The organism is Massilia luteola (assembly GCF_034420155.1).
Taxonomy (GTDB): Bacteria; Pseudomonadota; Gammaproteobacteria; order Burkholderiales; family Burkholderiaceae_D; genus Telluria; species Telluria luteola.
In genome coordinates this window covers 1-57,671 of record NZ_JAXOFN010000020.1, presented here as the reverse complement: position 1 = coordinate 57,671, position 57,671 = coordinate 1, and the positions used below count along the sequence as shown (strand labels likewise).

Sequence of the window (57,671 nt, the reverse complement as noted above, 5' to 3'; positions counted from 1 at the left end):
ATTCTTGCAGGATGGCCGTGCCCAGCAGCTTGCCGTCGTGATACACGCGCACCCTGCCCTGCGTTTCCGGCAGCGTGACCGGCTCCCGGTTCAGCGCCAGTCTCTGGCCGTTCAGGAAGCGCGCGGCGAGCTCGGGCGTCAGCTCGACGGACGGGAAGCTCGACAGCAGCGCGTCGACCGGCGCCAGCAGCGACAGCGGATTGTCGTGCGCCTGCAACTGTTCCAGCGTGACCATGCCGGCGACCGTCAGCGCACCCACCTGGATGCGGCGCAGCGCGTTCAGGTGCGCGCCACAGCCGAGCACGGCGCCGATGTCCTCGCCCAGCACGCGCACATACGTGCCCTTGCTGCAGGTGACGCGGATGGTCAGCATCGGCGCGTCGTACGCCAGCATCGTGAGCTCGTGGATCGTCACAGGACGCGCGTCGCGCTCCAGCACGATGCCTTCGCGCGCGTATTCGTACAGGGCCTTGCCGTCGCGCTTGAGCGCCGAATACATGGGCGGCACCTGCATGATCGGGCCGCGGAAGCGCGCCAGCGCCGCCTCGATCCCTTCGACCGTCACATCGACGGGGCGCGTCTCGACGGCGTCGCCTTCGGTGTCGCCGGTCGTCGTCGTGATGCCCAGGTGGACGACGGCGTCATACGTCTTGTCCGCTTCCAGCAGGTCTTGCGAAAACTTGGTCGCCTCGCCGAAGCACAGCGGCAGCAGGCCGGTGGCGAACGGGTCCAGCGTGCCGGTGTGGCCGGCCTTCTTCGCGTTGACGACGCGCTTTGCCTTGATCAGCGCATCGTTCGACGACAGGCCGACGGGCTTGTCGAGGAGCAGCACCCCGTCGACGAGGTCGCGGGGCTTCTTCGGGGGCCGTGCGTTCACTCGGAATCCGAATCTTCTTCGGTGTTCGTGCCTTCGACCCCACGACCGGTTTCGATGTCGCCGGCGTCGGTCACATCGTCTTTCGCCCGGGTGGCGTTGGCCTGATCGATCAGGGCCGACATCGCGAGGCCGCGGCTGGTCGAGATGTCGTGCAAGAAATGCAGCTGCGGCAGCGTGTGGATGTGCAGGCGCTTGCCGAGCAGGTTGCGCAGGTAGCCGGACGCCTTCGTCAGGCCTTCCAGCGTCTGCTTGATCTCGTCCGGGCTGTCCTTGAGCAGCGTGAAGTACACCTTCGCGTGCGCGTAGTCCGGGGTCAGCTTGACTTCGCTGATGGTGACCATGCCGACGCGCGGGTCCTTGAGTTCGAAGGCGATCAGTTCCGACAAGTCTTTCTGGATCTGGTCGGCAACGCGCAAGCCGCGCTGGGGGATGCTTTTGCTGTGTTTTGCCATGTTCTTTTACTGCTGTGTGTTTTTGTTCTGATGCGATGCGGCGCGACGTACAGGATGCGGCGCTACCTACAACACCGACGCTGTTTGCACGATGCGGCTACTTGCACGATGCGGCTACTTGCACGATACGGCGCAACTCGCATCGTCGTTCCCGCGCAGGCGGGAACCTAATTTGTTCGCGCCGTCGCCGGCTTGAAACCTGCCGACATGCACGCAAACTTGGGTCCCCGCCTTCGCGGGGACGACGTTTCAGTTGGTCGTCAGGTTCGTCAAGTTCGTCAAGTTCGTCGAGTTCATCAGAAGTTCGTCAAAAGTTCGCCAAAAAACTTGGGGCCAGTCGTCCCGCGCCGCAAGGCACGAGCTCCTGGCCCCAAATGGTACTCCAATCGTTCGATCGGCCGTGATTACAGCGTACGCGCCACTTCCTGAACTTCGAACACTTCCAGGACGTCGCCGACCTGGATGTCGTTGTAGTTCTTCAGCGACAGACCGCACTCCAGACCGGCACGCACTTCCTTGACGTCGTCCTTGAAGCGCTTGAGCGAGTCGATCTCGCCCGTCCACACGACGATGTTGTTGCGCAGCAGGCGGACCGACGAGGTACGCTTGACGACGCCGTCCGTGACGAGGCAGCCCGCGATCGCGCCGACTTTCGACACGAGGATGACCTGGCGGATTTCCACCTGACCGGTGACGTGCTCGCGCTTTTCCGGTGCCAGCATGCCCGACAGTGCCGTCTTGATCTCGTCGATCGCATCGTAAATGATGCTGTAGTAACGGATGTCGACGCCGTTGGTCTCGGCCAGCTTGCGCGCCTGGGCGTCGGCACGGGCGTTGAAGCCGATGATGACTGCCTTGGACGCGGTCGCCAGATTGACGTCCGACTCGGTGATGCCGCCGACGGCCGCGTGCACGATCTGCACACGCACTTCCGACGTCGACAGCTTCTGCAGCGAGCCGACCAGCGCTTCCTGCGAACCCTGCACGTCCGTCTTGACGATGAGCGGCAGGTTCTTGACTTCGCCTTCGCCCATCTGGTCGAGAATGTTTTCCAGCTTCGCTGCCTGCTGCTTGGCCAGTTTCACGTCGCGGAATTTACCTTGACGGAACAGGGCGATTTCGCGCGCCTTGCGCTCATCGGCCATGACCATGACTTCTTCGCCGGCGCTCGGCACTTCCGTCAGGCCCTGGATCTCGACCGGGAAGGACGGACCGGCTTCGGTCACCGACTTGCCGTTCTCGTCCAGCATCGCACGGACGCGGCCGAAGGACGATCCCGCCAGCACGACGTCGCCGCGCTTCAGCGTACCCGACTGCACCAGGATAGTGGCGACCGGGCCGCGGCCCTTGTCCAGGCGGGCTTCGACCACCAGGCCACGGGCCAGCGATTCCACCGGCGCCTTCAGTTCCAGCACTTCGGCCTGCAGCAGCACGTTTTCCAGCAGGTCGTCGATGCCCTGGCCGGTTTTCGCCGACACCTGGACGAACGGCGACTCGCCACCGTATTCTTCCGGCACGACGCCTTCAGCCACCAGTTCCTGGGTCACACGGTCTGCATTCGCGCCCTGCTTGTCGATCTTGTTGATCGCCACAACCAAGGGAACGCCGGCCGCTTTCGCGTGAGCGATTGCTTCCTTGGTCTGCGGCATCACGCCGTCGTCGGCCGCCACCACGAGGATGACGATGTCGGTCGCCTTGGCACCGCGGGCACGCATGGCGGTGAACGCCTCGTGGCCCGGAGTATCCAGGAAGGTGACCATGCCGCGCGGGGTGTCCACGTGGTACGCACCGATGTGCTGGGTGATGCCGCCGGCTTCGCCCGCCGCCACTTTCGCGCGGCGGATGTAGTCCAGCAGCGACGTTTTACCGTGGTCGACGTGGCCCATGACGGTCACGACCGGTGCACGCGGCTTGGCCTCGAACTCGTGGTGCTCGCCGTGGTCGGCCAGCAGCGCTTCCGGATCGTCCTCGGCGGCGGCAAAGGCCTTGTGGCCCATTTCTTCCACCACGATCATCGCGGTTTCCTGGTCCAGCACCTGGTTGATGGTGCACATCTGGCCCAGCTTCATCAGTTGCTTGATGACTTCCGATGCCTTGACGGCCATCTTGTGCGCCAGTTCGGCCACGGTGATGGTTTCCGGCACGTGCACGTCACGCACGATGGCTTCGGTCGGGGCCTGGAAATTCGATTCACGATCGTCGTGACCGCCGCGACGGCCGCCACGGCCGCCGCCCGCACGCCAGCCGTCACGGCCGGCCGGCGCCGCGTTGCCGCGACCCTTCGTGCCGCTGCTCGGACCGCCGCGTTTCTTGTCATCCGACCAGGTCGAGGCCACATTGGCCGACTTGATCGATTTCTTGTCGCCCGGCTTGGCGCGTGCACCGGCGTCGGCCGGCTTGGCATCCGCCGGTTTCGCCGTCGTCGCCGGCTTGTGCAGGGTGCTCGCCTCGGCTGCCTTCGGCTTGGCCGGGGCCGGTTCCGGCGCCTTGATCACGCGGCGCGGCTGGGCCATCATGGCCTTGATCTGTGCCACTTCGTCGGCGACGGCCTTGCGCGCACGCTCGGTGGCGGCGGCGCGTTCGGCGGCTTCCTTGGCGGCTTCTTCGGCCTTGCGCTTGGATTCCTCGGCAGCTGCCTTCTTGGCTTCGTCGGCCGCGGCACGCTTCGCGTCCTCGGCGGCGCCGGCGGCGCCGGCCGATGCCTGGACGGCCGCAGCCGCCTTGTCGGCTGCCGCTTCGGCGGCTTCGGCCGCTTCGCGCTTGGTGCGCTCTGCGGCATCGCGCCTGGCCTGTTCCTCGGCCGCCTTGGCCTGCTCGGCCTTTTCGGATTCGAGCTTGGCCAGGCGTTCCTGCTTCTCGCGCAGCTCCGCTTCCTGACGCGCGATCAGTTCGGCCTGACGGCGCGCGTCCTCTTCGCGACGCGCCTGCTCGGCGGGGTCAACGACCGGTGCCTGCTCGGCAGCCGCTTTCGGCGTGACGAGGTCGTCACGCTGCACGAAGGTGCGCTTCTTGCGCACTTCGACCTGGATCGTGCGCGATTTACCACTCGCGTCAGCCTGCTTGATCTCGGAGGTTTCCTTGCGGGTCACCGTGATCTTCTTCTTTTCGCCCGATTCGGCGGCACCGTGGGTACGGCGCAGATGGTTCAGCAGCTTATCCTTATCATCCTTGGACAAGGGATCTGACGTCGAACTTTTCTCGACGCCGGCAGAACGCAGCTGCGTCAGCAGCAAATCTGCAGGCATCTTCAGTTCGGTGGCAAATTGGGCTACGTTGTTACTCGCCATTCAGTCCTCTTTTCTATGTGTCGCGAGATGATAAAGAAATTTTCTTGCTTAATAAAGCACGAAGACCGGCGCATGCGCTCCGGTCTCTGCACTTCATTTATGCCTTGGCCGTTTCAACCTGGCTCCAGGCTTTCGCCTGCAGGGCCTTGGCCCGGTCGTCGTACTTGGCGTCGACCAGTTTCATCTCATCGTCGGTCACATCATTAAATTCATTCTTGATCAGTTCACGGGCACGCTCGGTCGGCAGCGCCAGGATGGCGCTGAACTCGTCGTAGGCCAGCCCCGCGAATTGCTCCAGGGTCTTGATGCCGGCCAGACCCAGCTTGCCGGCGGTGGTGCGGTCCATCCCTTCCAGGTTGACCAGCACCTCGTCCATGCCCTCGAGACCTTCTTCGGAAGCGATCGCCTCGGTGACCAGGGCGTCGCGTGCGCGGGTGCGCAGTTCGTTGACGGTGTCTTCGTCGAACGATTCGATCTCCAGCATTTCGGAGATGGGAACGTATGCGACTTCTTCAAGGCTCGAAAAACCTTCTTCGACCAGGATGCCCGCCACTTCTTCGTCCACATCCAGCTTTTCCATGAACAGCGTGCGCACGGCAGCGGTTTCCTGGGCAGCCTTGTTGGCCGATTCCTCGGCCGTCATGATGTTGATCTTCCAGCCGGTCAGCTCGGACGCCAGGCGTACGTTCTGGCCCGAACGGCCGATCGCGATCGCCAGGTTTTCCTCGTCGACGACGACGTCCATCGCGTGCTTCTCTTCATCCACCATGATCGACGACACGTTTGCCGGAGCCAGCGCGCCGATCACGAACTGGGCCGGATCTTCCGACCACAGCACGATGTCCACGCGCTCGCCGCCCAGCTCGCCGGTCACGGCCTGCACGCGCGAACCGCGCATGCCGACGCAGGTGCCGATCGGGTCGATGCGCTTGTCCGTCGTAAAGACAGCGATCTTCGCGCGCACGCCCGGATCGCGGGCGGCCGACTTGATCTGCAGGAGACCCTGCTCGATCTCGGGCACTTCGAGTTCGAACAGCTTCATGATGAATTCCGGCGCCGTGCGCGACAGGATCACCTGCGGGCCGCGCATATTGCGGTCCACGCGCAGGATGTAGGCACGCACGCGGTCGCCGATGCGCAGGTTTTCCTTCGGGATCATCTGGTCGCGCGGCAGGCGTGCTTCGATCTTGCCCGACTCGACGATCGCATCGCCGCGCTCCATGCGCTTGATGGTGCCGGTGACGAGCGCGTCGCCGCGCTCCAGAAAGTCTTGCAGGATCTGCTCGCGCTCGGCGTCGCGGACGCGCTGCAGCACGACCTGCTTGGTATCCTGGGCGAAGCGGCGACCGAATTCGACCGACTCGATCGGCTCTTCGATGTATTCGTCGACCTCGATGTCCGGAATCTGTTCCTTCGCTTCGAAGTGCAGGATTTCCTGGTCGGGCAGTTGCAGGCCCGCTTCGTCGGGCACGACGTGCCAGCGGCGGAAGGTTTCGAATTCGCCAGTGTCACGGTCGATGGACACGCGAATGTCGACCTCGCCTTCGTAGCGCTTTTTCGTAGCTTGCGCCAGGGCGAACTCAAGCGCCCCGAAGACCACTTCCTTATCGACGTTCTTTTCGCGCGCGAGCGCATCAACCAGTAACAAAATTTCGCGACTCATGCTTTGCGACTCCTAAAATCCACCTTTGGCACAAGGCGTGCCTTGTCCAGTTCGGCCAGCGTAAATTCCAGCATCGCCGGACCGTCCTTGCTTTCAAATTCCAACCCGATCGTCTCGCCTTGCGGGGCATGCAGGATGCCCGTGTAGGTCTTGCGGTTCGCGCTGCCCGGCATCGCGACGCGCAGCTTGACCGTGCATTCGCTGCCGGCAAAGCGTTCGAAGTCGGCCAGCGTGCGCACCGGACGATCCAGTCCGGGCGACGACACTTCCAGGCGCTCGTAGTCGACGTTCTCGACCGTCAACACGTGCGACAACTGGTGGCTCACCGTGGCGCAATCCTCGACCGAGATCGGTCCCTTTTCGTCCGCCACTGCCGCCGGGAAGTCGATAAACACGCGCAGGATGCCTCGCTCGGCCCGCTCGATGTCGACGAGTTCGTAGCCCAGTCCACTGACTGTCGTGGCGATCAAATCAAACAACTGCACAAGTTTCTCCACGGTCCGGTGCCGGACCCTTAAAACGTTTCAACAAAAAAAAAATGGGCAACTGCCCATCTTTTGTATTCCCAACTGGAGCTCGTTCGCCAAAACAATATTGGGAAGCACTCGGGTTAGGATTCGAATTATAACCCGATACAGGTCCGGCCGCAATCGCCGCACTGCAAAATGAACAGCTATGCAACAGTCTACTCTTTTGATCAGGGCAGCGCCGCGGACGCTCCATTTTCGCGCGGCATGACCGTGCCGGGACGGGCTGATCGCGCCGTCCCGAGGCGATCGATCAGCCGCGGCGGCCGCGCCGCGGCATGCCGTGATCGCTCACGCGCGGGCCCTGGCCGCGGCGGGCCTGGCCGTTGCCGGCGAAGCCGAACGTGGTCTGCAGCGGGTCCGGCTGGCGCGGGCCTTTGGCGCTGGCGCGGCCTTGTCCGCCCTGCCCGCCCTGCCCGCCTTGTCCGCCGGCGGCGTTGCCGCGGCCACCCTGGCCGCCGCGCTTGCCGCCGCCTTGCGCGCCGCCCTGGCCGCCTCGATTGCCGCCACCACCCTGCGGCGCGCGGCCGTTCCCGAGGATGCCGGTTTCGCGACCGGTGCCGACACGGACCACGGGCGGACCGAACGGATCGACGTTGCGATTGGCATCGGCGCGATCGATGCGGTTGCCGTTCGAACGGATATCGTCGGCGTCGTCGGCGCCGCGCGCCTTGCCGCCCTGTCCCTGACCCTTGGACTGCCCCTTACCGGCGCCGGCGCCGGCACCGGCACCGTTGCCGCCCTTCTTCTCGATGCCGAAGGCGTCGAGGAAGTGGCGCACGTCGTTTTCTTCCAGCTCTTCCCAGCGGCCGCGCTTGAGGCCCGACGGCAGGGTCATGGCGCCGTAGCGGGTACGGATCAGGCGCGACACGGTCAGGCCGACCGCCTCGAACATGCGGCGCACCTCGCGGTTGCGGCCTTCGCCGATCACCACGCGGTACCAGCGATTGACGCCTTCGCCGCCGCCGTCCACGATCTTGGTGAACGATGCCGTGCCGTCGTCCAGCTCGACGCCGGCCAGCAGCTTCTGGCGCATGCCTTCTTCCAGCTCGCCCAGCGTGCGCACGGCGTATTCGCGGTCGATGTTGTAACGCGGGTGCATCAGGCGGTTCGCCAGGTCGCCGGAATTCGTGAACAGCAGCAGGCCCTCGGTGTTGAAGTCGAGGCGGCCCACGGCCAGCCATTTCCCGGTCTTCATGGTCGGCAGGCGGTCGAATACGGACGGACGGCCTTCCGGATCGTCCGCGCTGACGATTTCGCCGGCCGGCTTGTGGTACACGAGCACGCGCGGCGGCTTGTTGTTGTTCACGCGGCGCTGCAGCAATTTGCCGTTGATGCGCACGGCGTCCGTCGGCAGGATCCGCTGGCCGATGTGGGCCGGCTCGCCGTTCACCGACACGCGGCCGGCGATGATCAGCTCTTCCATGTCGCGGCGCGAACCGAGGCCGGCTTCGGCCAGCACTTTATGCAGCTTCGGCGCGTCGTCCTCGGCCGTCAGGTCGCGCCGGGCCTTGGTCGCCTGGTGCTGGCCGCGGCCGCCGTCGTTGGCGTCGAACGCGTCCGACGTGACGAACGAGAACACGGCATCCGCGTCGTTGCCCTTGCCGCCCTTGCCGCCCTTGCCCGGCGCGGCATTGTTCCTGGCGTTCTTGTTCTTGCCCTGCTGCTTCTGGCCCGGATTCTGGCCCGGGTTCTGGCCGGCCTGCTGCTGGCCGTTCTGGCCGCCCTGCGCCTGCTGGCCGCGCTGCTGGCCTTTCTTCTGCTGCTTGCCGCCGCGCTGGTCGCGGCGCTGCTCGTTGCGGCCGGTTTCCGCCGGCGCGGCATCGACGCCGGCCGGGGCCGCGTCGGCGGCCGGGGCGGCGCTTTGCTCCTCGGCGCGTGCCGGCTGGCGCGCGTCGCGCTGCTGGCGCTGCTCGCGCATCTGGCGCGGACCGCGCGGCTTGCGCTGGCTCCCGGCACCGTCGCCTGCCTGGGCGGGCGCGGGTTCGGCGGGCGCGGCAGCGGCCGGGGCCGGGGCGACGGCGACGGCGACGGGTGCCGATGCAGGCTCGACGGCAACCGGCGCCGCGTCGGCAACGGCGGCCTTGCGGGCGCGCGGCTTGCGCGCCGGTGCGGCCGCAGGTTCGGTGGAAGGCGCGGCGGCGGCAGGCGCGGCGGCGGCCGGGCTGTCGGCGGCGGGCGCGGCTTCGGCCGCCTTCTGGGCCGCCGTCTTGCGCGTGCGCTTCGGCTTGGCCTCGGCCCCGGGCTGCGCAGCCTCAGGCGCCGCGGTCTCAGGCGCCACCGCCTCCGCCTTCGGCTTCGCGGTGCGGCGCTTCGGCTTGGCGGCCGTCTCCAGTCCTGCCTCGGCAGGGATCGTCTCGTTCATGTCAGTTGGATTCATCATTCGTTTCTTGGTTTTGCTGACCTGGCGCGACGATCAGTCGTTGGACGCGAGCGCTTGGTCGTGTATCGGGACTTCAACGGGTGAAGTGTCGTCAAATTGTTGCAGGGCCGCTTCCAGCGCCTCCAGGCTGCGCCCGGCACCGATATCGGCCACCTGCTGCAGCGGCGGCAGCTGGGACAGCGCGGCGAGCCCCAGGTCGTCGAGAAACTGCTTCGTCGTTCCCAGCAGCGCCGGACGCCCGGGCACTTCGCGGTGGCCCACCACATCGATCCAGCCGCGGTCTTCCAGCATCTTGATCGTCTGCGAATTCACCGCCACGCCGCGGATTTCCTCGATGTCGCCACGCGTCACCGGCTGGCGGTAGGCGATGATCGCCAGCGTTTCCAGCGTCGCGCGCGAATATTTCGGCGGTTTTTCCGGCGCGATCCGGTCCAGGTAAGGCTTCATTTCCGGGCGGCTCTGAAAGCGCCAGCCCGACGCCAGGCTCACGATCTCGATGCCGCGATCCTGCCAATCCTGGCGCAATTCCTCGAGCAGGATCTTGATCGTATCCGACCCGACGCCGGCGCCGATGGGGCGGCCGGCGCTGTCCGCGTCGACGAACAGTTTCTTCATGGCGTGGATCGTCATCGGCTCGCGCGCGCACAGCAAGGCGGTCTCGAGGACCTTCTTGGCCTCATCAGTGTTCATAACGATGTCGTCAGCGGAGTGTGCAACTCTGGATGCCAGAACCATCAAACATAACCCGTCCAACGCGGCCGGCCAGGAGCGCCGGCCAACATTGCCAGCCGCGCGGCCGCCAGGCTGAGACTTCACGCTTTGAAACGGGGTTCCATAACCCGGCTTGGAATACCGGGCGGGATACCGTGGGGGGTTGCGCCCTGCCACGGGGCGGCCCACCGGTAAGTGGTCCGCAAACGGTTGATTTCAAGAGAAACGGGGCTGCCGGCACCATCGGGAGACTGGGCTCTGGAGGCGAGGCTCCTGGCGCGCTGGGCTAAGCGAACGACATCGTTTCTTCCAACTGCCGTTCATTGTACCCGATAAAAGCGGGAAAAGGCATCCCGCGCTGCGCAACGCGGCCGCGGCGGCCGGAATTACACGCCCGGGCGGTCCGTCAGGATGGCCGAAACACCTACTAAAGCTGGGTATTCGGCCGTGATCACATAGGTCGGCACCTGCGCCAGATAGCCGACGAAGCGGCCTTTCTGTTCGAACCGGGCCCGGAAACACGAGGCCGCGAAGCGCTCGCCCAGGCGCGGCACGATGCCGCCGCCGATGTAGACGCCGCCCTGGGCGCCCAAGGTGACGGCCAGGTTGCCCGCGATGGTGCCCAGCATGCCGCAGAAGACCTCGATGACCTCGTCGCACAGCGCGCATGCGCCGGCCAGGCCGCGACGCGTCATCTCGGGCGCATCCAGCGCCTCGGCCGCGACGCCCCGGTGGTGGGCCAGCGCGCGGTAGATCAATTCCAGGCCGGCACCGGACAGGAAACGCTCGGCCGACACGTGCCCGAATTCGCGCCAGGCAAATTGCAGGATCGCGACTTCGGTCTCGTTGGCGGGCGCAAACGTCACATGGCCGCCTTCGCTGCGCAGCGCGGTCCAGCTCGGCTTTGCGCCGGCCGGCAGGTTCTCCGCGGGAACGAGGCCGGACACACCCAGGCCCGTGCCAGCGCCGAGCAGGCCGATCGGCGTGCCGGCCACCGGCGCGCCGCTGCCCACTTGCCGTTTTTCGGCGTTCGCCAGGTGCGGCAGCGCCATGGCCAGCGCGTAGAAATCGTTGACGACGGCGAGCTCGTCGAAGCCGCATTCCAGGCGCAGCGCCTCGATCGAAAACGCCCAGTGGTGATTGGTCATGCGCACGAAGTCGCCGACGATGGGATTCGCGATGGCGATCGCGGCATGGCGCACGACACCGGCGGCGGCGGCCACGGCCGGCAATGCCAGATAGGCACGCAGCGCGTCGGCGAGCGTCGCGTAGGCGGCGCAGGGCAGGACTTCGATCGACTCGATCCTGCCGGGCCCGGTCTCCAGCGCAAAACGCGCATTGGTGCCGCCGATATCGGCCAACAGGCGCGGGCTCGCGTGGCGCGCGCTGTCCAGGCGCGGTTCGGTGGACGGATCGACGATGGCAACGGGCGAAACGATCATGGCAGGCCTAAGAAACAGATTCCTCAAGCTTAAGGATTTCTTGGCTGCAGCGCAAGCATTTATTGTAGTTTAGGTACATCGGACCGCAAATCCGGGGGAATTTGCGTAAAACTTCCCACGCTTACTGAGTAGTCGAGCTACCAACCGTGGAAGTTTGCGAAACGTGCGGACTGATCGATGCCACGCGGCCGGCGCGGGGCCGGGGCCGCTCAGCCGGCCTTGGGCTTGAGTGCCACGTCGGCCTGGCCGGCGGCGCAGTGATCGTTCCAGGCGTCCAGGCCGCCGCGCAGGGGGCGCGCACGGTGGAAGCCGTTCTTGATGAATTCCTTGGCGACCTGGGCCGAGGTGACGTCGTTCGGGCAGGAGCAATAAATGACGATGTGGCGCTCCTTGTCGAGCGACGCCATCAGGCGTTCGGGTACGGCATCGCCATAGACCAGCGCGCCCGGAATGCCCTCTTCCAGCTGGCGCGCGGTGACGCCGCGCGCATCGACGATCAGCGGATCGTGGCCGCCTTCGAGCAGGTCCTTGAGTTCGTCCATGGTGATGCGCGGCAGGTCGGCCGCGCCCAGGTTGCGCTTGCGCTCGATGTACTTGAACAACACGAACAGCGCGAGCAGGACGCCGATGACCATCAGCGCCGTGCTGCCCATGGTCTCGAACCAGGCGATGACGTCGTCCACGCTGCCATGGAACCAGGCGCCCAGGCCCATGCCGACGCCGCTCCACAGCAGGCCGCCGGCGATCGACAGCCAGATGAAGCGGTTCGTCGTCGTGCCCATGGCGCCGGCCAGCGGCGGCGCGATCGTGTTAAAGCCGGGAACGAACTTGGCCACGACGAGCGACTTCGCGCCCCAGCGACTGAAATTGTCCTCGGTCTGGCTGACGCAGGAGTCGGGCGACAGCGAAATCTTGCACAGCAGGCGCAGGATGCGCTTGCCGTAATGGCGGCCGGCGCGGAACCAGAAGTAATCGCTGATCAGGCAGGCCAGCACCGACACCACCAGATACAACGGCCAGTTCGCCTTGCCGTCGACGGCGAGCGCGCCGGCGATGATCAGCACCGGAAACGCGGGAATCGGCAGCCCGATCTGTTCGAGCAGGACGGTGCCGAACACGATCAGGACGCCATAGACGTGTAGCAGGTGCGAGAGCTGGGTCATCCCCGTATGGTAGCGGAAAACGCCGGGGTCAGAGCCCGGTTTTGGGCAATTTCCAACATCAGGGCTCTGACCCCGGTATCGCGGCCAGCAGTTGTTGCGTGTAGGGATGCTGCGGATTGCGATAGAGCTCGTCCGCATCGGCCATTTCGACCACGCTGCCGTGGTGCATCACCATCACGCGGTCGGAGATGTACTTCACCACCGACAAATCGTGCGAGATGAAGATGTAGCTCATCTTGTACTCGTCCTGCAGGTCCTGCAGCAGGTTCAGGACCTGGGCCTGCACCGACACGTCGAGCGCCGACACCGATTCGTCGCACACGAGGATCTCCGGCTTCATCGTCAGGCAGCGCGCGATGGCGATGCGCTGGCGCTGGCCGCCGGAGAATTCGTGCGGGTAGCGCTCGAACGCATGCGCCGGGAGCCCGACGCGCTCGAGCAGCTGGCGCGCGTGGGCCGTACGCTCCGCATCGTTCTTGCCGATGCGGTGGATGCGCATCGGCTCGAGCAGGATCTGGCCGACGGTGAAGCGCGGATTCAGCGACGCGTACGGATTCTGGAACACGATCTGGATGCGCCGTTTATATGCCTGGAACTCGGCGTCGCTCATCGCCACGAGGTCGCGGCCGTCGAACATGGCGCTGCCGCCGGTGGCGCGGTGCAGGCGCAGCAGCGTGAGGCCAACCGTCGTCTTGCCGGATCCCGATTCACCGACGACGCCCAGCGTCTTGCCGCGCGGGAGCGTGAACGACACGTCCTTCACGGCCTTGAATTCGCGTTTGCCGAACAGGCCCTCGCGCAGATAAAAGCTCTTGGCGAGGCCGTTCACCACGAGGATGTTCTCGTCGTCCGCCGCATAGCCGCGCGTGCGCTGCGGCAGCGTGGCGCCCGGCTGCGCGCGTCCGCTCAGGTAATCGTCGATGACGGGCAGCCGCACGGGCCGCGCATCCAGCGGCGGCCGGCAATGCAGCAGCGCCCGCGTGTAGGCGTCGCGCGGGTCGCCCAGCACCTGCGCGGCCGCGCCCTCTTCGCGCACCTCGCCGTGGCGCATGACGATCACGCGGTCCGCGATCTCGCCGACGAGGCCCAGGTCGTGCGTGATGAACAGCACGGCCATGCGGCGCCGCTTCTGCAGGGCCGCGATCAGGTCCATGATCTGCTTTTGGATTGTCACGTCCAGCGCCGTCGTCGGCTCGTCCGCGATCAGCAGGCGGGGTTCGCAGGCGATGGCCATCGCGATCATCACGCGCTGCTGCTGGCCGCCCGACATCTGGCTCGGGTAGGCGTCGATCTTGTGCGCCGGATCGGGAATGCCCACTTCATCCAGCAGCTCGAGCGTGCGCGCGCGCGCCTGGCGCTTGTCCATGCCGAGGTGCAGGCGCAGCACTTCGCCGATCTGGAAGCCGACCGTGAACACGGGGTTCAGCGACGACATCGGTTCCTGGAAGATCATCGCGATGTCCTTGCCGCACAGGCGCCGCCGCTCCCCGACGGACAGGTCGAGCAGCTCGCGGCCGTCGAAACGGACCGAGGAACCGGGGTGGATGATCGTGGTATCCGCCGGCAGCAGGCCCATCACCGCGAGCGAGCTGACCGACTTGCCGCTGCCCGATTCGCCGACGAGGGCGACCGTGGCGTCGAGCGGCAGGCTGAACGAGATGCCCTTCACGGCCTCGAACGTGTTCTTCTTGTCGGTCCTGAAGGAGATGCGCAGGTCGCGCACCTCGAGCAGATGCCGGGGAGTCGGGTCGCTCATTTCAGTTTCGGATCCAGCGCATCGCGCAGCGCGTCGGCGAACAGCGAGAACGCCGTCACCAGGATGGCCATGGCGCTGGCGGCCGCCGCCAGCTGCCACCATTTGCCGAGGATGAGTTCATTCTGCGCCTCGTTCAGCATGCTGCCCCACGAGACGACGCCCACCGGCACGCCGAAGCCGAGGAACGACAGGATCACTTCCGCCTTGATGAAGCCGACGACGAGGATCGACATCTGCACCAGCGCCACGTGCGACACGTTCGGGAAGATGTGGACGAACATCTTGCGCCAGCCGGACGCGCCGATCGCATCGGCCGCCATCACGTATTCGCGCGCCTTGTGCTTGATGTACTCGGCGCGGATCAGGCGGTACGGCCCGGTCCAGCCGGTGAGCCCGAGGATCAGCACGATCGTCAGCACGCCCCTCGTCTGCAGCACGGCGGCCACGGTGAGGATCATGAGGATCGACGGAATCGACGTGAACACGCTGTAGAACCAGTTGAACAGATCGTCGACCGCCCCGCCGTAGAAGCCGGACAAGGCGCCGAACACGGTACCGAGCAGCACGGCGACGAACGCGGCGACGAGGCCGACGACGATCGACGTCTGCCCTCCCTTGATCGTCTTCTTGACGATGTCGTGGCCCCATTTGTCGGCGCCGAACGGCAACGTGGTCCGCTTGGCGGCATGCGCGGCATGGCCGTGGCGCGCCAGCTGCGCCCGCAGGTCGGCGATGTCGGCCGCGAGCGGATCGAACGCGTTCGGCGGCACCGGGCGCTGCGGCTGCGCCAGCGCGGCCAGCGCCGGGTCGGGGCCGATGAACGTTGGCGGCGCGTAGTTGACGGCGACTTCGTCTTCCCAGTCGGCGGCCACGAGCCCCGTCGCCGCCAGCACGACGGACGCCAGGTACAGGCACACGACGGCCAGCGCCGCCATCGCGACGCGGTCGGCGCGCAGGCGGCGCCAGGCCAGCGTCCACAGGCCTGGAGAGACGGCCGGATGGTGCAGCGCGTGCGCCGTCATTTGAGCTGCACGCGCGGATCGACGGCCTGGTACATCAGGTCGGCCAGCAGGTTGAACACCATCGTGGCCGCGGCGACGTAGACCGTGATCGCCTTGATGACGGGGAAGTCGCTGCGCTCGACGGCGAGGATCACTTCGCGCCCGATGCCGGGGATGCCGAAGAAGCGCTCGAGCAGGAAGGCGCCGATCAGCAGCGCGGGCAGGTTGGCCATGACGTACGTGATGATGGGAATCGCGGCATTGCGCAGCACGTGCACCCACACGATGCGGCGCTCCGGCAGGCCTTTCGCGCGCGCGGTGCGCACGTAGTCCTGCCCCACCTCGTCCAGCACGAAGCTGCGGAACAGGCGCAGGGTCGGCGCCACCGACACGGCGAGACCGATCAGGATCGGCAGCGTGGCGTAGCGCAGCAGGTTTTCCGTGAAGTGCTCGCCCCAGCCCTGCACGGGAAACAGCCCCAGTTTATAGGCGAGGCCGTACTGGAACACGATGATGTAGACGAGGATCGAGATCGACATGCCCACCGTGCACGCGACCATCACCAGCCGGTCCGTCAGCGAACCGCGCACGAACGCGATGGCCAGCGCCAGCGCGATGCCGATCGACGTCTCCAGCACCGTCAGCGGCACCAGCACCGTCAACGACGGCCCGAGGCGGGTGGCGATGATGTGCGACACCGGCTCGCCCGTCGCCCAGGCGTTGCCGAAGTCGAAGGTCAGGATCTGCTTCACGAAGATGCCGAGCTGGACGTACCACGGCGCGTCGAGTCCCAGCTGGGCGCGGATGTTCGCGATGGCGTGGGCATCGGCCATCTTGCCCGCCAACAGGTACGACGGGTCGCCGCCGACCCAGTTGAACAGCACGAACACCAGCACGACGACGCCGGCCATCGTGGGCAGCATCTGCCACAGGCGCCGCAGGATATAAGCAAACATCGGGATTCCCGGGTGATTCATCGAACGCGTTCGGAACTATAGACCAGATTGCGCCGCCTTGGCCGGGAAAAGATGTCATGGGGCCATAACCAAACGGATGAGTTGATAAATGAGCGGATGTGGTATTTACGCAATATGCATTGCGCTCGTATTGACACATTGCACGCACCGGTGGTCTGATGCGTTGCCAAAATAAAACAGTAGTTTTTTGGCTACCCAGAGAGAGACTACATCATGAGACAGCCCAGTCCGGCATACACATACCAAAATTGCACGGAATCGGGAATGCGCCGATGTTTAGCCTTGCCATCGAAGCACCATTTGGAGTTGTAATGCATCAAAAGAAAGCTATCGCACAAGCAGTGACGCTCGCCCTCGCCTACACGGCGCTGGGTGTTGCACCGGCCATGGCGCAAGACGCCCAAGGGCCGATCCAGCGTGTCGAAATCACCGGTTCCAGCATCAAGCGCGCGACCGCCGAAACGGCGTCGCCCGTGCAGGTGGTCAGCCGTGAAGACCTCGCCAAGTCCGGCAAGGGCACCGTCGCGGAATATCTGCAGACGCTGACCTCGGACGGCGCCGGTTCGCTGCCGACCGGTTTCGGCAACGGCTTCGCCGCCGGCTCCACCGCCATCTCGCTGCGCGGCCTGGGCGCCACGTCCACGCTGGTGCTGCTGAACGGCCGCCGCATGGCGCCGTTCGCCCGCGCCGACGACGGCCAGAAGAGCTTCACCGACCTGTCGACCGTGCCGATGGAAGCCGTCGAGCGCATCGAGATCCTGAAGGACGGCGCCTCGTCGACCTATGGCGCCGACGCGATCGCCGGCGTGGTCAACATCATCCTGCGCAAGGACTTCGTCGGCACGGTCTTCAAGGCCGAGGCGGGCGAATCGCGCTACCACGACGCCGGCACCGGCAAGGCCGCCCTCACCTGGGGCCGCGGCCACCTCGACGAAGACGGCTACAACGTCATGGTCAATGCCGAGTTCTACGGCAACTCGGCGCTGCTGAACAAGGACCGCGCCGGCCGCGCCTGGATCGGCCACGGCGACATCCGTCCGTGGGGCTATGCGGCCAACACCCAGTTCGCGGGCGGCTACATCACGCCGGGCGCGTCCAGCCCGACGCCGACCGGCGCGCTGCGCGATCCGAAGACCGGCAACTACGTCTCGCTGCCGGGCTGCGCGCAGTTCTCGGTCACCGCCGCGCAAGACCCGGCCGGCGGCTGCCTATGGTACCAGGACCAGTTCCGTTCGATGCAGCCGAAGATCGGCGGCATGAACTTCTACGGCCGTTTCACCAGGAACCTCGACGGCGGCCTGCAGTTCTACGCCGAAGCCGGCTACTCGAAGCGCGACACCGAATTCACGCTGACCCCGCCGGCGACGAGCTCCACCGTCGCCTTCCCGCCGAACGCCGCCAGCCCGACCGGCGTCATCAACTACGGCAACGCGATCCTGGTCTCGGCCCGGCACCCGCAGAACCCGTACGGCGCCGCCGTGCGCCTGCGCTACTCGATGTTCGACGTCGGCCCCAGCACCCGCTCGGCCGACAACGAATTCTCGCGCTTCGTGTTCGGCCTGAAAGGCACGGTCGCCGGCTGGGACTTCGATACCGGCCTCACGCACTCGGCATCGACGCTGGACCTGAACTACAGCAACATGATCAACATGAAGGTGCTGCAGGCCGCGCTGGGCGATCCGGCCAGCAAGTACTTCCCTTACTACATCGGCACGCAGGCCGGCAAGAACCCGTCCTCGCTGTACGCGGCCATGGTGACGAACGCCGTGTCGCACTCGACCACCGAACTCGACGTGCTCGACTTCAAGGCGTCGCGCGAACTGATGCAACTGCCGGGCGGCGCGCTGGGCCTGGCGGTCGGCGCGGAATACCGCCACCAGTCGCTGGACAACCCGTCGCTGTCGGGCACGCAGGACGGTTCGATCAACGCGTCGTACGTCGCCGCCAACGGCGACCAGAACGTCTCGGCCGTGTTCTTCGAAGTGGCCGCGCCGGTCGTCAAGACGGTCGAACTGAACGCGGCGGTGCGCTACGACAAATACAAGGACTTCTCGTCGACCACGCCGAAATTCGGCATCAAGTGGACGCCGCTGAAGACCTTCGCGCTGCGCAGCACCTACACCGAAGGCTTCCGCGCCCCGGGTCCGGCCGAATTCAGCGCGGCCAGCCAGAGCACCGGCAGCTCGTCCGTGCGCGATCCGATCCGCTGCCCGAACGGCACCCCGGCCGCCGGCGGCGCCACCCAGGCCGACTGCGCGATCTCGATCGGCGCGGTCAAGGTCGGCAACCCGAACCTGCAGCCGGAGAAATCGAAGGGCTACACGCTGGGCATGGTGTGGGATCCGCTGGACGGCACCGCGCTGTCGCTGGACGCCTTCAAGATCAAGCGCAGCAACGAGATCAACCCGCTGTCGTACGTCGAGGCGGCCGCCCTGCCGACCGCGATCCGCAACGACAACAACCTCGTCGTGAACGGCGTCGCGATCCCGAACACGGGCACGCTGCTGCTGTCGAAGGCGCCGTACCAGAACTCGAGCTTCACCGAGGTCAAGGGCATCGACCTGGACGTCAAGCAGCGCTTCCGCCTGGGCGACTACGGCCGCGCCACGCTGGGCCTGACCTGGACCCACGTCGCGTCGTGGGTGCGCGCCGAGAAGAACGGCACGCGCTACCAGTACGCCGGCACGCACGGCAACTGCGATACGTCGGATTGCGCCGGCACGCCGAAGGACAAGATCAGCACGAGCCTGTCCTGGGACCGCCAGAACCTGAACGTGACCGCGACGGTCAACTACCGCGCCGACATGCAGAACGTGTACTTCGCCGGCGACAAGTGCGCCTCGCAGTTCGCGAACGGTGCGCCGGCGCCGGGCGACTGCCGCCTGGCGTCGTTCACGACGCTCGACTTGTCGGCCCGCTACCAGGTGACGCCGCAGCTGCAGGTCTACGGTTCGATCTCGAACCTGTTCGACAAGATCGCACCGCTGGACCCGCTGACCTACGGCGGCATGAGCTACAACCCGATGGACGCCAGCGGCGCCATCGGCCGGTTCTTCAAGGCTGGCGTGCGTTACCAGTTCTGATCGGCTGAACGCAAGCAATGAAAAAACCGCCGCAGGCTCGCAGCCGGCGGCGGTTTTTTTACGTAACGCCAACACGTTGCGAACGTCACGTCACGCGTGGGCGGAGGGCCGCCCACGTGTGACGCAACCGCACCACGAACGGACTCAGGCGTCGTCGCGCAGGCGCCGACGGCGCACGCTGTCCGCGAGGTTTTCCAGCACCGCGATGCTCGTGTCCCAGTCGATGCAGCCGTCCGTCACGGACTGGCCGTACGTCAGTTCCTTGCCCGGCACGAGGTCCTGGCGGCCGCCGACGAGGTGCGACTCGACCATCACGCCGACGATGCGCGTATCGCCCCCCGCGATCTGGGCGCCGATGTCGGCGCACACGGGCACCTGGTTCTGCGGATTCTTGCTGCTGTTGGCGTGCGAGGCGTCGATCATCAGGCGGCTCGCGAGACCGTTGGCGGCGAGCTGCTTGCAGGCGTCCTCGACGCTGGCCGCGTCATAGTTCGGCGCCTTGCCGCCGCGCAGGATGATGTGGCAATCCTCGTTGCCCGCGGTCGACACGATCGCCGAGTGGCCACCCTTCGTCACGGACAGGAAGTGGTGCGGCTGCGACGCCGCCTTGATCGCATCGGCCGCGATCTTGAGGTTGCCGTCCGTGCCGTTCTTGAAGCCGACCGGGCACGACAGGCCCGACGCCAGTTCGCGGTGCACCTGCGACTCGGTCGTGCGGGCGCCGATCGCGCCCCAGCTGATGAGGTCGGCGATGTATTGCGGGCTGATCACGTCGAGGAATTCGGTGCCGGCCGGCAGGCCCAGCTCGTTGATGTCGCGCAGCAGCTCGCGCGCCATGCGCAGGCCGTCGTTGATGCGGAAGCTGTTGTCCATGTACGGGTCGTTGATCATGCCTTTCCAGCCGACCGTCGTACGCGGCTTCTCGAAGTAGACGCGCATGACGATTTCCAGCTCGCCGGCAAAGCGGTGGCGCTGCTCGACGAGGCGGCGGGCGTATTCCATGGCGGCGTTCGGATCGTGGATCGAGCACGGGCCGATCACGACCATCACGCGGTCGTCCTGGCCGTGCAGGATGCGATGCAGCGCCAGGCGCGCCTGCGACGCGGTCTGCTCGGCCTCCGGGGTCACCGGGAATTCGCGGATCAGGTGCGAGGGCGGCGTCAGTTCCTTCATTTCGCGGATGCGTAAGTCGTCGGTGCGGGGCATTGCTGTTCTCCGTTCTGATCTGATGATTAAAAATTCTGGGCCGTAAAAAAAAAGACCGCCAGCTCGGCGGTCTTTTGGATTTTTGTGTCGGACTCTGTTCTGTTACTGCGTGAACCTGCCGCTACTCCACCGCCGTTGGGCTGGAATGGCTAAACCAAAAATAAAAGGTAAAGAAAACGGCGTGGCGCATGTGGGTTCCTGAATGGTCGATTGACTATAACAACATTGCATCAACGTTGGCAAGACTTTATTTGTGCTGTGATGTGTCGGTTACGGTTGCCTATACAGGCGATCGGTTGCGTCAACCAGACACCCTTTTCCGCAGTGCCGGACACGCTTGAGAGATGTCAGTTGCCTCTCCGCGCGAGATGCAAAAGTCGCAACGAGCCCCGGTCGCGTGCACACCGGGTCGACCATCCCTCATCGTACATGGAGTCTGGACATGACCGAAACACCGATATCCCAAACGATCCGGCGCCTGTCCGCGGGCGGGGGCGCCATCGCCCTGGCCATCCTGGCGCTGCCGGCGCCGGCCCAGGAAGCCGCGCCCAAACCCGTCCCGCGCGTCGAGATCACCGGCTCGAACATCCGCCGCTCCGAGGCCGAGACGGCTTCCTCCGTCATCACCGTCAACCGCGCCGACATCGAGCGCTCCGGCAAGGCCACCGTGGCCGAACTGCTGCAGACCCTGGCCGTCGACAACCAGGGCTCCGTGCCGACCACGTTCGGCAACGGCTTCGCGGCGGGCGCTTCTGGCATCTCGCTGCGCGGCCTCGGCGCGGCGTCCACGCTGGTGCTGTTGAACGGGCGCCGCATGGCCCCGTACGGCCTCGCGGACGACGGCCAGAAACAGTTCGCGGACCTGAACGTGATCCCGACCGACGCCGTCGAGCGCGTCGAGGTGCTGAAGGACGGTGCCTCGGCCATCTACGGTTCCGACGCCATCGCCGGCGTCGTCAACATCATCCTGCGCCGCGACTTCCAGGGCAACACGGTGCGGTTCTCGCGCGGCGCCAGCAACGACTGGGACGGCAAGCGCACCAACGTTGCCTTCACCAAGGGCGTCGGCAGCCTGGACGCCGACCGCTACAACGTCCTGTTCAGCCTCGAGTACAAGAAGTTCGACGAGATCTGGTACCGCGACCGCCCGGACCGCGACTGGATCGGCCGCAACGACCTGCGCCCCTGGGGTTATTCGGCCGACCAGGCGCTCGGCGGCACCGGCGCCATCCTGCCCGGCACCGGCACGGCCGGCAGCGCCATCAACGGCAACGTGCGCAATCCGGCCGACCCCACCAACTACTACAACCGGGGCAACCTGGCCGGCCCCGGCTTCACGCGCACGTTCCCCGGCGCGGCCTGCTCCAACTTCACCAGCCACCCGCAGGGCGATCCCGGCGGCGGCTGCCTGATCGACGCGTCCCAGGTCTACAACCAGATCGAGCCCAAGCAGGAAAACCTGAGCTTCTTCCTGCGCGGCTCGTATCAGCTCGACCCGGCCGTCCTGCTGTACAGCGAGTTCAACTGGTACACGAGCCAGACGGATTCGTCGACGACGCCGTCCACGGTCAGCGCCTCCGTCGGCTTCCCGGGCGGTCCCGTCAACAATGCCATCGCCCAGCTCGGGGCCGCCCACCCCGACAATCCGTATTTCGGCACGGCCGCGCGCTTGCGCTACCTGGCGGCCGACGTCGGCCCGCGCGTGTCGAACATCGACTCCAACTTCCTCCGCTGGCTCGGCGGCGCCAAGGGCTCGAATTTCGGCTGGGACTGGGACTCGTCCCTGCTGTTCTCGCGCAACCACGTCACCAACACGCAGAACGGCTACCTGCAGCGCGACGTCGCCTTCGCCCTGCTCGACCCGTCGACCGCCAACGTGGCCGCGGCGCTGCGCAATCCGGCCTATGCGGCGCTGCCGCCAGGCACCGTGTGGCGCATCGGCGAAAACGCGAACCTGAATTCGCCCGCGCTGTACGCGGCCCTGTCGCCGACCATCGCCAACGCGGCGCGCACCGAGGTCGGCCAGGTCGACTTCAAGGCCACGCGCGAGTTCAGCGGCATTCCCTGGCTGGCCGGCAACCTGGGACTGGCGGCCGGCACCGAGTTCCGCCACGAGATGACGGAACTGATGCCCACCTCGGGCACCGAACGCGGCAACATCATCGGCCTCGGCTATTCCGCCTACTCCGGGGCCCGCAACGTGTTCGCCTTGTACGGCGAAGGACTGGCGCCGCTGCCGTTCAACGTCGAAGCCTCGGCGGCCCTGCGCTACGACCACTTCACCGACGTCGGCAGTTCCTGGACGCCGAAGCTCGGGCTCAAGTGGACACCGGTGCGCGCATTCGCCCTGCGCGGCACGTTCGCGCGCGGCTTCCGTGCGCCGAGCCCGGCCGAGAACGGCGTCGGCGGACTGGCCGCCTTCTCGACCGCCGCCGACCCCGTGCGCTGCGCGCTGGGCGTCACGAGCAGCTGCAATCCGGCGTCGATCGCGCTGATCACGTCGCCCAACCAGAGCCTGTCGCCGGAACGCTCGAAGAGCTACACGCTGGGCGTCATCTGGGACCCGCTGCCGCGCACGAGCATCTCGGTCGACTACTGGAAGATCAAGCGCAAGAACGAGATCAACCAGGAACAGGTCGATGCCGCGATCGCCGCCGGCCACGTCGTGCGCGACGCCACCAGCGTGAGCGCCATTCCCGGCGATCCGGGCGCCATCACGGCCGTGCTGACGCGCTACGTCAACTCGGCCCAGAGCAAGGTGCGCGGACTCGACGTGGACGCCCGCTACAACCACCACCTGCCGGACGCCTGGGGCAATGCCACCTTCGACGTCAAGTACACGCACATCTTCGAGTGGCTGCGCACGGAGCAGGACGGCACGTCGCGCGAATTCGCGGGCACGCACGGCAACTGCGACGTCACCAACTGCGCGGGCACGCCGGCCGACCGGGTCAATGTGCGCTTCGGCTGGGACCGCGACAACCTGCGCGTGTCGGCCAACGTGAACTACCGCGGCACACTCGAGAACCGCTTCTTCCGCGGCGATCCGAGCGGCTGCGCCGTGACCTTCGCCAACGGGGCCGACGCCCCGAACGGTTGCGAACTGGCGTCGTTCACGACCGTCGACCTGGTGGTGCGCTGGAAGCCGCGGCAGCGCTGGGAGCTGTTCGGGTCGGTCCAGAACCTGTTCGACAAGATCGCACCGCTCGATCCGCTGACCTATGGCGCGCAGGCGTACAACCCGCTCGATTACGAGGGCGCGCGCGGACGCTACTACACGTTGGGGGCGCGTTATTCGTTCTGAGAGATGCGGCACGGTAGGGCGGGCACACCGTGCCCACGCGTGACGTATGCGGTGTGTTGGCGTTGCGCGTGGGCACAGGGTGCCCACCCTACCAATTTTGGTCGCCGCGCTGGCGACATTCAGTCGCCGCCCTGGCGACATTTAGTCGCCGCCCTGGCGACATTTAGTCGCCGCCCTGGCGACATTTAGTCGCCGCCCTGGCGACATTTAGTCGCCGCCCTGGCGACATTTAGTCGCCGCCCTGGCGACATTTAGTCGCCGCCCTGGCGACATTTAGTCGCCAGGGCCCTCCCCCGGCATCGTGTCGGCCATCAGGCGCAGTTCCTCCGGCGTCAACTCGTCGGGTTTCTTGCCTTCGAGTCCGTCGAAGTCGTCCGGCGACTTTGCGCCCTGTTGCGCCTGCGCGTTGTCGGGTGGCGGGGGAACCGCCGGGGCCGGCTGCTGTCCGGTGGTCTGCGGTGTTTGATGGTTCGCCATGTCCTGCTCCTTGCGATGGATGATCCAGTCACGACAAGTGTGGCACAGCATTCAGGGCTTGGGCGCACCGTCCGCGAGACGGTCGAGCTTGAGCCAGCCGCTCGCCGCGCGCCCCGTGCGCGGATTGCGGTAGACGACGTCCGCGTAGTCGCCATAGGTGTGGAGGACGGTCAGCACATCGCCGGGAATCACGAACAACGCCGGGAGCTTGCACTCGTCCAGAGGCGCCGTATGGAACCAGGCGCGGCCGGTGCCGGTGACGACGCGTCCCGCTTGCGCGGACTCGACCGGTATCCAGCGCGACGCGGCCGTCAGCTGGGCCGCTTCGCAGCGGGTGAGTACGTTGGTCAGTTCCTTCATGCTGCCCTGCGTCCACACGAACTCGTGCACCTGTGCCGCGCCCTCCCGGGCCAGCTGGACGACCACCCTGTCGCCCGCGCGGCGCGCACCGAAGCCCGTCAGGCAATCGCCGAACGGTGGCGACATCGTCGCCGCATCGCCCGGCCCGATCCGCAGCAAGGTGAAGCGATGCCGGCATTGCGGATCCGGCAACTGGGCATCGACGAGCACGTAATCGGCGTCGTCCTGCACGGACAGCTTGACGAGGCCGGCGTCGCCGTCGACCTGCCCGAGCGCCGCGCCGCGCAAGCGGATGTCGGAACGCTCAGGGCCGGCACCGGCGGCGGGAACGGCCTGCGTCTCGACCGGGCCGAAGCGGGTGGCGACATTCGTGTGCCCGTCGGCCCAGACGCACTGCGGCGGCATCGATACGGCGAGCGCGGCAATGGCGGCGTTGAAGAACAAACGCCCGCGCAGGGCGGGCGTCGTGCTGGCGAAGGCGGATGCCATCGCGGCGGCTGGCCGTCAGGCCGTGCCGCCGACGGTCACGCCGTCGATGCGCAAGGTCGGCTGGCCGACGCCCACCGGCACGCTCTGGCCCTCCTTGCCGCACACGCCGACGCCCGAGTCCAGGCGCATGTCGTTGCCGATCATCGAGATGCGGTTCATCGTGTCCGGACCGTTGCCGATCAGGGTCGCGCCCTTCACCGGGTACGTGACCTTACCGTCCTCGATCATGTAGGCCTCGCTGGCCGAGAACACGAACTTGCCGTTGGTGATGTCGACCTGGCCGCCGCCGAAGTTCACCGCGTACAGGCCGTTCTTGACCGAGGCCAGGATCTCGGCCGGGTCCTTGTCGCCGGCCAGCATATAGGTGTTCGTCATGCGCGGCATCGGCAGGTGGGCGAACGATTCGCGGCGCGCGTTGCCCGTCACCGGCATCTTCATCAGGCGCGCGTTCATCGTGTCCTGGATATAGCCCTTGAGGATGCCGTCTTCGATCAGCGTCGTGCACTGGGTCGGATTGCCCTCGTCGTCCATATTCAGCGACCCGCGGCGGTCCTGCAGCGTGCCGTCGTCGACGACCGTCACGCCCTTGGCCGCGACGCGCTGGCCGATCATGCCGGCATACGCGGACGAGCCCTTGCGGTTGAAGTCGCCTTCGAGGCCGTGGCCGACGGCTTCGTGCAGCAGCACGCCGGGCCAGCCCGGGGCGAGCACGATGGTCATCGGACCGGCCGGGGCCGGACGCGCTTCGAGGTTCACGAGGGCCGATTGCACGGCTTCGCTGGCATATTTTTCCAGCAGTTCGTCGCTGAAATAACCGTAGTCGTAACGGCCGCCGCCGCCCGACGAGCCCATCTCGCGCCGGCCGTTCTGCTCGGCGATGACGGTGACGGACACGCGCACGAGCGGACGGATGTCGGCCGCGAGCACGCCGTCGCTGCGCACGACGAGCACGACGTCGTATTCGCCCGCCAGGCCGGCCATCACCTGCACGACGCGCGGGTCCTTGGCGCGCGCGATCTTTTCCACGCGCTCCAGCAGGGCGACTTTCGCCGTGGCGTCGAGCGAGGCCAGCGGATCATTCGGCAGGTATAGCGCGCGGCCGCCGGTCGGCTGGACGCCGGCCGCGACCTTCACGCGCCCGGCGCCCGCGCGCGCGATCGTGCGCGTGGCCGCGGCGGCGTCGAGCAGGGCTGCCTGCGAGATGTCATCTGAATACGCGAACGCGGTCTTGTCGCCCGACACGGCGCGCACGCCGACGCCCTGGTCGATCGAAAAACTGCCGCTCTTGACGATGCCCTCTTCCAGGCTCCAGCCTTCGCTCTTGGTGAACTGGAAATACAGGTCGGCATAGTCGACCTTGTGCGTGAACATGGTCCCCAGCGTCGTGATCAGCTTGCCTTCGTCGAGCCCGAATGGCGTCAACAGTACGTCGCGCGCGACGGCGAGGGAGGAGAGATTCGGTTCGAATGGAGTCATTGCGTCGGGTCTTTCTGATAAGGATAGGGCATTGTGCCATATCCGTTCAATTGGCATCGGGTGCACATCATCATGCATTGGCGGCCTCGGGGAGCCCACCCTACGGCAATGCCGCTGGCGTAGGCACCCCGTGCCCAGCATCAACGTGTGCCGCGCGCCGTTTACATTTTGCGGTGTTTCAGCGCCGGCAAATTCTCGCGCACCTTGGCGATGTACTCGGGATCGATCTCGCCGCTGACGACGCCCTCGCCTTCCGGCAAGATGTCCTTCACATCGCCCCACGGGTCGATGAGCATGCTGTGGCCGAACGTGCGGCGGCCGTTCTTGTGCGTGCCGCCCTGGGCCGAGGCCAGCACGTAGCACTGGTTCTCGATGGCGCGGGCGCGCAGCAGCACTTCCCAGTGCGCGAGGCCCGTCGTGTGCGTGAACGCGGCCGGCACGACGATCAGCGCGCATTCGCCCATCGCGCGGAACAGTTCCGGGAAGCGCAGGTCGTAGCAGATCGACATGCCCACGCGGCCGAACGGCGCCTCGAAGCTGCCGACCGTCGCGCCCGGCACGATGGTGCGCGCCTCGTCGTACGATTCGCTGCCCTTATTGAAGCCAAATAAATGGATCTTGTCGTAGCGGCCGACGTGGTGCCCAGCCGGGTCGTACACGAGCGTCGTGTTCAGCACGCGGCCGGCGTCTCCCGACACGAGGGGCAAGGTGCCGCCGATCAGCCAGATGCCGTGCTCGCGCGCCTGCGCGGCCAGGAAATCCTGGATGGGGCCGTGGCCCGGCTGTTCCGCGTGGGCGACCTTGTCCGTGTCCGTCATGCCCATGATGGGCCAGTATTCCGGCAACGTGACCAGCTGCGCGCCTCGCGCCGCGGCGTCCGCGATCAGGCGGCGCGCGGTGGCGATGTTCTCGTCCACGTCGGGCGTGGATACCATTTGTACTGCTGCGACGGTCGACTTCGCGACGGATTTCATTGGGTTCCCTTCTTTTGTTTGCTGCGGTCCTGTTGGGCCGCCGCCTCGGCAGCGGCCGCGACGGCGGGCGAATTGTCCAGCTTCACGATGTGCGGCGATTTCCACGGCCCCGTGACCTGCATGTGGTAAGTGAGCGCCTTCATCACGGGCGCGCGCAGGAACAGTTGGGCCAGGAAACTGCCCAGGCCAATCACGGGATTCACGGCCAGGCCGTACACGAGCGAGCTGGTGCCGAGGTTGAATTCCGGGATCACGACGACGTGCAGGTTCGTCGATTCGTGCGCGATGTCGGCCGTGCCATCCATCAGCACCGTCGCCGCGACGCCGTGCATCTTGAGATTGTCCGTGCGCACGACGCCGCGCGTGATCATCGCATTGGCCGTGATGCCGTCGAAGGCGAGGCCTTCCGAGAACACGTCGTGGAAATCGAGTTTCAGCATGCGCGGCAGCATCTGCAGGCTCAGCACGCCCAGCAGCTTCGCGGCGCCCGGGTCCTGCTTGAGGAACTGGCCGTCCTCGACGTTCATCTGGATCTGGCCCGACAGGCTCGGAATGTCGAGCGAGTACGGCAGCCCGGCCCACGAGATGTCGCCGGACAGCGAGCCCTTGCCGTGGCGCAGCGTCTCCGGAAAGCCGAGGCGGTCGAGCAGCCGACCGGCGTCGCTGATGTCGAGCGTGAAATTCAATGCCGTATTGCTCTTGCCGTCGCGCGTGAGCCAGCGGCCGTTCGCCTTCAGCTGGCCGTCCGGATTCGTCAATGCCAGCCGCTCGATGCGCCATTCGCGTCCGGCCAGCGCCTGCGTATTGCTGGCCGCCAGCTCGAGGCGCCCGAACTGCTTGCCCGACAGCTCGAAGCGGTCGGCCACGATATCGAGGCCGGGAATGCTGGCGGTGGCGCCCTTGTTCGATTCGAGCAGGTCCTTGACTTCGTTCGCGGACGATTCCGGGATCACGAGCGACGCGAGACGGGCCGTCACCTTGCCCAGGCCCTGGCCCGTGGGCGACTCGTTCCACGTCACGTAGCCGACCACCTGGCGCGAATCGATGCTGGCCTGCCACGTATTGTTCTGGTGCGTGGCGCCGACGACGACGTCGTGCAGCGACCGTTCGCCGATGGTAAGTTCGCTGGCGCGCGCGGCGATGGTGTCCGGCAGCACGTACTGGGCCATGCCCGCGCCGGTGGCGTTGTCGACGGCCGTGTTGCCCGTCGGCGCGGCCTCGCCCGGCCCGGCGATCTCGGCGGCCGCCGCGAGCCAGCGGTCGACGTTCAACGCCTTCATGTTCACGTTGATCATCATGCCGCCGTCGGGCTCGGGCGCCGGGACGTTGACGCCGATGCCGCCGCGCTTGACGATCCACGTGCCGTGCGGCTCGCGTTCGCGCACGTATTTTGCGGCGGCGATGTTGCCGAGGGCGACGCGGACCTCGTCGTGGCCGACGCCGTCGGGCCCCGTCGGCTGGCCGGCGAGCACGAAGTGCAGCGGCAGCGCCTCCGCGGCGGGCTTGTTCAGCGGCGCCGGCAGTTCGACGCCGAGGCCGGCCAAATTGGAATCGACGACGATCTGCGACTGGCGGTCCTTCACCGTGACGGTGCCGCCGAAGCGCGCGCCGCCGGACAGCTTCGTGCCCAGGCGCTGCAGCGCCGGCAACGAGCCCGCGCGGCGCATGCCGTCGGCGGTGACGCTGCCGGCCATGCGGATCTGGATGGCGCCGTCGCGCTGGGTGCCGCCGGACAGTTGCAACGGCCCGCCGAGGAAGCTGGCGCCCACGCCGTTCAGGTTGACGCCGCGCTCGGAAAATTCGATGCGGCCCAGCGCGGCCTCGATAGGCGGCAGTTCGGGGAACAGCACGACGTCGTTGTTCTGCAACTGCAACGCGCCCTGGACCTTCGCATCGTGCAGGCTGGCGAGCGGCAGGTGCAGTTTTAAACCCAGCCTGGCGGCCCCGGTCGCCCGCGTGTCCTCGGTGAAGTTGCCGATCCATTCGAGCACGGGGCTGGCCGCCACGTAGCGCAGGAAGTCCGGCAGCGGGCCGGCCGCCGCGCCGTCGATGTCGAGCACCATGTCGTGCACGCCCAGCTCGGGGATCACCGCGCGCACGTTGGACAGCGGAATGCCTTGCGTGCGCGCCGTGTCGGCGTGGATTTCCATGCGCGCGCGGTCGAACACGATGGTGCCGTCGATGTTCTCGGCCAGCGGCCACAGCGGCGCCTTGCCGTCGGCCGCCTTGTGGCCCGGTGCGTACTCGAGCTTGCCGTCCTCGATGCGGCCGCTGACGCGGAACTCGCCCTTGGCGCGCTGGGCCGCGTTGTCGGCGCGGAACGGGAAGTGGGCCAGGTCGCCGCGCAGGCGCAGGCGCGCGTCGTGCAGGGTGCCGCCCAGGAGCGCGCCCGTCAGCCACTCACGCAGGCCCTCGGGGGTCGCGAGCGGCAGCCAGCGGCCAATGCTCGCGATGTCGAAATTGTCGACGGTGCCCGTGAAGTCGGTGTCGCCCGGCCCCTGCCCGGGCGCCAGCGGCAGCAGGTGGCGGCCGGACAGGCTCGCCTTCAGCGCGCCCTGGGACAGGTTCAGGCTGTCGACTTCGACGAGCAGGCGGTCGTCCTGCGGGAAGCTCCAGCGCGCATGCAGCGCGAGCTGGTCGAACGGCATCTCGGGTTCGGCGAACCAGGCCGGCAGCGCCAGCACGAGCTTGTCGGAATCGACGTCGACGCTGCCGCCGTGGTCGCTCGCGTCGACGCGGCCCGACAGGTTCTTGAAGCCGGGCAGCGCCGGCCGTGCCGCCTGGGCCGGCTGGCCGTCCGCCGCGGCCTGTTCGGCGCGTGCCGCCAGCGGATTCATCGCCAGGTTCTCGACGTCGCCGCGCACGCGGTAGCCCGTGACGTGCGGAAAGCGGCCCTGCCATTCGACGTTGGCGTCGTTGATGCGGCCGTGCGGCGCCAGTTCCGTCAGCAGCTGGCGCTGGGCCGGGGCGATCGGGAGTTGCACGGCCAGCGCGGCCAGTGCGCCCACGTCCAGCTGCGCGGCGCGCACCTCGAAGCGTTCGGGCCGGGTGCGCGTGGCCGGGTGCCAGGATTCGGTCAACGTGGCCGGCGGCAGGACGACGCCGTCTTCCGTGACGACGGCAAAGTTTTCCAGGCCGATGGCATGGCCGAGCGCGCCGAAGGTCGGCTTGCCGTCGTCCACGTTCGGCGCGATGGTTTCGCTGGCCGACAGCCGGCCCGACACGCGCGCCAGCGCCAGCGGCGGCGTGTCCGGCCCGAGGCGCGCGCTGACGCCGGCCAGCGCGAGGTCGGCGGTAAAACCGGCCAGGCGCGCGTGGTCGAAGTCGAGCCAGGCGCGCACGGAACCGCGGCCCTGCTGCAGGGTGAACGGGTAATCGAAGTACTGCTTCCAGGCGGCGAGATCGGTGTTGCGCAGGTCGGCATACACCTGGCCTTTCCAGCGCCGCGCGTCGGACGGCTTGGCGCCGAACGCCGGGTGGGAAAAGCGCGCGCGCAGGTCGAGCGGGTCGCCTGCGCCCGGCGGCGGCGCGGCTTTCAGGGCGAAGCGGTGCGTCGTCCAGCGGTTCTGCAGCACGAGGGTCACGTCCGACAAGGCCAGCGTCGGCGCACCGCGCAGCTCGTCCGTCCAGGACAGCCGGCCTTCGCGGATCACGATTTCGTGCTGGCGCAGCAGCCAGTCGGCGCCGCCGCCCTCTTCCTTCCGGTTCGGGTCGATGCGCACCCCGGCCACGGCGATGACGCCATCGCGGCCGCGGCGCACGTCCAGCTCCGGCCGGTTGATTTCCAGCGCTTCGAAACGGGGTTCGGCCGCCACCACCGACCACCACGACAAGGTGGCCGACACCGACGGCAGCGCCAGCAGCTGGCGCCCGGTGCGGTCGCGCAGGCGCACGTCGCCGAGGTAGAGGTTCGGATGCAGGCCGCGCCACGACGCATAGACGCGGGCGATGGTCACCTGGTTGCCGAGCGCGCGGCTGGCGGCCCGTTCGATGTCCGGCTTGTAGAGGTCGATGTTCGGCAGGACCGCGTAGCGCAGGACCAGGAACAGCACCATGAACGCGAAATAGACGAGCAGGACGGCCTTGATCGTAAAGCCGAGCACGTGATGCGATGCCAGGTTGGCATAGCGGTAGCAGGCGCGCGCGCGGGCCCAGCGCTCCGCCAGAGGGACGTGCTCATGCACGTGCGTCTGGGGGGGCGCCTGCTCGTGCGCGTCGGGCTCGCGCTGCGCCTGCGGTTCCGGGTTGTGCATCAAAAGGCTCAAAAGGCTCGCCGAGTTGTTAATCTATAAATAAAAGAGAGCGCTTGCAACATCCGCGGCGTCTACCTTACCATCGTGCTGACCCAGGGCAGCATGGCGGGCAATTTTACCCGATAGCAAGCGTCCCGGAACGCACAAACTCGTCTGGAATTCGCCCCATGCTCCAAGTCTCTCCTTTGCAAGCTTCCCCGCAGTCTCTGGCGCAAACGTCGCGCTATTACCAACGCTGGCTCGGCGCCGACCCGGCCCGTGCCGGGCGCGTCGATACCCTTGCCGCATTATCGCTGGCCTCTCTCGATTTCGGCGCAGCGCTGAAGTCGGAAGCCGCGCTCGGTCCGAACGGTTCGGTGCTCCCGACGGTACGGGCGATGCGCCGCCTGCGCAACCTGCTCATCTGCACCATCATCCGGCGCGACCTCGACGGCCAGGCCGACCTCGACGAGGTCGTCACCGCGATGAGCCGCTTCGCCGACTTCGCCGTCCAGACCCACCTGGCCGAGCTGATGGCCGAAATGACGGCCCTGCACGGCGAACCGGTCGGCGCCGATTCTGGCCGCCCCCAGCAGATGATGGTGCTGGCGATGGGCAAGCACGGCGGCGGCGAACTGAACGTCTCGTCCGACATCGACCTCATCTTCGTCTACCCCGAGGACGGCGACACGAATGCCGGCCCCGGCCGGAAATCGCTGTCGAACCACGAATTCTTCGTGCGCCTGGGCCGCAAGCTGATCGCCGCGCTGTCGGAAGTCACCGAGGACGGTTTCACGTTCCGCGTCGACATGGCCTTGCGTCCAAACGGCAAGTCGGGTCCGCTCGTGGCGAGCCTGAACATGGTCGAGGACTACCTGATCGTACAGGGACGCGAATGGGAACGCTATGCCTGGGTCAAGGCGCGCGCGGTCACGGGCGACCCGGCCGACATCGCGGCCCTCGACGCCATCGTGCGGCCGTTCGTGTTCCGGCGCTACCTCGACTTCGGCGTGATCGATGCCATCCGCACCATGCACGCCCAGATCCGCGCCGAGGTCAACCGCCAGGAGCGCCTGCATCCGGAGCGCAACCAGAACGTCAAGCTGGGCCGCGGCGGCATCCGCGAGATCGAGTTCCTGGCCCAGGTGTTCCAGCTGATCCGCGGCGGCCGCGACCCCGCGCTGCGCGAACGCTCCACGCGCAAGACGCTGCGCCTGCTGGCCGAGCGCGAGCTGCTGGCTGGCGACACCGTCGAGCAATTGCTTGAGGCGTATTCTTTCCTGCGCAACCTGGAGCACCGCCTGCAATACCTGGAGGACGCCCAGACGCATACGATGCCCGTCGCGCCCGAGGACAAACACACCGTCGCGCGCATGATGGGCATGGCCGACGAGGCCGAACTGCTGGCCCGCCTGGACGCCTGGCGCGTGTTCGTCGCCGCCCAGTTCGACGCGATCTTCGCCGACAAGGCGGCCGGCGCCGAGCCCGTCGACCCGGACGCCCTGCTCACCGATCCGGACAACCGCGACACCATCGCCGACCGTCTCGCCAGCCTCGGCTTCGACGACCCGCAAGCGGCCGCGAACCGCCTCGTCGCCACCTGGCAGGCGCCGCGGCTGCAGACCTTGCCGGAAGCGAGCCGCCAGCGCCTCGTCGCCCTCGTGAATACGGCGCTGACGCAGATCCCCGTCGTCGTCGCCGACGCCGGCCTCGGCAGCCACGCGGCCCTGCTCGGCCGCCTGCTCGATTTCTTCGAAGCCATTGCCCGGCGCTCGGCCTATCTGTCGCTGCTGACGGAATATCCGCACACCCTGGAGCGGGTGCTGCGCATGATCAACGCGTCCGGCTGGGCCGCGACCTTCCTGACCCAGCATCCGATCCTGCTGGACGAGTTGCTGGACGACCGCGGCAACGCGGCCGAGGACCTGCCCGCGCTGGCGGCGAGCCTCGCGGCCCAGCTCGACGCGGCCGCCGGCGACACCGAACGCCAGCTCGACATCCTGCGCGAAGCCCACCACGCCCAGATGTTCCGCCTGCTCGCGCTGGACCTGGCCGGCGAGCTGTCGGTCGAACGCCTGGCCGACCACCTGTCCGCGCTGGCCGACCTGATCGTGTGCGAGGTCGTGCGGCGCGCCTGGCGCACCATCGCCTCGCGCCACCGCGAGGTCCCGCGGTTCGCCGTGGCCGCCTACGGCAAGCTGGGCGGCAAGGAACTGGGCTATGTGTCCGACCTCGACGTCATCTTCCTGTTCGACGACGACGACGACATGGCCGCGTCCAACTACGCCAAGCTGGCGCAGCGCTTCATCACCTGGATGACGACCCACACGCCGGCCGGCATCCTGTTCGACATCGACACGGCGCTGCGGCCGGACGGCGCGTCCGGCATGCTCGTGTCGTCCGTGACCGCGTTCGAGCGTTACCAGCAGACGTCCGCGTGGATCTGGGAGCACCAGGCCCTCACGCGCGCCCGTTTCTGCGCCGGCGACGCCGCCATCGGCGCGCGCTTCGAGGCGATCCGCGAACAGGTGCTGCGCCAGGACAGGTCGAACCGCGAGGCCGAGCTGCGCGGCGAAGTCGTCAAGATGCGCCAGCGCATGCGCGACGCGCACCCGCCCCGCGACGAACGTTTCGACCTCAAGCACGACGAGGGCGGCATGATCGACATCGAATTCATCGTCCAGTACCTCGTGCTGCGCCATGCCTGCGCGTATCCGCAGCTGACGGCGAACGCCGGCAACATCGCCTTGCTGAAAGTGTGCGCCCAGCTCGGCCTCATCGACGCCGGGCTGGCGGACGGCGCGGCCGCGGCCTACCGGGCGATGCGCAAGCTGCAACACCAGGTGCGTCTGCAAGGCCAGGAAAACGCCCGCGTGGAACGCAGCCTCGTCGCGAAGCATGCCGACGTCGTCGTGCGGCTGTGGCGCGACTGCTTTCACCTATAGGCACACGCAAAGGCGCACGCAAGCGCCTTTTTCCTTTCGGCATGTTGTTTTTTATTAACGTTTCCATTACGACATATTTCCATATTGACATTTGTCAATACCGAATGCTCTGATAAGGCCAGCGTATGGTTTGATCCGCGGCAAGTATTTACGTCCAGCCGCGCAGCCAGGAACGCGTCCTCATCGGAGAATCCATGCAACACCGAACAAAGATCGCCATGGCCGTCGCCATCGCCCTGAATGCGATGGCCGGCCTTGCCCATGCACAAACCGCGGACGCGATGCAGCGCGTCGAAGTGACGGGCTCGCGTATCCGCCAGGTCGACCTGGAAACGGCCCAACCCGTCCAGGTGATGACCCAGGAACAGATCCAGAAGACGGGTCTCGTCACCGTCGGCGACATCCTCAACAACCTGTCCGCCGCCGGCACCCCGGCCTTCTCGAAGGGCTCGACGCTGACGTCGAACCGCGAACAGGGCGGCCAGTACATCAATATGCGCAACCTGGGGGCGAACCGCCTGCTGGTGCTGGTGAACGGCAAGCGCTGGACCCAGACCGTCGCCGGCTATACCGACATGTCGACCATCCCGGCGTCGCTGATCGAGCGCATCGACGTCCTCAAGGACGGCGCCTCGTCGATCTACGGTTCCGATGCCATCGCCGGCGTCGTCAACGTCATCCTCAAGAAGACCATGCATGGCGGCCTGGCCAGCGTGTACGACGGCCAGAACGAGCAAGGCGACGGCAGGAGGAAGGACTACGCGCTCGCCTGGGGCACGGGCGACGACAAGGCCGACATGATGTTCGGCCTGACGTACACCGAGGACGGCGTCGTCTGGGCGAAGGACCGCGACGTCACCGCCACCGCCTATGGCCCGAACCACCTGAACGCCGGCTTCGGCGCGAGCCCGTGGGGCCGCATCCGCCAGGTGAGCGCCAGCGGCGGCGCCGGCGGTTTCAACAAGATCCTGAACCACACCGGTTCGTACCTGGGCGACGGCACCGGTTCCAACGCGCGCGACCCGGACGATTATCACAACTATGCCGGCGCCGACGCCGACACGTTCAATTCGTCGAACCAGATGATGTACACGTCGCCGACCCGGCTGGCGTCCATCTTCACCAAGGGCAGCATCGCCCTGCCGCACGCCATGCGGTTCACGGCCACCGCGATGTTCGCGGACCGCGCATCGTCGCGCGAGGTCGCCGGCTATCCGCTGAACTCGATGACGCAGTCGAAATACCCCGTCTACATCGACAAGGACGATTACTACAACCCGTACGGCAACCAGGTGGCCGGCGCCGGCAAGGGCGTCGACCTGTTCTTCTACCGGCGCACGATCGAGGTGCCGCGCGTGACCGACAACGGCAACCGCACCCTGCACGTCGACGCCGGCCTGGAAGGCGCCGTCGGCGTGCTGGGCAAGGTCTGGAACTGGAACGTCGGCTACAATCACAGCGCCATCACGGGCTCGGTGCGGTCGGCCGGCAACCTGAACCTGCTGAACCTGAAAAAGGCCCTGGGGCCGTCGTTCATGAACGCGGCGGGCACCGTGCAGTGCGGCACCGCCGCGAGCCCGATCCCGCTGGCCGATTGCGTGCCGTTCGACATCCTGGGCGGCCCGTCGGCATCGACCCCCGCCGCGCTGAACTATGTCATGTCCAACGGCCAGGCCACGTACGGCTCGACCGTCGACAGCGCCACCGCCGACGTCACCGGCGACCTGTTCGACCTACCGGCCGGCGCCGTCGGCATGGCGGCCGGACTCGAGCACCGTTCGGTCAGCGGCTACGACCGCCCGGGCCAGTTCGAGCAATCGGGCTATTCGACCGACCTGGCCGGCAATGCCACCGTCGGCAAGTACACCGTGCGTGAAGCCTATCTCGAATTCAACGTCCCGCTGCTGAAGAACAAGCCGTTCGCGCAATTGCTGAGCGTCGACGTCGCGTCGCGCTATTCCGACTACAGCAACTTCGGCACCACGACCAACAGCAAGGCCAGCGTGATGTGGAAGCCGATCCGCGACCTGCTCGCCCGCGCCACGTACGCCCAGGGCTTCCGCGCCCCGACCCTGAGCGACACGTTCGGCGGCGGCCAGCAGGCCTACGATGCCTATCTGGACGCCTGCGACAGCAAGTACGGCGAGGCGGCCAGGAACCCGGCCGTGGCAGCCCGCTGCGCGGCCGCCGGCGTGCCGGCGGGCTTCCGCCAGCTCAACCAGGCCGGCTCGCCGGTCCCGGCCGGCGGCGCCCAGACCCCGGTGCCGTTCAACGCGGGCGCCGGCAACGGCGCGGTGCAGCCGGAAACGGCGACCACGAAAACCTTCGGTCTCGTCTACAGCCCCGGCTGGCTGAACGGCGCCTCGATCGCGCTCGACTGGTTCGACATCCACGTCAGGAACCGCATCACCGGCGTGACGGCGACCTACGAAATCAACCAGTGCTACGTCGACGGCGTGCAGGCGTTCTGCGACAAGATCAAGCGCGACCCGGCCACCGGCATGATCTCGACCCTGGCGCGCGGCAACGCCAACCTGGGCGAGCTGCAGACCAGGGGCGTCGACCTGACCTTCGCCTACCGCTTCCCCCGAACGGCGTTTGGCCAGCTCAGCGTGCGCTCGGAATCGACTTATACCGATACGTTCCGCATCAAGAGTACCGCCACGTCGGACTGGGAAAACGACGCCGGCGAATTCACGTACAACCGCGTCAAATCGAACCTGACCCTGGACTGGAACCTCGGCAACTGGAGCGCCACGCTGGCGTCGCGCTACTACAGCGGCGTCAAGGTGCATTGCTGGAGCGCGGCCAGCAACGAAGAGTGCAGCAACCCGAACGACCCGGCCAGCTGGGGTACCGGCTATACGACGCTGGGCGCCATGGTCTACGGCGACCTGTCGGTGGGCTATGCGTTGCCGTGGAAAGCCAGGCTGCTGGTCGGCGCCAACAACGTGTTCGACCGCAAGCCGCGCATCGTCTACGACGCCAGCACGTCATTCGTGAACGGCACGTCGGCCTCGTCGGCCGTCGATCCGCAAATGCCGATCGACCGGCTCTTCTACGTGCGCTACAACCAGTCCTTCTGATGGTTGACCGCGGCAGGTCGTCGCGACACTTGTTTTGCATAAGTGCCGCCGTACACCAGCGTCATTTTTGCGGATTTACAACAAAACGCGAATATATCGCCACGCCTAAATTGTTACGTTTATTTTACAATTTGTTGTCAAACAAACACACTCTTGTTATTACTTAAAAACCGGGCGCAAGTTCATCACGGTTGTTTTTCACAATATTTTTCTTACATTCCACGTAAATTATTTTTGAACACAAAATAAAATTCGTCGATTTCGATAAGCACAACTGTCAATCATCAGCCTGGCGGTTCCAGGCAGGGGAATCGGCACGGGTGACAAGCGCGGAAACACATGGTTACACGTGTTGACACCAAGCTATGCCGAATGATTTTATTGGCATCTTGGAAAAACGTATGCATCAAGCAAGTGCAACCCGCGTCGACCAAACCCGTCGCTAGCCGACGCCAACGGCAGTGCTGCGATCCAGCCTGCCGTTTTAAACCCTGGGAGTGTTAAAAATATGAGAGAGAAAAACTTGTCCCGTTCAATCCGGATGATCTGCCTTGGCGGCGTCGCCCTTGCGGTGCAGGGGGCATACGCACAGGACACGCAGACCGCGCCGATGCAGCGCGTCGAGGTCACCGGTTCGCGCATTGCCTCGCCGAACGCGGAGTCGCCGTCGCCGCTGCAGGTGCTGACCGCACGGGACATCGCCGCCTCGGGTGCCAACAACCTGCAGGACCTGCTGCTGCAAAACCCGACCCTGGGCACGCCGACCTACAGCCGGACCAACACGGCATTCCTGACGTCCGGCGCCGGCGTGGCCACCGTCGACCTGCGCAACCTGGGCACCTCGCGTACCCTGGTGCTGGTCAACGGCCGCCGCTTCGTGTCCGGCGTGCCGGGCAGCGCCGCGGTCGACCTGAACGCGATCCCGACCGACTTCGTCGAACGCGTCGAACTGATGACCGGCGGCGCCTCGGCAGCCTACGGCTCGGACGCCGTGGCGGGTGTGGTCAACATCATCACCAAGCGTAATTTCGACGGCCTCACGATCGACGCCCAGGGTGGCGAGAGCTCGAAGGGCGACAGCGAGAAGCGCAAGCTGTCGATCACCTTCGGCACCAGCAACGACAACGGCTTCCTGATGGGCCACATCGGCTTCACGCGCGACGGCCAGGTGTGGTCGCGCAACCGCGAAGCCTCGGCGGTCGACCAGTCGTCGAAGATGGTCGTCGACACCGGGGACCCGGCCGACGCCTTCGTCGCGGTCCGTCCGACCTACTCCAGCTACGCGCCGCAAGGCCGCTTCACCTACACGGGCGCCAACGGCAAGAGCGGCAGCTACACCTACGACGCGAACGGCAATCCGATCCCGTTCGTCTCCTCGGTATCCGGCTTCAACCGTTCGTTCTATCGTTCGATCGCCGTGCCGGTCGACCGCTTCGTGCTGGCCCTGAACGGCGAGCGCAAGATCGACGAGCACAACAGCGCCTTCATCGAAGGCACGTATGTCTCGACCCGCTCGGGCAGCGTGATCGAGCCGTTCGCGCTGAGCTCGGCCGACATCTTCAGCAACGCCCAGGTGCCGGCCGGTACCATGGTCAACGGCACGCTGGTGAAGAACCCGCTGGTGCCGCAATACCTGTACGACCGTATCAGCGACACCGACGGCGACGGCATTCCCGACTACTCGTTCACGCGCCGCATGGCCGAAGTCGGCACCCGCAGCAACACCGTGGACCGCGACACCTTCCGCCTCGCCACCGGCCTGAAAGGCGACTTCCATGCGTGGAAGGACTGGAACTACGAAGCCTATGTCTCGTATGGCCAGACCAAGGAAGCCCAGCAGTCGAGCGGCCAGGTCAACGTCCTGAACTTCCGCAACGCGCTGAGCGCCATCCCCGACGCGAATGGCAACCCGGTGTGCGCGGACGCCAACGCGGTCACCCAGGGTTGCGTGCCGATCAATATCTTCGGCTTCAACTCGATCAGCAAGGAAGCGCTGGCCTACGTGAACGCGCCGGGCTCGCTGACGACCCGCACCACGCAGAAGCTGGCTGGCGGCCACATCGACGGAGAAATCTTCGACCTGCCGGCCGGCCCGCTCGGCATCGCCGCCGGTGTCGAGTTCCGCAAGGAGTACTCGGAATCGACGCCTGACGCACTGACCCAGGCCGGCCTCAACGCCGGCAACGCGACCCCGCCGACGCAAGGCGATTTCAGCGTGCGCGAAGCCTTCGTCGAAGCCCACGTGCCGATCCTGAAGGACCTGCCCTTCATCAAGGAACTGAGCCTGCCGATCGCCTTCCGCCACGGCGACTACTCGTCGGTGGGCAGCACCAACAGCTGGAACGCCGGCTTCGAATGGACCGTCGTCGACGACGTCAAGCTGCGCGGCACCCGCTCGCTGTCGACCCGTGCGCCGGACATCAACGAGCTGTACCAGGCACCGAGCCAGGACTTCCCGACCGGCCTGACCGACCCGTGCGAAGGCGTGACCGCGACGTCGCAAGGCGTGTACGATGCACGCTGCCGCGCCGATCCGGGCGTGGCCGCGAACATCGCCAAGAACGGCCAGTTCACGAATACCCTGGCCGACCAGCAGGGCGTCAGCGGCTACAACCGCGGCAACCCGAACCTGCACGCGGAAAAAGGCCGTTCGACCACCCTGGGCGTCGTCTGGTCCCCGCGTTCGATCCCGATGCTGAAGCGCTTCACCTTCACGGCCGACTACTTCAACATCAAGATCGCCGATGCGATCGTGTCGACCCCGCGCCAGTTCGCGCTGACCGGCTGCTACAGCGGCACGAACCCGGCCATGTGCCAGTTCATCACCCGCTGGCCGACCGCGAACGGCGCCAGCAGCGCCGGCGCCCTGCGCTACATCGACACCGCCGTGTCGAACAGCGGCGGCAAGGCCACCTCGGGCATCGACCTGACCGCGGCCTGGAACGACCGCGTCGGCCCGGGCACCCTGTCGACCCGCCTCGCGTACACCTACGTGAAGACGGGCTACGACGTGCCGCTGCCGGGCGCGGACCGCGATCCGTTCGCCGGTGAAATCGGCGCGCCGAAGAACAAGGCGAACCTGAACCTGGGCTATCGCTGGAAGGACCTGAACGTCAACGCCACGTTCGACTACATCGGCCGTTCGTCGCTGGACGACCAGTTCCTGTCGGGCTTCGACCTGCCGGCGAACTCGCTGCAAGTCGGTTCGCGCACCTACACGAACATGCAGGTGTCGTACCAGCTGATGAAGAAGACCGAGCTGTACTTCGGCCTCGACAACGCGTTCGACGTCAAGGCGCCGCCGATCATCTCCGGCCTGCCGGGCGACGTGACCGGCACCGAGACCGACGGCGGCACCTACGACCCGATCGGCCGCCGCTGGTACGCAGGTATCCGCGTCAAGCTCTGATCGACCGCCTCTCCGGCACGCGCGCGTGCCGGACGCGCCAAGCCGCCCGCCCTGCGCGGGCGGCTTTTTTTTCGGCGCACGGCGACGCTGCGCCACGTTTGCCGCCCAGCTTACGCCGCGGGCATCTTGGCGGTATCATGCGCCATCGGCCGGCCCGGCAACGCGGCGGCGCGGCCCAACGAAAGTGAACATGGCTATCAAACTCAAGACAGAAAAAGACATCGCGAAAATGCGCGTCTCCGGCCGGCTGGCGGCCGAGGTGCTGGAAATGATCGGCGAATACGTCGTCCCCGGCGTCTCCACCGAGGAACTCGACCGGCGCTGCAACGACTACATCCGCAAGGTGCAGAAGGCCACGCCGGCCAACGTCGGCTACCACGGCTTTCCCAAGACCCTGTGCACGTCGGTCAACAGCGTCGTCTGCCACGGCATCCCCGCGCCCGCCGAGATCCTCAAGGACGGGGACATCGTCAACATCGACGTCACCGTCATCAAGGACGGCTGGCACGGCGACACGAGCCGCATGTACTTCGTCGGCACGCCCAGCCCGGAAGCGAAGAAGCTCGTCGACACGACGTATGAGGCCATGATGGCCGGCATCCGCGCCGTGCGCCCGGGCGCGCGCCTGGGCGACGTCGGCCATGCGATCCAGAAGCTGGCGGAGGCCGCCGGTTATTCGGTCGTGCGCGAGTACTGCGGCCACGGCATCGGCAAGGTCTACCACGAAGACCCGCAGGTGCTGCACTACGGCCGCCCGAACACGGGCACGCTCATCAAGGAAGGCATGACCTTCACCGTCGAACCCATGATCAACCTGGGCGATCCGGACGTCGAGCAGCTCGACGACGGCTGGACGGTCGTGACGCGCGACCGGTCGTTGTCGGCGCAGTGGGAGCACATGATCGCGGTGACCAAGAACGGCTTCGAGATCCTCACGCCTTGGCCACGCAAGGGCTGAGCGGCCGGCGGGCTTATTTGCGCAGGATGCCGCGCAGGTAGTCGTCGTGCGGGGGCATCGCCGCCGCCATCGCGGCGATCTGCTCGCGCCGCTGGCGCAACGCCTGCCGCGCTTCCTCGTGCGGCACCTCGTTGAGCACGGGGTCGAGGAATTCCGGCCAGGTCCCCATGCCGGCGTAGATCGCGAGCCAGCTGGAAGACGCGAACCCTTCCGCCGTGCTGTACAGGTTCAGCGCGCCGGTCTGGCGCCACACATGCATCTTGAAGGCGAGCGTGTCGGGCAGCTCCATGGTGACCATGTCGCGCCAAAACTGGCTGTCGCGGCGCGCGCTGAGGCAATAGTGCAGGATGATGAAGTCGCGGATGCGCGCGTACATCTTTGCCATGTTTCGGTTGTAGGCCTCGACAACGGGCGCGGCGGGCGGCACGCCCGGCTTGAGCGCATCGAGCATATGATTCAGGCCACGCTGGATCATCATGATGCTGGTCGATTCGAGCGGCTCCAGGAAGCCGGATGACAACCCCAGGGCGACGACGTTGTGTACCCAGAAGCGTTCGCGGTGGCCGGTGGTGAAGCGCAGGAGGCGGGGCTCGGCCAGGGCCGGGCCGTCCAGCTGTTCGAGCAATTGTTCGCGCGCGCGGCTCGCGTCGATGTGACGGCTGGAGAACACGTGGCCGTTACCGATGCGGTCGCTGAGCGGGACGCGCCATGCCCAGCCCGCTTCGAGGGCGGTCGCCCGGGTGTACGGCGTGATGGCGGCGCCGACCGGCGCGCTCGGCACGGCCCAGGCCCGGTCCACCGGCAGCCAATGGCTGAAATCGACCCAGGGCTCTTCCAGCGTGCGTCCCAGCAGCAGCGACGAGAAACCCGAGCAGTCGATGAACAGGTCACCGGCCACCGTGCGGCCATCCTCCAGCTTGAGCCGGTCGACGCCGCCGTCGGCGCGGCGCATGACCTCGACGATGCGCCCTTCGGTGCGCCTGACGCCGCGCTTCACGGCGACGGTGCGCAGGAATGCGGCATACAGATTCGCGTCGAAATGGTAGGCGTAGGTGTACAGGTTCGCCTGTTCCTTGGGCGGCTTCGCGAAGCGGCCCTGCATGGCCATCACGGTGGGCAGGCATTGGTCGCCCAGCACACCCAGCGTGGGATCGTCGACCCGGCGGTACTGGCCCCACAGGCACGTCGGACCGGCCACGTCGGCGAAATTGCCGAACGTATGGAAATAGTGTTCCCCTTGGGTGCGCCAGTCGCGGAATTGGATGCCCAGCTTGAACGTGCCGTTGGTGGCACGCACGAACTCGGCCTCGTCGATGCCTACCGACGCGTGGAAGTCGCGGATCGACGGGAAGGTCGCCTCCCCGACGCCGACAATGCCGATCTCTTCCGATTCAACCAGCTCGACCGTGCTGCCGGGCTGGGCTGTCTTCACGGCGATCGCGGTCATCCACCCGGCAGTGCCGCCACCGACGATCACGATGCGTTTGTAAGCCGTTGCCATGTCGCCTCTCCTCCCGATCCCGTCTAGCCCGCCACTTTAAGCAGTCTAATGCCAAACAGATAGTTTTATATATATTAAGTACAAATAAAACGACAAAAAAGCGACGGCAGGCGTCATGCGCCCGCCGTCGCTTCGTGGATTACTTCGCGTTCATCAGCGCCACGGTGGTGTCCAGCATGCGGTTGCTGAAGCCCCACTCGTTGTCGTACCACGACGACACCTTCACCAGGCGGCCCGACACCTTGGTCAGGGTCGAGTCGAAGTTCGACGAGGCCGGGTTGTGGTTGAAGTCGACCGACACCAGCGGCTCGGTGTTGTACGTCAGGATGTCTTTCAGCGGACCGTTCTCGGCGGCGTCCTTCATCAGCTTGTTGATCTCTTCGACGGTCGTGTCGCGCTTGGCGATGAACGACAGGTCGACGATCGACACGTTGATGGTCGGCACGCGGATCGCGTAGCCGTCCAGCTTGCCGTTCAGTTCCGGCAGCACGAGGCCGACGGCGGCGGCGGCGCCGGTCTTGGTCGGGATCATCGACTGCGTGGCCGAACGGGCGCGGCGCAGGTCTTCGTGCATCACGTCGGTCAGCACCTGGTCGTTGGTGTAGGCGTGCACGGTGGTCATCAGGCCGTTTTCCAGGCCGATGGCATCGTTCAGCGGCTTGACCAGCGGGGCCAGGCAGTTGGTGGTGCAGGACGCGTTCGAGATCACGGTGTCGGTCGACTTCAGCACGTCCTGGTTGACGCCGAACACGATGGTGGCGTCGACGTCCTTGCCGCCCGGTGCCGAGATGATGACCTTCTTGGCGCCGCCCTTCAGGTGGGCCGACGCCTTTTCCTTGGTGGTGAAGAAGCCGGTGCATTCCAGCACGACGTCCACGCCCAGCTCGCCCCACGGCAGTTCCGCCGGGTTGCGCTGCGCGTACACGCGGATGCGGTCGCCGTTGACGATCATGAAGTCGCCGTCGACTTCGACGGTGCCCGGGAACTTGCCGTGCGTGGTGTCGTAACGGGTCAGATGGGCGTTGTGCTCGACATTGCCGAGGTCGTTCAGCGCCACGATCTGGATGTCCTGCTTCTTGCCGCCTTCGTAGAAAGCGCGCAGCACGTTGCGGCCGATGCGGCCATAACCGTTGATTGCTACTTTGATCGTCATTTATTCACTCCTGATTAAAAAAATCCTAACACCGAAGCATAGCGTGAAACCCGCCGTACGGACAGCCCGCGGACCGTGCGGCGGGCGCAATCCATCAGGCCGCGAGAACGGCCTTGACCTTGGCGACCACGTTCTCGACCGTGAAGCCGAAGTGCTTGAACAGCACCGGGGCCGGGGCCGATTCGCCGAAGGTATCGATGCCCACCACGGCACCTTCCAGGCCGACGTACTTGTACCAGAAGTCCGTCACACCGGCCTCGACGGCCACGCGCGGGATGCCGCGGCCCAGCACGGCAGCCTTGTAGGCCGCGTCCTGGCGCTCGAACACGTCGGTCGACGGCATCGACACCACACGCACCTGGAGTCCCTGGCCAGCCAGGGTTTCGGCGGCTTTCACCGCCAGTTCCACTTCCGAACCGGTCGCGATCAGCACGGCGGTCGGGTTCTGCACATCGCGCAGCACGTAGCCGCCCCTGGCGACGTTCGCGACGGTCGCCGCGTCACGTTCCATGAACGGCAGGTTCTGGCGCGAGAAGATCAAGGTCGACGGACCGTCCTTGCGCTTGACCGCTTCGCCCCAGGCGACGGTCGATTCGGTCGTGTCGCACGGACGCCAGTTGTCCAGGTTCGGGATCAGGCGCAGCGACGAGACGTGTTCGACCGACTGGTGCGTCGGGCCGTCTTCGCCCAGGCCGATCGAGTCGTGGGTGAACACGAACAGCGAGCGGATCCTCATCAACGCGGCCATGCGCAGCGCGTTGCGGCTGTAGTCCGAGAACGTCAGGAACGTGGCGCCGAACGGGATGAAACCGCCGTGCAGGGCGATGCCGTTCATGATGGCCGACATGCCGAATTCGCGCACGCCGTAGTTGATGTGGTTGCCCGGCGTGCCCGAACGCAGCGGGATCGATTCCTTCCAGTTGGTCAGGTTCGAGCCGGTCAGGTCGGCCGAGCCGCCCAGGAACTCCGGCAGCACCGGCGCCAGTGCCTGGATCGCGTTCTGGCTCGCCTTGCGGGTGGCGATCGTTTCCTTCTTGTCGATGGTCGACGCGATGGCGGCGGCCAGCGTCTCCTCGAATTTGCCCGGCAGTTCGCCCTTCATGCGGCGCTCGAATTCGGCGGCCAGCTCCGGATACTGCGCGCGATAGCCGGCGAACACCTCGTTCCACGCGCCTTCGACGGCGGCACCCTTCTGCTTCTGGTCCCACGCTTCGTAGATCGGGGCCGGGATATCGAACGGGACCGCGTCCCAGATCAGGTGTTCGCGCACCGCGGCGACTTCCTTCTCGCCCAGCGCGGCGCCGTGCACCTTGTCGCCGCCCTGCAGGTTCGGGGAGCCCTTGCCGATGATCGTCTTGCAGCAGATCAGCGTCGGACGGTCCGACTTCCTGGCCTTGGCGATGGCGGCATCGACCGCCGCGACGTCGTGGCCGTCCACGCCCGGGATCACGTTCCAGCCGTACGCTTCGAAGCGCTTCGGCGTGTCGTCCGTGAACCAGCCTTCGACCTTGCCGTCGATCGAGATGCCGTTGTCGTCGTACAGCCAGATCATCTTGTTCAGGCGCAGCGTGCCGGCCAGCGACGCGACTTCGTGCGAGATGCCTTCCATCAGGCAGCCGTCACCCACGAACGCATACGTGTAGTGGTCGACGATGTCGAAGCCCGGACGGTTGAATTCCTTGGCCAGCAGCCACTCCGCGAGGGCCATGCCGACGGCGTTGGCGATGCCCTGGCCCAGCGGGCCGGTGGTCGTTTCCACGCCCGGCGTGATGCCGACTTCCGGGTGGCCCGGCGTCTTGCTGTGCATCTGACGGAAGTTGCGGAGGTCGTCCATCGACAGGTCGTAGCCCGACAGGTGCAGCAGCGCGTAATGCAGCATCGAGCCGTGGCCGTTCGACAGCAGGAAGCGGTCGCGGTTCATCCAGCCCGGATTGGCCGGGTTGTGGCGATAGTGGCCATCCCACAGCGCGACGGCGATCTCGGCCATGCCCATCGGCATGCCGGGGTGGCCGGAATTCGCCTTCTGGACGGCGTCCATCGCCAGCGCGCGGATTGCGTTGGCCATCAAGGTGGTGGTTTGCAGAGATTTCATGGGTGTGTGGAGTCTGAGGATAGGAAAGCGGTGGCACGAGCTGGCCTTAACCGCGTATTTTACCAGAGCATGGTCGGCGGGATTTAAAATGCCGGCTCGTCAACGGTTCCGATTGCCATCCATGCCACGTTTCTACTGCCCCCAGCCGCTCCTCCCCGGCGGCCTCGTCGACCTGCCGGAAGCGGTCGCCCACCACCTGCACGTCGTGCGCCAGCAGAGCGGCGACGAACTGGTGCTGTTCAATGGCGAGGGCGGCCAGGTGCGCGCGCGGCTCGTCGAGATCGGCAAGCGCCGCGCCACCGCCGAAGTCCTGGCGGTCGACGCCGTCGACGTGGAACTGCCCTTCCGCGTGACCCTCGCCCAGGGCTTGCCCGAGGGCAGCAAGATGGACTGGATCATCGAAAAGGCCGTCGAACTCGGGACGTCGGCGATCCAGCCGCTGGCCGCGCAGCGGTCCGTCGTGAGGCTGTCCGGCGAGCGCGCCGACAAGCGGCTGGCGCACTGGCAAGGCGTCGTCGTCAGTGCGTCCGAGCAGTGCGGCCGCAACCGCCTGGCCGACGTCGCGCCCGTCCAGGACTTCCAGCGCTGGCTCGGCCAGGACGCGGCGGGCGGCGTGCGCATCCTGCTGTCCCCGCGCGCCGATGCGTCGCTCGCGCAGTGGACGCGGCAGACGCCCGCGCAGGACGTCACCCTGCTCGTCGGCCCGGAAGGCGGCTTCACGGAACAGGAAGAAGACGCGGCGCTGGCCGCGGGCGCGCTCGCGTTGTCGATGGGGCCGCGGGTGCTGCGCACGGAGACTGCCGGGCTGGCCGCGCTCGCGATCCTGGCCGCGGGCTGGGGCGGCATCTGAGTCAATAAATAAAAATCCCGCCGGCAGCGGGGCTGCGGGCGGGATTGTGCGGAGCGGCGGCATCGCTGCCGCCGCGCCAAGGCCGGTCAGAACACGTAGTTCAGGCCGAGGCTGTAGAAGCGACCGACGGCGCCTGCCTGGTGCAGCGAGGCGTTGTAGGCCGTCTGGTTGCCGGCGTTGCCGTAGGTGGCGACGTCGATCGGCGGCTGGCGGTCGAACAGGTTCAGGATCGCGGCCTTCAGGCTCAGGTTCTGCGAGACCTTGTACACGACGTTCAGGTTCGTCGTCGTGAACGAGCGCACTTCGCAGTACACGCCCGGCTGGTCCACGCCCTGGAAATAACGGCGGCCACCGACGTCGAGACCGGTCGACGCGCAGTCCGTCGCACCCAGCGACGGGTCCATCGTCGAGAACGAGCTCGTGTAGTTCATGGTCGCGGTCATGTCCAGCGGGCCACGGTTCCAGCCCAGGGTGAACTGGGCACGGTCCTTCGGCGAACCGGTTGCGCCCGAGACCACGGACGGGCCCTGCGTACCGGCCAGCTCATACGTCACGCCGCCCGCGGCTTCGGTGATGTACGTGAACGTGTGCGAAGCGCTCAGGTTGGCGTGCACGATACCCATGTCGCTCGGCAGGCGCCAGCGGTAGCCGACGTCCGCCTCGATACCCGACGTCTTGGTGCCGCCCAGGTTGATGTACGGCGACTTCGCGTAGATGATCGGGCCGACCGCCGGGGTGCCGACGGTGGTGCCGGTGCCGACGCCGGTCGCGATGTCGACCGGGGTGGCCGGGCCGCGCACGAAGTCGGGCGAGAAGCTCGGGTCGTTGCCGGCCGCCGTCACGATCTGGTTACGCACTTCGATCTTGTAGTAATCGAGCGTCGCGTTCAGGCCCTTGACCGGTTCGACGATGATGCCGAGCGTGTACGACTTCGACTTCTCCGGCGACAGGTCCTTGCTGGTGACCTGGACGTACGGCGGGTTCATGCCGCAGGACGAAGGCACGTTGCCGGCGGTGTACTGGTGGCCGTCCTTGCACAGGATCGGGTCGTTGATCGCGTTGAACGTGAAGAACGAACCGGCATTGCCCACCTCGGCCGGGTTCGGCGCGCGGAAGCCGCGGGCGAACGTGCCGCGCACACCGAACATCTTCGACGGCGACCACTTGAACTTGGCGGCCGGCGTGAACGAGTTGCCGTAGGTGTCGAAGTGGTCGTAGCGGCTCGAGACGCCGACTTCGAGGTTCTTGATCGGCGTCGCCTGCAGTTCGGCGAAGACCGCGGAGTTGGTCTCGTCGCCGATCACGAAGGCGGAGGTGTTGGCGACCTGGCCGTTGGCCGTCAGGCTGGCGGCCGGGGCGTTCTGCTGGCGCTTGTGCCAGTGCACGCCGGCACCCAGGGCGACCGGGCCCGCACCCCATTGCATCAGTTCGCGCGAACCCACCAGGTCGATGTAGTTCAGCTTCGAATCGAGCGAGTTGGAGAATCGCGGCGAGATCTGGTCGACCAGCGCAGGCGCGTTGCCGCCGACCGGGTTCCAGGAACCGTTGAAGATCGCGTTGTACAGCGCGAGACGGTCGATGTAGCCGCTGTACTTCAGGTCCAGCTTGGTCTCGGTGACGCCGGCGGCCGCGTTCACGTCCCAGCCGTAGGCGCTGCCGTGCAGGTCGAGGGCGAAGCGGGTCGTCTTGGCCGTGTTGTCGATGGTCGTGACCGGATCCACGCCCGGGATGAAACCGTACAGGCGGGCCGCGGCGCCCAGCTGGTTGTACGAGGCGGTGGCCGGGATCAGGGTGCTCGGCACGCGGCCGATCTGCGTGACCAGCACGCCGTTGTTCAGCGAGGTGTTGCCGGGGACGGTGGTTGGCGAATAGCTCGGCATGAACGAGCCGAACGTGCCGGTCGTCGGGTAGGAGCTGCCGCGGTTGTTGATGCTGTTACGCTGGAACATCGAGCCCTTGAAGGCCAGTTCCCAGTCGTTGTTCAGCTTCTTGGTCAGGCCGACCATCACGTTGATGTTCTCGGTGGCCGGCTGGATGTTGGTGGTCGTGTCGCGCACCGCGCAGCCGCCCGACATGTACTTCGCGTAGTTACATGCCGACGGGTCCAGGAACTGGAAGTTCGCCGCATTCTTGACGCCGCCGGCGCCGGCCGGGTTGTACAGGAACGGGCTGTTGGCCGTGGTCAGGAAGCTGTTGATGCTGGACGGCACGCCGACGCGCAGGTCGTTGCCGCCGCGCGAACGCCAGTCCGCGTTGTCCCACATGAACTGGTCGCGATCGGACGTCTTGATGTCGCCCTGGCGGCGCCATTCCGCCGTGATGAAGGCGTTGTAGCCGTCGTTGTCCAGGTCACCGATGCCGGTGCTGAACGACGCCTTGTGCGTGTCGCCGCCGCCGTGCTGGGTGGTGCCGGTCTCGGCGCTGAAGCGGGTGCCGGTCAGGTTTTTCTTCAGCTTGATGTTGACCACGCCGGCGATCGCGTCCGAACCATAGGTCGACGAGGCGCCGGCCTTCAGTACTTCGATGCTGTCGATGGCGTCGAACGGAATGTTGGAAACGTCGACGAAGGAGCGCTGCGAGTCGTCCGACAGCGGATAAGGAGCGATGCGGTGGCCATCGACCAGCACCAGGGTCGCGCCGACGGTCAGGCCGCGCAGCGAGACGCCTTGCGCGCCGTTCGCGAATGCGCCCGAGAAGCCGGAACCGAGCGTGCCCTGGCCGTTGGCGGCGAGGTCGTTCAGCAGTTCGCCGATGGAGGTCTTGCCGCTGCGCTGGATGTCCTGCGCAGTCAGCACCTGCACGGGTGCCGGGGTTTCGGTGTCGGTACGGCTGATCAGCGAACCGGTCACGACCACGCGCTGGACTGCCTGGGGCGCGGCACTGTCTTGCGCCTGCGCCATGGCCGGCACTGCGAACATGGCACCGCTGGCAATTGCGCACGAAATCGCAAATGGCATCGACTTCAATTTAAACGTCATGAATACTTCTCCTTCTCGAATCTCTCAAAGTGGTTTCTTACGATCACCACATGCAGTACGGCGCTTACGCGCGGGGGCGGCCAAGCTGCGCCGCCCCCACGTGCACCACCGTTGCCTGCAAAGGCTTTTGGCCTGGTGCGTTTGAACTACATTCACGGACACACTGAATTGCTGTGTTTTTTCCTCATTCGCCCTGTAGGACGAACCCTCTCAATTAACGTTTCATCGATATCAAACGTTACTGACGTGTCGATAAAACCATAGCAAAAGCGAAAGTGTCAATAAAACACAATTGTTGAAATGTGTAGAAACAACACATTTTCGAAAAGGAATAATTAACATTTTTGCTGGTGCGATGCAGCACCAGAAAGGGCTTTTCTTTAAACAAAAATTGCACCGTCAAAGTGAATCACTGCGGCCCGATGTAAATATTCGCCGATTCCTTCCAGGATGACGCCCGAAGCACCGCAGCAAGAATTTTCGCGTATGTATGCATATAGCATGAAAGTATGGACGCGGCCCATGACGTCCGGGTCGCCGGCATGCATGGAGGAAACCAATATCGGTTGCTTGCTTACAACACAATTGACGTAAACGGCAGGTCCGGGCACCACAGCCGCCCCGGCCTTTCCTGTCGGCCCGCGCGGCCGATGCCTTATACTGGCGCCTGTACCGATCTGCCGCCGCCGGCACGGCGCCCGTCCGGCGCCGCCGCGCGCCGGCCACCACTCATCATGCTGCGAATTAACGAACTCAAACTCCCCCTGAACCACCCCGACCACGCCCTGCGCGACGCCATCGTCGGCCGGCTTGGCATCGAAGGCAGAGACCTGATCGATTTCACGGTCTACAAGCGCAGCTACGACGCGCGCAAGAAGAGCGCCATCGTCCTGATCTACGCGCTCGACGTCGACGTGCGCGATGAAGCGGCCGTGCTGGCCCGGCTGGCGCGCGATCCGCACATCGTCCCCGCGCCCGATACCGGCTACAAGTTCGTGACGCAGGCGCTGCCGGCCCCGGGCATGCCGCGTCCGGTCGTCGTGGGCATGGGGCCGTGCGGGTTGTTCGTGGCGCTGATCCTGGCGCAGATGGGCTACAGGCCGCTCGTGCTGGAGCGCGGCAAGATCGTGCGCGAGCGCACCGTCGACACCTTCGGCTTCTGGCGCAAGCGCAAGCTGAACACGGAATCGAACGTGCAGTTCGGCGAAGGCGGCGCGGGCACGTTCTCGGACGGCAAGCTGTACAGCCAGGTCAAGGACCCCAGGCACTACGGCCGCAAGGTGCTGAACGAATTCGTGAAGTCGGGCGCGCCGGAAGAAATCCTGTACGTCAGCAAGCCGCACATCGGCACCTTCCGCCTCGTCAAGATGGTCGAGCAGATGCGCGCCGAGATCCTCGCGCTGGGCGGCGAGATCCGCTTCCAGACGCGCGTGGAAGACGTCCTGATCGAGGGTGAGGAAAATGCCCGCCAGGTCGTCGGCGTCAGGCTGCATACGGGCGAGACGATCCCGACCCGCCACCTCGTGATGGCCGTCGGCCACAGCGCGCGCGACACGTTCGAGATGCTGTACGAACGCGGCGTCTACGTCGAGGCCAAGCCGTTCTCGATCGGCTTCCGCGTCGAACACCCGCAATCGCTGATCGACGTGTGCCGCTTCGGCCCGAACGCCGGCAACGAGATCCTCGGCGCGGCCGACTACAAGATCGTGCACCATGCTTCCAACGGCCGCAGCGTGTACAGCTTCTGCATGTGCCCGGGCGGCACCGTCGTGGCCGCCTCGTCCGAGGAAGGCCGCGTCGTGACGAACGGCATGAGCCAGTATTCGCGCGCCGAACGCAATGCCAACAGCGCCATCGTCGTCGGCATCACGCCGGCCGACTACCCGGGCCACCCGCTGGCCGGCATTGCCTTCCAGCGCGAACTGGAATCGCGCGCCTTCGTGCTGGGCGGCGGCAACTACGATGCGCCGGGCCAGTTGATGGGCGACTTCGTGCGTGGCGTGGCGTCGACCGAATTCGGCAGCGTCGTCCCGTCGTTCAAGCCGGCCGTGCACCTGACCGACCTCGCCCCCTCCCTGCCCGACTACGCCATCGTCGCGATGCGCGAAGCCTTCGTCGCCTTCGACAAGCAGATCAAGGGGTATTACAAGGAAGACGCCGTGCTGACGGGCGTCGAGACGCGCACGTCGTCGCCGATCCGCATCAAGCGCCACGACGACAACCTGCAGAGCCTGAATACGCGCGGCCTGTACCCGGCGGGCGAAGGCGCCGGCTACGCGGGCGGCATCATGTCGGCCGCCATCGACGGCATCCGCGTCGCCGAAGCCGTCGCGCTGGCGATGGTCGGCTGATCCTCCGCATCGGTTCCGGGGCCGGTGCCGGCCGGCCCTGTCGTGTCTTCACGCCGACGCAAATGATGAATCTGGGCATCAAAAGATTTCACGAAGACACTGTGTTTTTCAGTTTCTTGCATCGACAGATGCAAATCTGTCTGTTTTTGACGTAATTACGCAACAAAATTACGTCGTTTTAAGTTTCTGTGGTGTATCTTTACCAGTCTTGAAATATTGGTGAACCGCTATTTCAAACTTGCTTACCTAAAACAACAGGACCAAGATGCTCACTGAAAAAACCATGGCGCGCACCCTGCGCCTCGTATTCTCCGGCACCACCCTCGCGGCCGGCTTTGGTTTCGCCGGTAACGCCCTGGCACAAACCCAGGACGTCCAGCAGGCCCCTATCGCCCGCGTCGAAATCACCGGCTCGGCAATCAAACGCATCGACGCTGAGACCTCCGTGCCCGTCACGGTGATCCGTGCCGACGACCTGAAAAAGGAAGGCATCACCACGATCGAACAGGTGATGGCCAACCTGAGCGTCTCGCAAGCCCAGCAAGGCACCAGCCAGTCGGTCGGTGCCAGCACCGGCGGCGCCTCGTTCGCCGACCTGCGCGGCATCGGCCAGAACAAGACCCTGGTGCTGCTGAACGGCCGTCGCCTGGCGAACAATGCCTACGACAGCTCGGCCCCCGACCTGAACATGATCCCGTTCGCCGCGCTCGAGCGCGTCGAAGTGCTGCGCGACGGCGCATCGTCGCTGTACGGCTCCGACGCCGTCGGCGGCGTGATCAACTTCATCACCAAGAAGAATTTCCAGGGCGGCGTCGCCACCTTCGGCGAAGACGTCCCGTCGCATGGCGGCGGCCGTTCGATCAACGCCAACGTGGCCTTCGGCTTCGGCGACCTGGACACCAACGGCTGGAACATCTCGGCCGTGATCGACCACCAGGAACAGTATCCGGTGAACGGTACCGACCGCTCGTACAACACCCGCTACCCGGGTGGCCTGTCGTCGTCGACCTTCCCTGCCAACTACTACCAGGGCGGCGACAGCGTCAACCCGGCGGGTCCGGGCTGCACGACCGGCGTCCACCTGATCCCGGACGGCGGCACCGGCTGCCTGATGACGACCTCGTCGTTCGTCGACTACATCCCGCGCAACGTGCGCGACTCCGGCCTGATCCGCGGCACCATGAAGCTGGGCGAGCACGAACTGGGCGTCGAGTACCTGACGAGCCAGAGCATCGTCGCGACGACCATCGCACCGGTCCCGTACGGCGGCCTGTACATGAACCGCCTGCGTCCGGACGGCACGGCCAACCCGTACTACCCGACCTCCGGCCTCGATCCGGCCTACACCGAAGCGTTCATGCCGGACGGCGTGCAACCGGGCTTCGCCCACGTGAAGTGGCGCGACATGCCGAACGGCGTGCGCCAGGACAAGAACACGAACCGCCAGCAGCGCCTGGTCGTCTCGCTGCAGGGTAACATCGGCGGCTGGGACTACGAGAGCGCCGTCACCTGGAACGAAAACCGCGTGCAGGAACAGCTGTTCGGCTACAGCGACGGCGGCATCATCACCCAGGGCGTCCTGAACGGTGTCATCAACCCGTTCGGCGACCAGTCCGCCGCAGGCACCGCCCTGCTGAACTCGGCCGCACTGTCGGGCACCATCCAGACCGCCCGTGGCCAATCGACCGGCGCCGACTTCCACGCCAGCCGCGAAGTGGGCGACTGGCTGAACGCCGGCCGCGCCGCCGCACTGGCACTGGGTGTCCAGGGCACGTACGACAAGTTCACGAGCGCCGCCAACACGGAGTTCGCCGAGCGCGTCGTCGCATCGACCGGTATCGACCCGAACACGTTCAACTCGGGCACGCGCCACGTGTTCGCCGGCTACGGCGAACTGAACGTCCCGATCAACAAGACCCTGGACGTGACGGGTTCGGTCCGCTTCGACAAGTACAGCGACTTCGGCAACTCGACGAACCCGAAAGTCTCGTTCCGTTGGCAGCCGACCCAGTCCGTGATGCTGCGCGGTTCGTACTCGACCGGCTTCCGCGCGCCGTCGCTGTACGAGATCCACTCGGCACAGACCTACACCAACACCGCCGGCACCTACGACGACCCGATCAACTGCCCGGGCGGCACCCCGCTGCCGGGCCACTCGCGCGCCGCGAACTGCAGCCAGCAGTTCCAGGTGCTGGGCGGCGGCAGCAACACGCTGCAGCCTGAGAAGTCGAAGAACGCCACCCTCGGCCTCGTGATCGAGCCGCTGAAAGGCCTGAGCGTCGGCTTCGACTTCTGGGCCCTGAAGCTGGATCACCAGATCAGCACGCTGAGCCAGGACGACGTGTTCGCGGATCCGGTCAAGTACGCCTCCGTGTACCACCGCAACCCGAACGGCGAACTGTCGGTGGACGGCTCGCAATGCCCGAACCCGGCGACCTGCGGCTATGTCGACCTGCGTAACCAGAACCTGGGTGGCATCATCACCAACGGTCTCGACCTGTCGGCCAACTACCGTCTGCGCAGCGCCGCGTACGGCAACTTCACGTTCGCATCGAACACCACCTACGTCCACAAGTACGAGTACCAGAACTCGGAAGGCGGCGAGTGGCACCAGAACGTGGGCGTGTACTCGGGCACGAATCCGGTGTTCCGCTGGCAGTCGACCAACAACCTGGTGTGGAACAAGAACGCCTACTCGGCCGGCCTGACCGCGCACTACAAGAGCGGCTACATCGACCAGGACCCGACCAACCATGTCGCTTCGTACACCACGTTCGACACGTTCGTCGCCTGGACGCAGCCGAAGGGCCTCGGCCTGACCGTCGGCGTGCGTAACCTGTTCGACAAGGATCCGCCGCTGTCGTACCAGGACGCCACGTTCCAGGCCGGCTACGATCCGCGTTACACGGATGTGCTGGGCCGTACCTTCTACGCGCGTGCGACCTACACGTTCTAAGCTGGCCGCCACGTAGCAATGCAAACGCCCGGTGCTCGCGCACCGGGCGTTTTTTATTGCGCCGGTGATTCGGCGATGGTGGGCACGGGGTGCCCACCCTGTAAAGGCAAAGTTAAAATGTCCGCTTTGAGCAAAGTTGAAATGTCCGTCATGTGACATTTCAAATGCGCTTCTGAGCGGACGTTTTCCTTGCCGTCATCACCCCCTGCACGACGGCGGCGGCAACTCGATCTTCGCGGTAGTTGCGATTGCGTTTCTTCTTGTCGAGAGTTGCGTGCAGCGTTTTGCTATCCACGTCGACATCCTTCGCCCGCAGCGGTTGCTCCATACGGATATAGGCGAGCACGTTGCCGTTAGCGCGCATTTCAACTCGACCATCAGCATAGGTATGGATGTTGATGGACTGACCGATCAGCTTGCGAAGCTCAGGCTTATCGTCAAACCGATACGGTACGCCGCCGTGATGCAAGGTGAGTTTGGCGCTGAGTTTTCGGCTGTCGCAAATGGCCAGGATCAGATCCAGGTTGTAAGTTGAGTTAAGGGCGACATGCAGGTCAAGCGGATTGCCCGGCTCGACTGAAAAGCGTGCGTTGTAGTTCTGGATGAAATCACCGCACCAGGCGTTTGCGGTCTCGATGTCGTTGATGCCGTCCAGTCGCAAGGTTTTAACCAGACGGTCTTGCAACGTACGGTTAGCCCGCTCCACGCGGCCCTTCGCTTGAGGAGAGTTGGCACAGATTAGCTCGATGCCAAGTTCATCGAGCGCACGCTGGAACTGGGTCTTCGTCTGGTTCGTTGCTGATGGTGAGCGAAAGACCGCTGCACGGTCGGCATAGAACGCTTGCGGTCTGCCGTGCTGCTCGATGTATCGTCGAGTCGCCTCAAAATAGCTGGCCGTCGTTTCTGTCTCGGCAAAGTGCAGATGCTGAATCCTGCCCGTCGCATCGTCGATATACACTAGCAAGGTGCAAGCGTCGCCACGTTTCTCGAACCAGTGATGACGACTGCCGTCTATCTGGACCAACTCTCCGATGCACCGACGTCGTTCTCGCGGCTGATAAAGACGGCTCTTGTGGGCAGATTTCGTGACCCATAGCCCGGCCTTGATCATCAAGTTGCGCAGGGTTTCCTTCGACAGTTTCAAGCCATGCCGCTCGCGTAGTTGCTCGCAAGCCAGCGTCGGCCCAAAGTCGGCATAGTGATCACGTAGCAGTCCCAGCGCCTTCTGCGCCACCTCAGGCGCAAGCCGATTGTTGCTCGGCTTGCCCCGCTGCCTGGATATCATCCCGCTCTGGCCTTCTTGTTCAAAGCGTTTTTGAAGACGGCGTATTTGACGCGTCGTTATCCCCAGCCGCCTGGCCGCAATGACCGCCGTGATCTCGCCCTTGATACTGGCGCCGATGACCCCGGCGCGTTCCAACTCCTCCATCGTAATGCTCCCGATTTTTCCCACGCTCGACTCCAAACCGTTCGGAATCGACAGCATGAGCTATCTAGCAAAAGCGGACATTTCAACTTTGCTAAATGCGGACATTACAACTTTGCCCTAACA

Annotated in this window: 31 protein-coding genes and 1 pseudogene (1 of these 32 running past the window's edge); 9 read left to right on the top strand and 23 right to left on the bottom strand. The window is 65.9% G+C overall.

Annotation, left to right across the window (positions count from 1 at the left end):
• The 12 genes and pseudogenes from truB to U9J41_RS19405 form a co-directional block, all read right to left on the bottom strand.
• A protein-coding gene (gene truB / locus U9J41_RS19460; RefSeq protein WP_322403818.1) for a tRNA pseudouridine(55) synthase TruB crosses the window boundary here: on the bottom strand, window positions 1-877 show its 5' portion. The gene continues 47 nt to the left of window position 1, outside the view; 877 of the gene's 924 nt are visible here — the first part of the coding sequence; the start codon lies at window positions 875-877; the stop codon falls past the left edge of the window.
• Window positions 874-1,329 (bottom strand): 30S ribosome-binding factor RbfA, encoded by a 456-nt coding sequence (rbfA, locus tag U9J41_RS19455; protein ID WP_322403817.1) that lies wholly within the window; start codon window positions 1,327-1,329, stop codon window positions 874-876. The genes truB and rbfA overlap by 4 nt, the downstream gene beginning before the upstream one ends.
• Window positions 1,330-1,733: 404 nt before the next feature.
• Window positions 1,734-4,616, bottom strand: coding sequence for a translation initiation factor IF-2 (gene infB / locus U9J41_RS19450; protein ID WP_322403816.1), 2,883 nt, complete (start codon window positions 4,614-4,616; stop codon window positions 1,734-1,736).
• Window positions 4,617-4,713: 97 nt separating this feature from the next.
• Window positions 4,714-6,279 (bottom strand): transcription termination factor NusA, encoded by a 1,566-nt coding sequence (nusA, locus tag U9J41_RS19445; RefSeq protein WP_322403815.1) that lies wholly within the window; start codon window positions 6,277-6,279, stop codon window positions 4,714-4,716.
• On the bottom strand, window positions 6,276-6,764 hold the full coding sequence (gene rimP / locus U9J41_RS19440; protein WP_056439034.1) for a ribosome maturation factor RimP: 489 nt from the start codon (window positions 6,762-6,764) through the stop codon (window positions 6,276-6,278). The genes nusA and rimP overlap by 4 nt, the downstream gene beginning before the upstream one ends.
• A 295-nt stretch (window positions 6,765-7,059) precedes the next feature.
• Complete coding sequence (rluB, locus tag U9J41_RS19435) at window positions 7,060-9,186, bottom strand: 23S rRNA pseudouridine(2605) synthase RluB (RefSeq protein WP_322403890.1); 2,127 nt, start codon at window positions 9,184-9,186, stop codon at window positions 7,060-7,062.
• A gap of 99 nt (window positions 9,187-9,285) precedes the next feature.
• Window positions 9,286-9,879, bottom strand: a pseudogene (gene scpB, locus U9J41_RS19430) (SMC-Scp complex subunit ScpB); the annotation flags it as partial.
• A gap of 407 nt (window positions 9,880-10,286) precedes the next feature.
• Window positions 10,287-11,342 (bottom strand): glucokinase, encoded by a 1,056-nt coding sequence (locus tag U9J41_RS19425; RefSeq protein WP_322403814.1) that lies wholly within the window; start codon window positions 11,340-11,342, stop codon window positions 10,287-10,289.
• A 209-nt stretch (window positions 11,343-11,551) separates the two neighbouring features.
• Window positions 11,552-12,505, bottom strand: coding sequence for a VTT domain-containing protein (locus U9J41_RS19420; RefSeq protein ID WP_322403813.1), 954 nt, complete (start codon window positions 12,503-12,505; stop codon window positions 11,552-11,554).
• Between the two features lie 58 nt (window positions 12,506-12,563).
• Window positions 12,564-14,261 carry an ABC transporter ATP-binding protein gene (locus tag U9J41_RS19415; RefSeq protein WP_322403812.1) on the bottom strand — a complete coding sequence of 566 codons (1,698 nt, stop codon included), beginning with the start codon at window positions 14,259-14,261 and terminating at the stop codon, window positions 12,564-12,566.
• Window positions 14,258-15,283, bottom strand: coding sequence for an ABC transporter permease (locus U9J41_RS19410; RefSeq protein WP_322403811.1), 1,026 nt, complete (start codon window positions 15,281-15,283; stop codon window positions 14,258-14,260). The genes U9J41_RS19415 and U9J41_RS19410 overlap by 4 nt, the downstream gene beginning before the upstream one ends.
• Window positions 15,280-16,218: an ABC transporter permease gene (locus tag U9J41_RS19405; protein WP_322403810.1), complete on the bottom strand. Its 939-nt coding sequence runs from the start codon at window positions 16,216-16,218 to the stop codon at window positions 15,280-15,282. Before U9J41_RS19405 ends, U9J41_RS19410 begins: the two co-directional genes overlap by 4 nt.
• A gap of 332 nt (window positions 16,219-16,550) precedes the next feature.
• On the opposite strand from U9J41_RS19405, the gene U9J41_RS19400 reads away from it, so the two are divergent.
• On the top strand, window positions 16,551-19,322 hold the full coding sequence (locus U9J41_RS19400) for a TonB-dependent receptor (protein WP_322403809.1): 2,772 nt from the start codon (window positions 16,551-16,553) through the stop codon (window positions 19,320-19,322).
• A 144-nt stretch (window positions 19,323-19,466) separates the two neighbouring features.
• Here U9J41_RS19400 and aroG read toward each other — a convergent pair whose 3' ends face one another.
• A complete protein-coding gene (gene aroG, locus U9J41_RS19395; protein WP_322403808.1) occupies window positions 19,467-20,528 on the bottom strand; it encodes a 3-deoxy-7-phosphoheptulonate synthase AroG in 1,062 nt (353 codons plus the stop codon).
• A gap of 442 nt (window positions 20,529-20,970) precedes the next feature.
• On the opposite strand from aroG, the gene U9J41_RS19390 reads away from it, so the two are divergent.
• On the top strand, window positions 20,971-23,832 hold the full coding sequence (locus tag U9J41_RS19390; protein ID WP_322403807.1) for a TonB-dependent receptor: 2,862 nt from the start codon (window positions 20,971-20,973) through the stop codon (window positions 23,830-23,832).
• 273 nt (window positions 23,833-24,105) lie between these two features.
• On the opposite strand, the gene U9J41_RS19385 is transcribed toward U9J41_RS19390, so the two are convergent.
• The 5 genes from U9J41_RS19385 to U9J41_RS19365 all read right to left on the bottom strand — a co-directional run bounded on the left by U9J41_RS19385 (window position 24,106) and on the right by U9J41_RS19365 (window position 31,861).
• Window positions 24,106-24,309: a hypothetical protein gene (locus tag U9J41_RS19385; RefSeq protein WP_322403806.1), complete on the bottom strand. Its 204-nt coding sequence runs from the start codon at window positions 24,307-24,309 to the stop codon at window positions 24,106-24,108.
• Window positions 24,310-24,360: 51 nt separating this feature from the next.
• Window positions 24,361-25,158, bottom strand: coding sequence for a hypothetical protein (locus tag U9J41_RS19380; protein WP_322403805.1), 798 nt, complete (start codon window positions 25,156-25,158; stop codon window positions 24,361-24,363).
• Window positions 25,159-25,173: 15 nt separating this feature from the next.
• Entirely contained in the window at window positions 25,174-26,634 is a 1,461-nt protein-coding gene (gene tldD, locus U9J41_RS19375; RefSeq protein WP_322403804.1) for a metalloprotease TldD, read from the bottom strand.
• Window positions 26,635-26,795: 161 nt separating this feature from the next.
• Window positions 26,796-27,608, bottom strand: a complete 813-nt coding sequence (locus tag U9J41_RS19370) for a carbon-nitrogen hydrolase family protein (RefSeq protein WP_322403803.1) — start codon at window positions 27,606-27,608, stop codon at window positions 26,796-26,798.
• A complete protein-coding gene (locus tag U9J41_RS19365; protein ID WP_322403802.1) occupies window positions 27,605-31,861 on the bottom strand; it encodes a YhdP family protein in 4,257 nt (1,418 codons plus the stop codon). The genes U9J41_RS19370 and U9J41_RS19365 overlap by 4 nt, the downstream gene beginning before the upstream one ends.
• 167 nt (window positions 31,862-32,028) lie before the next feature.
• Here U9J41_RS19365 and glnE point away from each other — a divergent pair, with 167 nt between their 5' ends.
• From glnE to map, 4 genes are all read left to right on the top strand, one after another.
• Window positions 32,029-34,785, top strand: a complete 2,757-nt coding sequence (glnE, locus tag U9J41_RS19360; RefSeq protein ID WP_322403801.1) for a bifunctional [glutamate--ammonia ligase]-adenylyl-L-tyrosine phosphorylase/[glutamate--ammonia-ligase] adenylyltransferase — start codon at window positions 32,029-32,031, stop codon at window positions 34,783-34,785.
• Between the two features lie 194 nt (window positions 34,786-34,979).
• Complete coding sequence (locus tag U9J41_RS19355; RefSeq protein ID WP_322403800.1) at window positions 34,980-37,871, top strand: TonB-dependent receptor plug domain-containing protein; 2,892 nt, start codon at window positions 34,980-34,982, stop codon at window positions 37,869-37,871.
• 523 nt (window positions 37,872-38,394) lie between these two features.
• The gene (locus U9J41_RS19350; protein ID WP_322403799.1) at window positions 38,395-41,280 is read left to right on the top strand and encodes a TonB-dependent receptor plug domain-containing protein; all 2,886 of its coding nucleotides are present in this window, start codon (window positions 38,395-38,397) and stop codon (window positions 41,278-41,280) included.
• 190 nt (window positions 41,281-41,470) lie between these two features.
• Window positions 41,471-42,238 carry a type I methionyl aminopeptidase gene (gene map / locus U9J41_RS19345; RefSeq protein ID WP_322403798.1) on the top strand — a complete coding sequence of 256 codons (768 nt, stop codon included), beginning with the start codon at window positions 41,471-41,473 and terminating at the stop codon, window positions 42,236-42,238.
• 13 nt (window positions 42,239-42,251) lie between these two features.
• Here map and U9J41_RS19340 read toward each other — a convergent pair whose 3' ends face one another.
• From U9J41_RS19340 to tkt, 3 genes are all read right to left on the bottom strand, one after another.
• A complete protein-coding gene (locus tag U9J41_RS19340) occupies window positions 42,252-43,739 on the bottom strand; it encodes a tryptophan halogenase family protein (RefSeq protein ID WP_322403797.1) in 1,488 nt (495 codons plus the stop codon).
• A gap of 139 nt (window positions 43,740-43,878) precedes the next feature.
• Window positions 43,879-44,892 carry a type I glyceraldehyde-3-phosphate dehydrogenase gene (gap, locus tag U9J41_RS19335; RefSeq protein ID WP_322403796.1) on the bottom strand — a complete coding sequence of 338 codons (1,014 nt, stop codon included), beginning with the start codon at window positions 44,890-44,892 and terminating at the stop codon, window positions 43,879-43,881.
• A gap of 94 nt (window positions 44,893-44,986) precedes the next feature.
• On the bottom strand, window positions 44,987-46,984 hold the full coding sequence (gene tkt, locus U9J41_RS19330) for a transketolase (protein WP_322403795.1): 1,998 nt from the start codon (window positions 46,982-46,984) through the stop codon (window positions 44,987-44,989).
• A 121-nt stretch (window positions 46,985-47,105) separates the two neighbouring features.
• Between tkt and U9J41_RS19325 the strand changes: the two genes are divergently transcribed.
• Complete coding sequence (locus U9J41_RS19325; protein WP_322403794.1) at window positions 47,106-47,834, top strand: 16S rRNA (uracil(1498)-N(3))-methyltransferase; 729 nt, start codon at window positions 47,106-47,108, stop codon at window positions 47,832-47,834.
• Window positions 47,835-47,920: 86 nt separating this feature from the next.
• Here U9J41_RS19325 and U9J41_RS19320 read toward each other — a convergent pair whose 3' ends face one another.
• Entirely contained in the window at window positions 47,921-50,752 is a 2,832-nt protein-coding gene (locus tag U9J41_RS19320) for a TonB-dependent receptor domain-containing protein (protein ID WP_322403793.1), read from the bottom strand.
• A 794-nt stretch (window positions 50,753-51,546) separates the two neighbouring features.
• On the opposite strand from U9J41_RS19320, the gene U9J41_RS19315 reads away from it, so the two are divergent.
• Window positions 51,547-53,163, top strand: coding sequence for an NAD(P)/FAD-dependent oxidoreductase (locus U9J41_RS19315; RefSeq protein ID WP_322403792.1), 1,617 nt, complete (start codon window positions 51,547-51,549; stop codon window positions 53,161-53,163).
• A 265-nt stretch (window positions 53,164-53,428) separates the two neighbouring features.
• Complete coding sequence (locus tag U9J41_RS19310) at window positions 53,429-56,119, top strand: TonB-dependent receptor (RefSeq protein WP_322403791.1); 2,691 nt, start codon at window positions 53,429-53,431, stop codon at window positions 56,117-56,119.
• A gap of 160 nt (window positions 56,120-56,279) precedes the next feature.
• Here the strand turns inward: U9J41_RS19310 and U9J41_RS19305 are convergent, their stop codons facing one another.
• Window positions 56,280-57,605 carry an ISNCY family transposase gene (locus U9J41_RS19305; protein ID WP_322402055.1) on the bottom strand — a complete coding sequence of 442 codons (1,326 nt, stop codon included), beginning with the start codon at window positions 57,603-57,605 and terminating at the stop codon, window positions 56,280-56,282.
• Window positions 57,606-57,671 lie beyond the last annotated feature (66 nt).

What these genes read in the sequence shown, in the direction of transcription:
- rbfA (WP_322403817.1), bottom strand. Translation starts at nt 1,329, where the DNA reads ATGGCAAAACACAGCAAAAGCATCCCCCAGCGCGGCTTGCGCGTTGCC.
- infB (WP_322403816.1), bottom strand. Translation starts at nt 4,616, where the DNA reads ATGGCGAGTAACAACGTAGCCCAATTTGCCACCGAACTGAAGATGCCT.
- nusA (WP_322403815.1), bottom strand. Translation starts at nt 6,279, where the DNA reads ATGAGTCGCGAAATTTTGTTACTGGTTGATGCGCTCGCGCGCGAAAAG.
- rluB (WP_322403890.1), bottom strand. Translation starts at nt 9,186, where the DNA reads ATGAATCCAACTGACATGAACGAGACGATCCCTGCCGAGGCAGGACTG.
- U9J41_RS19425 (WP_322403814.1), bottom strand. Translation starts at nt 11,342, where the DNA reads ATGATCGTTTCGCCCGTTGCCATCGTCGATCCGTCCACCGAACCGCGC.
- U9J41_RS19420 (WP_322403813.1), bottom strand. Translation starts at nt 12,505, where the DNA reads ATGACCCAGCTCTCGCACCTGCTACACGTCTATGGCGTCCTGATCGTG.
- U9J41_RS19415 (WP_322403812.1), bottom strand. Translation starts at nt 14,261, where the DNA reads ATGAGCGACCCGACTCCCCGGCATCTGCTCGAGGTGCGCGACCTGCGC.
- U9J41_RS19410 (WP_322403811.1), bottom strand. Translation starts at nt 15,283, where the DNA reads ATGACGGCGCACGCGCTGCACCATCCGGCCGTCTCTCCAGGCCTGTGG.
- U9J41_RS19405 (WP_322403810.1), bottom strand. Translation starts at nt 16,218, where the DNA reads ATGTTTGCTTATATCCTGCGGCGCCTGTGGCAGATGCTGCCCACGATG.
- U9J41_RS19400 (WP_322403809.1), top strand. Translation starts at nt 16,551, where the DNA reads ATGCATCAAAAGAAAGCTATCGCACAAGCAGTGACGCTCGCCCTCGCC.
- aroG (WP_322403808.1), bottom strand. Translation starts at nt 20,528, where the DNA reads ATGCCCCGCACCGACGACTTACGCATCCGCGAAATGAAGGAACTGACG.
- U9J41_RS19390 (WP_322403807.1), top strand. Translation starts at nt 20,971, where the DNA reads ATGACCGAAACACCGATATCCCAAACGATCCGGCGCCTGTCCGCGGGC.
- U9J41_RS19385 (WP_322403806.1), bottom strand. Translation starts at nt 24,309, where the DNA reads ATGGCGAACCATCAAACACCGCAGACCACCGGACAGCAGCCGGCCCCG.
- U9J41_RS19380 (WP_322403805.1), bottom strand. Translation starts at nt 25,158, where the DNA reads ATGGCATCCGCCTTCGCCAGCACGACGCCCGCCCTGCGCGGGCGTTTG.
- tldD (WP_322403804.1), bottom strand. Translation starts at nt 26,634, where the DNA reads ATGACTCCATTCGAACCGAATCTCTCCTCCCTCGCCGTCGCGCGCGAC.
- U9J41_RS19370 (WP_322403803.1), bottom strand. Translation starts at nt 27,608, where the DNA reads ATGAAATCCGTCGCGAAGTCGACCGTCGCAGCAGTACAAATGGTATCC.
- U9J41_RS19365 (WP_322403802.1), bottom strand. Translation starts at nt 31,861, where the DNA reads ATGCACAACCCGGAACCGCAGGCGCAGCGCGAGCCCGACGCGCACGAG.
- glnE (WP_322403801.1), top strand. Translation starts at nt 32,029, where the DNA reads ATGCTCCAAGTCTCTCCTTTGCAAGCTTCCCCGCAGTCTCTGGCGCAA.
- U9J41_RS19355 (WP_322403800.1), top strand. Translation starts at nt 34,980, where the DNA reads ATGCAACACCGAACAAAGATCGCCATGGCCGTCGCCATCGCCCTGAAT.
- map (WP_322403798.1), top strand. Translation starts at nt 41,471, where the DNA reads ATGGCTATCAAACTCAAGACAGAAAAAGACATCGCGAAAATGCGCGTC.
- U9J41_RS19340 (WP_322403797.1), bottom strand. Translation starts at nt 43,739, where the DNA reads ATGGCAACGGCTTACAAACGCATCGTGATCGTCGGTGGCGGCACTGCC.
- gap (WP_322403796.1), bottom strand. Translation starts at nt 44,892, where the DNA reads ATGACGATCAAAGTAGCAATCAACGGTTATGGCCGCATCGGCCGCAAC.
- tkt (WP_322403795.1), bottom strand. Translation starts at nt 46,984, where the DNA reads ATGAAATCTCTGCAAACCACCACCTTGATGGCCAACGCAATCCGCGCG.
- U9J41_RS19325 (WP_322403794.1), top strand. Translation starts at nt 47,106, where the DNA reads ATGCCACGTTTCTACTGCCCCCAGCCGCTCCTCCCCGGCGGCCTCGTC.
- U9J41_RS19320 (WP_322403793.1), bottom strand. Translation starts at nt 50,752, where the DNA reads ATGTTCGCAGTGCCGGCCATGGCGCAGGCGCAAGACAGTGCCGCGCCC.
- U9J41_RS19315 (WP_322403792.1), top strand. Translation starts at nt 51,547, where the DNA reads ATGCTGCGAATTAACGAACTCAAACTCCCCCTGAACCACCCCGACCAC.
- U9J41_RS19310 (WP_322403791.1), top strand. Translation starts at nt 53,429, where the DNA reads ATGCTCACTGAAAAAACCATGGCGCGCACCCTGCGCCTCGTATTCTCC.
- U9J41_RS19305 (WP_322402055.1), bottom strand. Translation starts at nt 57,605, where the DNA reads ATGCTGTCGATTCCGAACGGTTTGGAGTCGAGCGTGGGAAAAATCGGG.